This window comes from Pseudomonas sp. NFACC41-3, from assembly GCF_900109505.1.
Classification (GTDB): Bacteria; Pseudomonadota; Gammaproteobacteria; order Pseudomonadales; family Pseudomonadaceae; genus Aquipseudomonas; species Aquipseudomonas chlororaphis.
Genome location: NZ_FOAE01000003.1, coordinates 110296 through 167966, shown reverse-complemented (window position 1 = coordinate 167966; position 57671 = coordinate 110296). Strand labels below are relative to the sequence as shown.

52 protein-coding genes and 1 pseudogene (2 of these 53 only partly in view) are annotated in these 57671 nt (G+C 60.4%); 12 read left to right on the top strand and 41 right to left on the bottom strand.

Going from position 1 to position 57671, the window contains the following annotated elements:
* The 15 genes from BMY68_RS15000 to BMY68_RS14930 form a co-directional block, all read right to left on the bottom strand.
* Window positions 1–195, bottom strand: the 5' end (the start) of a protein-coding gene (locus tag BMY68_RS15000) for a glutathione S-transferase family protein (RefSeq protein WP_085532674.1). 429 nt of this gene lie to the left of the window's left edge; only the first 195 of its 624 coding nucleotides appear in the window; it begins with the start codon at window positions 193–195; the stop codon falls past the left edge of the window.
* A gap of 130 nt (window positions 196–325) precedes the next feature.
* Window positions 326–1228 (bottom strand): LysR family transcriptional regulator, encoded by a 903-nt coding sequence (locus BMY68_RS14995; RefSeq protein WP_085532672.1) that lies wholly within the window; start codon window positions 1226–1228, stop codon window positions 326–328.
* Window positions 1229–1286: 58 nt separating this feature from the next.
* Window positions 1287–1943, bottom strand: coding sequence for an HAD family hydrolase (locus tag BMY68_RS14990; protein WP_085532670.1), 657 nt, complete (start codon window positions 1941–1943; stop codon window positions 1287–1289).
* Entirely contained in the window at window positions 1940–3142 is a 1203-nt protein-coding gene (locus BMY68_RS14985) for an MFS transporter (protein ID WP_085532668.1), read from the bottom strand. The genes BMY68_RS14990 and BMY68_RS14985 overlap by 4 nt, the downstream gene beginning before the upstream one ends.
* The gene (locus tag BMY68_RS14980) at window positions 3135–4040 is read right to left on the bottom strand and encodes an ABC transporter substrate-binding protein (RefSeq protein WP_085532666.1); all 906 of its coding nucleotides are present in this window, start codon (window positions 4038–4040) and stop codon (window positions 3135–3137) included. The genes BMY68_RS14985 and BMY68_RS14980 overlap by 8 nt, the downstream gene beginning before the upstream one ends.
* The gene (gene nudK / locus BMY68_RS14975) at window positions 4033–4641 is read right to left on the bottom strand and encodes a GDP-mannose pyrophosphatase NudK (RefSeq protein WP_009041448.1); all 609 of its coding nucleotides are present in this window, start codon (window positions 4639–4641) and stop codon (window positions 4033–4035) included. The genes BMY68_RS14980 and nudK overlap by 8 nt, the downstream gene beginning before the upstream one ends.
* 4 nt (window positions 4642–4645) lie before the next feature.
* Window positions 4646–5557 (bottom strand): S-methyl-5'-thioadenosine phosphorylase, encoded by a 912-nt coding sequence (gene mtnP / locus BMY68_RS14970; protein ID WP_085532664.1) that lies wholly within the window; start codon window positions 5555–5557, stop codon window positions 4646–4648.
* The gene (locus BMY68_RS14965) at window positions 5554–6666 is read right to left on the bottom strand and encodes a fatty acid desaturase family protein (protein ID WP_085532662.1); all 1113 of its coding nucleotides are present in this window, start codon (window positions 6664–6666) and stop codon (window positions 5554–5556) included. Before BMY68_RS14965 ends, mtnP begins: the two co-directional genes overlap by 4 nt.
* Window positions 6667–6668: 2 nt before the next feature.
* Window positions 6669–7367 (bottom strand): HAD family hydrolase, encoded by a 699-nt coding sequence (locus BMY68_RS14960; protein WP_085532660.1) that lies wholly within the window; start codon window positions 7365–7367, stop codon window positions 6669–6671.
* On the bottom strand, window positions 7364–8734 hold the full coding sequence (locus BMY68_RS14955) for an NAD(P)/FAD-dependent oxidoreductase (protein ID WP_085532658.1): 1371 nt from the start codon (window positions 8732–8734) through the stop codon (window positions 7364–7366). Before BMY68_RS14955 ends, BMY68_RS14960 begins: the two co-directional genes overlap by 4 nt.
* Window positions 8715–9821, bottom strand: coding sequence for a DegT/DnrJ/EryC1/StrS family aminotransferase (locus BMY68_RS14950; protein ID WP_085532656.1), 1107 nt, complete (start codon window positions 9819–9821; stop codon window positions 8715–8717). The genes BMY68_RS14955 and BMY68_RS14950 overlap by 20 nt, the downstream gene beginning before the upstream one ends.
* The gene (locus tag BMY68_RS14945; RefSeq protein WP_225970752.1) at window positions 9818–10330 is read right to left on the bottom strand and encodes an NUDIX hydrolase; all 513 of its coding nucleotides are present in this window, start codon (window positions 10328–10330) and stop codon (window positions 9818–9820) included. The genes BMY68_RS14950 and BMY68_RS14945 overlap by 4 nt, the downstream gene beginning before the upstream one ends.
* Entirely contained in the window at window positions 10330–11439 is a 1110-nt protein-coding gene (locus tag BMY68_RS14940) for a DegT/DnrJ/EryC1/StrS family aminotransferase (RefSeq protein ID WP_009041455.1), read from the bottom strand. Before BMY68_RS14940 ends, BMY68_RS14945 begins: the two co-directional genes overlap by 1 nt.
* Window positions 11429–12508, bottom strand: coding sequence for a Gfo/Idh/MocA family protein (locus tag BMY68_RS14935; RefSeq protein WP_085532654.1), 1080 nt, complete (start codon window positions 12506–12508; stop codon window positions 11429–11431). The genes BMY68_RS14940 and BMY68_RS14935 overlap by 11 nt, the downstream gene beginning before the upstream one ends.
* 1041 nt (window positions 12509–13549) lie before the next feature.
* Window positions 13550–13984, bottom strand: coding sequence for a DUF1090 domain-containing protein (locus BMY68_RS14930; RefSeq protein ID WP_085532652.1), 435 nt, complete (start codon window positions 13982–13984; stop codon window positions 13550–13552).
* A 673-nt stretch (window positions 13985–14657) separates the two neighbouring features.
* On the opposite strand from BMY68_RS14930, the gene BMY68_RS14925 reads away from it, so the two are divergent.
* The 4 genes from BMY68_RS14925 to BMY68_RS14910 all read left to right on the top strand — a co-directional run bounded on the left by BMY68_RS14925 (window position 14658) and on the right by BMY68_RS14910 (window position 19645).
* Window positions 14658–15248 (top strand): fimbrial protein, encoded by a 591-nt coding sequence (locus tag BMY68_RS14925; protein WP_085532650.1) that lies wholly within the window; start codon window positions 14658–14660, stop codon window positions 15246–15248.
* Window positions 15249–15319: 71 nt separating this feature from the next.
* A complete protein-coding gene (locus BMY68_RS14920) occupies window positions 15320–16039 on the top strand; it encodes a fimbrial biogenesis chaperone (protein WP_085532648.1) in 720 nt (239 codons plus the stop codon).
* Between the two features lie 86 nt (window positions 16040–16125).
* Window positions 16126–18651 (top strand): fimbria/pilus outer membrane usher protein, encoded by a 2526-nt coding sequence (locus tag BMY68_RS14915; RefSeq protein ID WP_311196181.1) that lies wholly within the window; start codon window positions 16126–16128, stop codon window positions 18649–18651.
* Window position 18652: 1 nt separating this feature from the next.
* Window positions 18653–19645 (top strand): fimbrial protein, encoded by a 993-nt coding sequence (locus tag BMY68_RS14910; RefSeq protein WP_085532646.1) that lies wholly within the window; start codon window positions 18653–18655, stop codon window positions 19643–19645.
* 49 nt (window positions 19646–19694) lie between these two features.
* Here BMY68_RS14910 and BMY68_RS14905 read toward each other — a convergent pair whose 3' ends face one another.
* The 25 genes and pseudogenes from BMY68_RS14905 to rpmH form a co-directional block, all read right to left on the bottom strand.
* Window positions 19695–20540, bottom strand: a complete 846-nt coding sequence (locus BMY68_RS14905) for an EAL domain-containing protein (RefSeq protein WP_085532644.1) — start codon at window positions 20538–20540, stop codon at window positions 19695–19697.
* Window positions 20541–20659: 119 nt separating this feature from the next.
* Window positions 20660–23860, bottom strand: coding sequence for an ATP-binding protein (locus tag BMY68_RS14900; RefSeq protein ID WP_175534845.1), 3201 nt, complete (start codon window positions 23858–23860; stop codon window positions 20660–20662).
* A gap of 8 nt (window positions 23861–23868) precedes the next feature.
* Window positions 23869–24486, bottom strand: a complete 618-nt coding sequence (locus tag BMY68_RS14895; RefSeq protein ID WP_085532642.1) for a response regulator — start codon at window positions 24484–24486, stop codon at window positions 23869–23871.
* Window positions 24487–24706: 220 nt separating this feature from the next.
* A pseudogene (locus BMY68_RS30120) lies at window positions 24707–24933 on the bottom strand (arginine deiminase family protein); the annotation flags it as partial.
* A gap of 474 nt (window positions 24934–25407) precedes the next feature.
* Window positions 25408–27240, bottom strand: a complete 1833-nt coding sequence (gene glmS, locus BMY68_RS14885; protein WP_062824147.1) for a glutamine--fructose-6-phosphate transaminase (isomerizing) — start codon at window positions 27238–27240, stop codon at window positions 25408–25410.
* A 10-nt stretch (window positions 27241–27250) separates the two neighbouring features.
* Window positions 27251–28018 (bottom strand): DeoR/GlpR family DNA-binding transcription regulator, encoded by a 768-nt coding sequence (locus BMY68_RS14880; protein ID WP_009041458.1) that lies wholly within the window; start codon window positions 28016–28018, stop codon window positions 27251–27253.
* A gap of 226 nt (window positions 28019–28244) precedes the next feature.
* Window positions 28245–29612: a bifunctional UDP-N-acetylglucosamine diphosphorylase/glucosamine-1-phosphate N-acetyltransferase GlmU gene (gene glmU, locus BMY68_RS14875; protein ID WP_037034405.1), complete on the bottom strand. Its 1368-nt coding sequence runs from the start codon at window positions 29610–29612 to the stop codon at window positions 28245–28247.
* Window positions 29613–29726: 114 nt separating this feature from the next.
* Complete coding sequence (locus tag BMY68_RS14870; RefSeq protein WP_009041460.1) at window positions 29727–30152, bottom strand: F0F1 ATP synthase subunit epsilon; 426 nt, start codon at window positions 30150–30152, stop codon at window positions 29727–29729.
* A gap of 45 nt (window positions 30153–30197) precedes the next feature.
* Entirely contained in the window at window positions 30198–31574 is a 1377-nt protein-coding gene (gene atpD / locus BMY68_RS14865; protein WP_009041461.1) for a F0F1 ATP synthase subunit beta, read from the bottom strand.
* 27 nt (window positions 31575–31601) lie between these two features.
* Window positions 31602–32462 carry a F0F1 ATP synthase subunit gamma gene (gene atpG, locus BMY68_RS14860; protein WP_007924507.1) on the bottom strand — a complete coding sequence of 287 codons (861 nt, stop codon included), beginning with the start codon at window positions 32460–32462 and terminating at the stop codon, window positions 31602–31604.
* Between the two features lie 50 nt (window positions 32463–32512).
* Complete coding sequence (gene atpA / locus BMY68_RS14855; protein ID WP_007924506.1) at window positions 32513–34057, bottom strand: F0F1 ATP synthase subunit alpha; 1545 nt, start codon at window positions 34055–34057, stop codon at window positions 32513–32515.
* 21 nt (window positions 34058–34078) lie between these two features.
* A complete protein-coding gene (locus BMY68_RS14850) occupies window positions 34079–34615 on the bottom strand; it encodes a F0F1 ATP synthase subunit delta (RefSeq protein ID WP_085532640.1) in 537 nt (178 codons plus the stop codon).
* A gap of 12 nt (window positions 34616–34627) precedes the next feature.
* Complete coding sequence (locus tag BMY68_RS14845) at window positions 34628–35098, bottom strand: F0F1 ATP synthase subunit B (RefSeq protein WP_007924504.1); 471 nt, start codon at window positions 35096–35098, stop codon at window positions 34628–34630.
* Between the two features lie 57 nt (window positions 35099–35155).
* Window positions 35156–35413, bottom strand: coding sequence for a F0F1 ATP synthase subunit C (atpE, locus tag BMY68_RS14840; protein ID WP_002555987.1), 258 nt, complete (start codon window positions 35411–35413; stop codon window positions 35156–35158).
* Window positions 35414–35546: 133 nt separating this feature from the next.
* Complete coding sequence (atpB, locus tag BMY68_RS14835) at window positions 35547–36416, bottom strand: F0F1 ATP synthase subunit A (protein ID WP_007924498.1); 870 nt, start codon at window positions 36414–36416, stop codon at window positions 35547–35549.
* 16 nt (window positions 36417–36432) lie between these two features.
* Window positions 36433–36840, bottom strand: a complete 408-nt coding sequence (locus BMY68_RS14830; RefSeq protein WP_085532638.1) for a F0F1 ATP synthase subunit I — start codon at window positions 36838–36840, stop codon at window positions 36433–36435.
* Window positions 36841–36988: 148 nt separating this feature from the next.
* Window positions 36989–37861, bottom strand: coding sequence for a ParB/RepB/Spo0J family partition protein (locus BMY68_RS14825; RefSeq protein WP_007924496.1), 873 nt, complete (start codon window positions 37859–37861; stop codon window positions 36989–36991).
* A gap of 9 nt (window positions 37862–37870) precedes the next feature.
* Window positions 37871–38668 (bottom strand): ParA family protein, encoded by a 798-nt coding sequence (locus BMY68_RS14820; RefSeq protein ID WP_007924494.1) that lies wholly within the window; start codon window positions 38666–38668, stop codon window positions 37871–37873.
* 18 nt (window positions 38669–38686) lie between these two features.
* Window positions 38687–39331 (bottom strand): 16S rRNA (guanine(527)-N(7))-methyltransferase RsmG, encoded by a 645-nt coding sequence (rsmG, locus tag BMY68_RS14815; protein ID WP_007924492.1) that lies wholly within the window; start codon window positions 39329–39331, stop codon window positions 38687–38689.
* Window positions 39328–41226 carry a tRNA uridine-5-carboxymethylaminomethyl(34) synthesis enzyme MnmG gene (mnmG, locus tag BMY68_RS14810; RefSeq protein ID WP_007924490.1) on the bottom strand — a complete coding sequence of 633 codons (1899 nt, stop codon included), beginning with the start codon at window positions 41224–41226 and terminating at the stop codon, window positions 39328–39330. The genes rsmG and mnmG overlap by 4 nt, the downstream gene beginning before the upstream one ends.
* 595 nt (window positions 41227–41821) lie before the next feature.
* Window positions 41822–43192 carry a tRNA uridine-5-carboxymethylaminomethyl(34) synthesis GTPase MnmE gene (mnmE, locus tag BMY68_RS14800; RefSeq protein WP_085532636.1) on the bottom strand — a complete coding sequence of 457 codons (1371 nt, stop codon included), beginning with the start codon at window positions 43190–43192 and terminating at the stop codon, window positions 41822–41824.
* A 91-nt stretch (window positions 43193–43283) separates the two neighbouring features.
* On the bottom strand, window positions 43284–44966 hold the full coding sequence (gene yidC, locus BMY68_RS14795) for a membrane protein insertase YidC (RefSeq protein ID WP_085532634.1): 1683 nt from the start codon (window positions 44964–44966) through the stop codon (window positions 43284–43286).
* Between the two features lie 2 nt (window positions 44967–44968).
* Window positions 44969–45214 (bottom strand): membrane protein insertion efficiency factor YidD, encoded by a 246-nt coding sequence (yidD, locus tag BMY68_RS14790; RefSeq protein ID WP_010465488.1) that lies wholly within the window; start codon window positions 45212–45214, stop codon window positions 44969–44971.
* Window positions 45207–45608: a ribonuclease P protein component gene (rnpA, locus tag BMY68_RS14785; protein ID WP_204840077.1), complete on the bottom strand. Its 402-nt coding sequence runs from the start codon at window positions 45606–45608 to the stop codon at window positions 45207–45209. The genes yidD and rnpA overlap by 8 nt, the downstream gene beginning before the upstream one ends.
* A 16-nt stretch (window positions 45609–45624) precedes the next feature.
* A complete protein-coding gene (gene rpmH, locus BMY68_RS14780) occupies window positions 45625–45759 on the bottom strand; it encodes a 50S ribosomal protein L34 (RefSeq protein ID WP_003213577.1) in 135 nt (44 codons plus the stop codon).
* Window positions 45760–46326: 567 nt separating this feature from the next.
* On the opposite strand from rpmH, the gene dnaA reads away from it, so the two are divergent.
* The 4 genes from dnaA to gyrB are packed head-to-tail and all read left to right on the top strand — an operon-like array spanning window position 46327 to window position 52535.
* Window positions 46327–47847: a chromosomal replication initiator protein DnaA gene (dnaA, locus tag BMY68_RS14775; protein WP_007924474.1), complete on the top strand. Its 1521-nt coding sequence runs from the start codon at window positions 46327–46329 to the stop codon at window positions 47845–47847.
* Between the two features lie 38 nt (window positions 47848–47885).
* Window positions 47886–48989, top strand: a complete 1104-nt coding sequence (dnaN, locus tag BMY68_RS14770) for a DNA polymerase III subunit beta (RefSeq protein ID WP_007924473.1) — start codon at window positions 47886–47888, stop codon at window positions 48987–48989.
* 20 nt (window positions 48990–49009) lie between these two features.
* A complete protein-coding gene (gene recF, locus BMY68_RS14765; protein ID WP_085532630.1) occupies window positions 49010–50113 on the top strand; it encodes a DNA replication/repair protein RecF in 1104 nt (367 codons plus the stop codon).
* A 4-nt stretch (window positions 50114–50117) separates the two neighbouring features.
* Complete coding sequence (gene gyrB / locus BMY68_RS14760; RefSeq protein WP_007924471.1) at window positions 50118–52535, top strand: DNA topoisomerase (ATP-hydrolyzing) subunit B; 2418 nt, start codon at window positions 50118–50120, stop codon at window positions 52533–52535.
* A gap of 77 nt (window positions 52536–52612) precedes the next feature.
* Here the strand turns inward: gyrB and BMY68_RS14755 are convergent, their stop codons facing one another.
* Window positions 52613–53329, bottom strand: a complete 717-nt coding sequence (locus tag BMY68_RS14755; protein WP_009041468.1) for a response regulator transcription factor — start codon at window positions 53327–53329, stop codon at window positions 52613–52615.
* Between the two features lie 231 nt (window positions 53330–53560).
* On the opposite strand from BMY68_RS14755, the gene BMY68_RS14750 reads away from it, so the two are divergent.
* The 4 genes from BMY68_RS14750 to BMY68_RS14735 all read left to right on the top strand — a co-directional run.
* Window positions 53561–53845, top strand: a complete 285-nt coding sequence (locus BMY68_RS14750) for a hypothetical protein (RefSeq protein ID WP_009041469.1) — start codon at window positions 53561–53563, stop codon at window positions 53843–53845.
* 304 nt (window positions 53846–54149) lie between these two features.
* Window positions 54150–54839, top strand: a complete 690-nt coding sequence (gene aqpZ, locus BMY68_RS14745; protein ID WP_007921032.1) for an aquaporin Z — start codon at window positions 54150–54152, stop codon at window positions 54837–54839.
* 198 nt (window positions 54840–55037) lie between these two features.
* Entirely contained in the window at window positions 55038–56024 is a 987-nt protein-coding gene (locus BMY68_RS14740; RefSeq protein ID WP_085532628.1) for a FecR family protein, read from the top strand.
* Between the two features lie 12 nt (window positions 56025–56036).
* Window positions 56037–57671: the 5' portion of a CHASE2 domain-containing protein gene (locus tag BMY68_RS14735; RefSeq protein ID WP_009041471.1), read on the top strand. It continues 681 nt past the right edge of the window; 1635 of the gene's 2316 nt are visible here — the first part of the coding sequence; its start codon is at window positions 56037–56039; the stop codon falls past the right edge of the window.

The following is a 57671-nucleotide window of genomic DNA, read 5'->3' as shown; positions in this document are numbered from 1 at the left end:
CAGCACCACACCCTGGTCGTCGATCACCGGCACCTGGCCAAAGGGGTTCAGCGCCAGGAAGTCCGCCTGCTTGTGCTCGCCTTTCGCCAGGTCGACGAAGACCAGCTCGAAAGGCAGCCCCAGCAGCGACAACATCAGTTCGACGCGATGGGCATGACCGGAACGGGGGAAGTTGTAGAGCTTGATGGCGTGCATGGCAGACTCCGCTGGGCAGGGGTGCGGCTCACAAGAGCGGCACTAACGGACGCCATCTTCTCTCTCGGGTCAAAACAACAGAATCACCAGAAAACACAATCCATCATTTCAGCCAGCGCAATGATCCGCGCTACGACTGCAACGCCGGATGTTCGCGCAGCGCCTGCACTGCGAAGTCGACGAAGCTGCGCACCCGCGCCGGGGCCTTGCGCCCGCCCTGATACACCACATGGATCGGCAGCGGCGCCAGTTCGAACTCCGCCAGGATAATCTCCAGCTCGCCCGCCGCCACCTTGCCCGCGACCTGGTACGACAGCACCCGGGTCAGGCCCAACCCCAGGCACGCGGCACTGATCGCCGCCTGGTTGGCGGTAACCACCAGCCGCGGTTCCGGACGAATATTCAAGGGTGTTCCGTTATCGTCGAACAGCCAGCTTCTGGACTGGCCGATGGACGACGGCGCAATCACCGGCGCCTGGCGCAATTCCTGGGGATGCCGCGGCCGCCCATGCCGCGCCAGAAAAGCCGGGGAAGCACAGATGACCCGCCGCACCTCGCCGACGCGCATCGCGTGCTGGCCGCTGTCGGGCAACTCACCGATGCGCACCGCGACGTCCATGCCTTCCTCGACCATGCTCACCACCCGGTCGACCAGCAAGGCATTGATGCTCACCTCGGGAAAGCGTTCCAGGTAATCCACCATCAGCGGGGTCACGAACAGCTCGCCGAACAGCACCGGAGCGGTGATCGTCAGTTGTCCGCGCGGGAGGGCATGGATGCCGGCGGCCGAGGCCTCGGCGTCCTGCAACTCGGCGAGGATGCGCCGGCTGTCTTCCAGGTAACGCTGGCCGGCTTCCGTCAGCAGCACATTGCGCGTGGTGCGGGTCAGCAGTTGGGTGCCGATACGCTGCTCCAGCGCCGCCACCGCCCGGGTCACGCTGGGCGCGGACAGCCCCAGGCGCCGGGCCGCGGCAGCGAAGCCCTGCTCCTGGGCGACGCTGATGAATACCTGCATTTCCTGGAATCGGTCCATGACGGTCCTCGCAGTACGGCGCCCTGCCCCGGCACCGTCCCGCATGGACCGCCCGGGCTCAGGCAGGGACCTGGAGTCGCTGCCACAAGGCCTCATCGTTGAAGTCCCGGATGATACTCCGCGCACCCGCCTCGCGAAGCTGAGTTTCCTCCAGGCCCGAGAGCATGCCAAAGGTGTGGATGCCCGCCGCTGCCGCGGAACGCACGCCGGCCAGCGAGTCCTCGAAGGCCAGCGCCTGATCGGCGCTCGCGTCCAGCAAGCGCAAGGCCGTCAGGTAAGGCAGCGGGTCAGGCTTGCCGCGCGCCAGCTCACCGCCGATCACCAGCGCATCGAAGCGCTCGGCAATCCCCAGGCCCTGGAGCATGGCTTCGGCGTTTTCCCTGGGCGCATTGGTCACCACCGCCATGGGGATGCCGGCCGCCTGGGCATAATCCAGGGTACGCAGCACGCCAGGCACCGGAATGGTCTCGCGCAGCTGGGCGCGGAACATGGCCTCCTTCTGCGCCGCCAGCTCCGGGTATTGCGTCGCCGGCGCCTGGGGAAACAGGCCGGAGAAAATCATGTCGTCGGGAAAGCCCATCACGTGGGCCTTGTAGTAATCCAGGCTCATGGATTTTCCCCAGCGCGCCAGCAACTGGTTGTAGGCGTTGAGGTGCAGGTCATCGGTGTCGATGAGGGTGCCGTCGAGATCGAACAACAGGGCAGAAAGCTTCAAGGGCGTGCTCCGGAAAAATGCAGACCGCGGGCGATCGGCAGCATGAGAAAGGGGTAGACGATCAACAGGCTGAAAGCCGCTTCGACACCGATCCGCGAGGACAGCAGGCCCAGCAGGAAAGGCGCCAGCAGCAGCGCCACGCCCACCGCCTGCGAAGCCTGGGCGCTGATGGCCGAGCTGGCCTGGGGCGCGATGCGCATCGCCGAACCGAGGATCAGCGGGAAGAAATTGCCCAGGCAGGCGCCCAGGACAAAGATGAACAAGGCCGTCAGCAGCCGGGTCTGGCTGAAGTACAGCAGCACCAGGGTGGCGATGGCCCCGAGCATCACGCCGACCAGCAGCGGCAACGGGCTGATGCGGATCAACGCATAACGGCTGGCCAGGCGCCCGCACACCGTGCCGGCAAAATACAGGCTCATCAGCGTGGCCGCGGCCGAGGCGCTGACCTGGACATGCACGGCCAGGTATTCCGCGCCCCAGAAACCGACGCCCCATTCCGCGGAAATACCCAGCAGCACCAAGGCCCACAGGCTCAGTTGCACCCGCCGGGTCATGAGGGTCTGCCCGCTCTCGCGGGCTTGATCGGTGGCGGCGAGTGTCGCCGGGGCGTTCCAGGCACTCAGCGAGAGCAAGGTCACCAGCAGCGCGACGGCGGCGATGCTGCTTGGCACCAGGCGCCAGGACAGGCCCAGGCCGGTCATGCCACCCACCAGCAGGGCGCCGCCGAGCACGCACAATCCGGCGACGATGTGCGCCTCCACCAGCCTCGGCGCGGCCTGTTCGCGATAACGCTCGCCCAGGGCCGCCTGCCCTACCGCCAGTACAAATCCGCCCGACAGGCCCATCGCCCCAGCGGCGAGCAAGCTCAGCGACCAGTGTCCGGCAAGGGCGAACAGGCTGCTGGCAATAACCACCGAGAGGCAGGCGATGGTGCTCATGCTCGTCGAGCGCAACCGTCGTTCCAGCCAGCGATAGGGCCAGCCGACCAGCGCCAGGCCGGCGGCATAGGCGGCGAAATGCAGGCCGGCCCAACCGAGGTCGAGGGCCAGGGTGTCGCGCAGGAACGGCATGATCGGCCCGAGCAACCCTTGCTGGGCGCCGAACAGCCCGAACAGCAGGTACAGGAACCACGGGCGCGCCTCGCGGACCTGCTCCTGGCGGCTAAGCGCTTGACTGGAATCCCGCGCGGCTTCAGCCATGGGCCGTCTCCCGGCTGAACAGCGCCTGCCAATGCCGACAGCGCGCGGCCTTGTCGCGACTGGCCTGCAAGGCCGGCAGCGGTTGCAGCGCGCCGACCGGGTGAGCCTGGCCCGGCACGACTTTGCCATAGCGCTGGCTGATCTGCGCCGCGGCCGGGGTGAGCATCCATTGCAACGCCTGCTGCGCATAGGCGGCGTTGGGCGAGCCGGCCCGGCAGGCGAACACCTCGTCCTCATAACAGCGTGCATCTTCGGGCACGCACCAGCGCAGCTGCGGGTGCTGTTCGGCGGCGCGGGTGGCCGCGGTCGACACCGTCACCCCCAGCCAGGCCTGCCCCTGTACGACGGCCTCGATCGGCGCCGTGGAGGAACCGCTGATCGCAGGGCCGTGCCCGGCCACCTGGGCCAGCAGTGCCCAGGCGGGTTCGCCGTAATGCTCGAGCAGCGCGCTGAGGTGCAGGTAACCGGCACCGGAGCGCGCGGGGTCGGGCAAGGCGATGCGCCCGGCCCATTCGGGGCCTGTCAGGTCCTGCCAGCGGGTCGGCACCGCGAGGCCTTCGCGGGCCAGGACCTTGGGGTCGTAACAGAAGGCCGGGACGAAACCCGATGCCGCGAACCACCGGCGATCAGTGGCCACCGCGGCGTCCGGCAGGCCGGAGAATTCGATGTCCGTCAGCGGCATCAGTTGCCAGGCCAGGGCCGGGTCGAGCAAGGCGGTGGCCGCCGTGCCCAGCAACAGGTCCCAGGCCCCGGCGCTGCCACCGTGCAGGCGCTCGATCAGCTCCGAGGTGGAACAACGGGTCAGGCGCACCGGCATGCCGATGTGCTGGCTGATGCCGGCGATGAATTCGGCCAGCTCGGCGTTTTCCATCGAGCTGATGGCGTTGAGCTCAGTCATCGGTGGCCTCCAGCAGCCGGTGCAGCTTGGCGTACTGCAGCAGCATGATGGTCTTGCCGTCGCAGATCTCGCCGCTGTCGATCATTGCCAGGGCCCGGTCGATCGGCAGCTCCAGCACTTCGATCTCTTCGCCCTCGTGTTCCAGGCCGCCACCCTCGCTTTGCTTGTCTTCATCGAAATATTCGCCGACGAAAAAGTGCAGGCGCTCGGTGACCGAACCGGGGCTCATGAAGGCTTCGAACACCTTGCGCACCTCACGGATGCGATAGCCGGTTTCCTCCTCCGTCTCCTTGTGGATGCAGGTCCGCGCATCGTCCTTGTCCAGCAGTCCGGCGCAGGTTTCGATCAGCATGCCGTCGTGTTCGTTGACGAAGGCCGGGAAACGGAACTGCCGGGTCAGCACCACCGTCTGCTTGGCCCTGCTGTACAGCAGGATGGTGGCGCCATTGCCGCGGTCGTAGGTTTCCCGGTCCAGGGTGCGCCAGACCCCGTCGCGGCCCTGGAAATCGTAGGTGGTTTTGCGCAGCACGTACCAATTGTCCGAAAGCACTTCGACCTGATGGATCCGCACCCGGTCCTTGGTGGAGATGGCCTGGTTCATCGCTTTATTCCTTGCTCGCAGAGAGATGAGTGGCATGGGGCGCAACGCTCAACAGACGCTCGACCATGCGCGGGTCGCGGTGCTCGGGCGCGGTCATCACCGCGGTGTCCAGGGCGTGGTCGCAACCGCAGGGGCAGGCACCGGCATGCCGGCCCAGGCGGGTCACGGCTTCGGTCACCAGCCGCCGGGTCAGGTTGAAGGTGTCCGCCATGCGTTGCGCCACCAGCGTGGCGTTCACCGGCTCATGGGATTCGTGCCAGCAGTCGAAATCGGTCGGAATGGCGATCATCGCGTAGCAAAGCTCGGCCTCGCGGGCCAGCTTGGCTTCGGGCATCGCGGTCATGCCGATCACCGTGCCGCCCCACTGGCGGTACAGGTGGGACTCGGCGCGGGTGGAGAACTGCGGGCCTTCCATGACCACGTAGGTGCCGCCATTGCGCGCCTGGATATCGGCGGCCTCGGCACTCTCGGCGAGCACGCCACGCATGCGCGCGCAGACCGGCTCGCCAAAGGGCACATGGCCGACCAGCCCGGGGCCGAAAAAGGTTTTTTCCCGCTGGATGGTGCGGTCGATGTACTGGTCGATCAGCACAAAGCTGCCGGGAGGCGCGTCGTGGGTCAGGCTGCCCACCGCGCTGACCGACAGCAATTGCGTGCAACCGACGCTGCGCAGCGCGGCGATGTTGGCCCGGGCATTGATCGAGGCCGGTGGTATCACGTGCCCCACGCCATGCCGTTGCACAAAGGCCACGGGCACGCCATTGAGCGTGCCCTGGGTGAGCGGCGACGACGGCGTGCCGAAGGCGGTCGTGCATTCCACTTGCTGAATGTCCTGCAGGCCTGGCAGCTGTTGCAGGCCGCTGCCGCCGATGATGCCGATACGTTGAACGTGCTGGGTTGGAGTGGAATGGGTCACAGGCTACCTCTCGACTTCAGGGGGGACGGTTCGTGTTCGCTGCACACCAGGCGCTCATAGAGTTCGGACAGGGCCGTGGGCGCATTGCCGCGAGGCAACAGCAAGCCTTCGCTGGCGTTGCTGCTGTAGCGCGGTTCGTGGATTTTCAGGTGCCGGTCGATCGCCGGCAGGTAGTTCCAGCGCACGCCGGGGTACAGGGAGTGCGCCAGGTGATAGGCGTCGGACGTCGGGGCGATGAATACCCGCACCAGCCAGCCGGAAACCCCGAAGTAATCGGTGGGCCGGCCCGCCAGGTATTCCAGCTCGCGGCGATTGCGCGCGGTGCCCTCGATGAACCAGCGGTGCTCGGTCAGCAGCGAGATCCAGGCAAACACCGGATAGGACGTCAGCAACGGCAGCAACCAGCCGAACAACACGCCTTTCCAGCCGCCGAAGGCGTACAGCAACGCCGCCACCGCCGCCACGCTCAGGCACCGCACCAGGGTGGTCAGGCGGGAATGGTTGAGCAGGCTGCTGCGCACCAGGGTGGTGAGATTGACCCAGGCCCCGCGAGGGGTCAGCGGGTACAGCAACAGCGCATAGAAACCGCTGGGCGACAGGCCCGCCACGTAGCCGCCGGCATGCACCCGGGCGCGGTTGGGGTCGAGTTGCGGATGGTTGGGGTGGCGATGGTGTTCCAGGGTGTGGGTCTGGTGCCGGCTGCGCATGTCGCGCTTGAACATCGGGAACTGGTAGAACACGTTGCTCAGCCACCACTGCCAGGCATGGTGGCGACACAGGGCGAAGTGCACCGCGTTGTGCCCGAACTCCTGCAACGCGCGCATGCGCCCGCCGCTCCACAGCAGCACCGCCAGCCAGGCCAGCGGCGACGAGTAGATCGACGCCGCCTGCACCGCGGCGACTATATCCAGCCATGTCCAGACAAAGGGCAGCGGCGCGAACCAGGTATCCAGCGGGCGGTAGTACTGCTCCCGCCGCCCCTCCAGGCGCGGTATCAGCTTGAGCAGGCGCAGCACCCGCTGCGCATCCCGGTAATAAAAAGCGACCAGCGCGCGCAACAACAGCGAAACAGCGATCAGGCCCAGCAGGACCATGTGCTCGGTGTCCATGATCAGGCCCCCTCGTGAACGACGGCGCGCCGCTCGCCACTGGCGTAATGGCCCAGCAGTTCACCCAACCCGCCGAAGACCGGGGCGTCGGCCTGCCGCAGGCGGTCGATGTCCTGATGGCCGGTGCTGACCAGCAGCGGCTGCCAGCCGACGGCCCGCGCCACGTCGTAGTCGTGCAGGGTATCGCCGATGAACAGGGTACGCCCGGCCGGTGTGCCGAGCTTTTCCTGCAGCATCAGGGCCTCAGCGGTCTTGCTGGTGGCCTGGTTGTGGCTCAGCCCCACGACATATTCGAAATGTCCGAGCAGGCCCTTGGCTTCCAGGGTCTTGCGCAGCACGTCGCAATGCGAGGCGGACACGATGGAGACGCCGATCCCGGCATTGCGCGCTGCCTCCAGCACCTCGAATACCCCATCGTGCAGCGGGCACTGCGCGACATGCGTATCGAAATGCTCCAGGTAGTGCTCGACGATTCGCGCGAAGGGCGTGCGCAGCAGGTCGAACCCCAGGGAGGCGTAGAAATCGGCAATCGGAAAGTCGAACAGCGCACGGTAGCGCACGGCATCGATGGGCGGCACCGCATAGCGCTCGCCACAGCGATTGACCGCGCTGACCGCCAGGGCGATGTCGTCGATCAGGGTGCCGTTCCAGTCGAAGACCAGGTGTTCGATCCCCGAGAAGTGCAGTCGATCATCGATCATGGTCGGGTTTTCTCCGCAAGAAGGGCGTTGAGGGCGATACGCGAGGCGATCGCCGGTGTGTAGAGCTTGCTGGGCTCCATCACCAGGTTGGTCACGCCAATCTGGGTTTCCAGGGCCCGCCGATTGTTCGCCGAGACCTGGCCCAGGCCGGCGCCGTACCAATGATGGAAACGCGTGCGCCAACTGCGCTGGCCAACGGTTTCGGGAAAACGGAAGTCTTCGGTGGTGGCCATGCTCCAGGCGCCATCGACCACTTCGCACAGGCGTCCCTGCAATTGGCGAAAGCCCTGGCCGCCCTGCAATACCTGGTCGATGTGGCGGTCGATGCAATCGGCCTCCAGCGCGCCGATGGTCATGCCCTGGCTGTACAGCGGGTTCATGCTGCTCAAGGCATCGCCGACCACCAGCAGCCCGGCCGGCCAGTGCTCGACCCGATCGAAGTGCGTGCGGCGACTGCCGGGCATCTTGAAGGTGTAGACCGGCGACAGCGGCTCGGCGTCGCGGATCACCTCATGGATATCCGGCACCGGAAGCGCCGCCAGCGCCTGCAGGAACTCCTGCGGGTCGTTGCCGGGAAAGTGACCGAACCAGCCACCGGTGGTGACCATCCAGCGGTCGCCTTCGATCGGACTGATCACTCCCATGGAACGCTGCAGCGGCGCCTTGGGCAGCACCAGCAGGACCTGCCACTGCTCGGCATAGGCCGGAAGGCGCCGGTAGATGCGCGACGCATAACCCAGCTCGGTCTTGACCACGCTGGTCTCGACCTCGCCGAAGCCGGCCTCTTTCAGCCACGTCGGCAAGCGCGTGCCACGCCCGCTGGCGTCGACCAGCAGATCGCAGCGCAGCGTCCGCTCGCCGTGGCCATCGTCGACGGTCACCGCCTCGACCCGCCGGGAAGGATCGACCCCGGTGAACTCGATCTGCGTGACCCGGGTGCTCGACAGCACCTCGATGTTCAGCACGCCGAGCAGGGCCCGGCGCAGCTGGTTGTCGATCAGGCGCCGGCTGCAGTAATGGGCATAAATGCCACTGCGGTAGCGGTTTTTCCAACGCCCGCCCTGGTACCACTTCACGTCGTGACCCAGGTCGGCCACTTGCGCGCCGCCCTGCTCCAGGGCGCTCAGGGTGCCGGGGAAGATGCCTTCGATGATCTGCTTGCCGCGCAGCAGCAACAGGTGAACGTGGTGCTCCTGGGGCAGGCTCTGGCGCGGGCCGGTCTCGTCGAAGAAATCGCTCTTCTCGATCACCGTGACCCGCTGGAAACGCCGGGCCAGGACCGCGGCCGTCAGGCAACCCGTCACGCTGCCGCCGATGACCACGGCATGTCGACCGCCCGTGGCGGTATCAGGCTGGGGAGTAGTCATTGAGCACCTTTGCAATGTAAGCCAGGTCGTCGCCCGCCAGGCCCGGGTGCAGCGGCACCGTGGTCAGCGAACGCAGCAACCGGGCGGCGTTGGGGCAATCGCGGCGGTACTGCGCCAGCAGCGGCAGCTGGTACAGCGGCTGGTTGTCGTACTTGCCGATGTCCGAAGGGATGCCGTGACGCTGCTGGTAGTGCACCAGTTCACGCCCGTCGTGCCCCACCGCCTGCAACAACAAGGCATAGGCATTGGCCTCTCCACCGGGGGTCAGCGGCAGTTCGCGGAGCGCCGGGTTGTCCAGTTGCTCCAGCAGCTGCCGGCGGTTGGCCTGGCGCTGGTGCAAGCGGCTTTCCAGCTGCCGCGAACGCGCCAGCCCGAGGGCGGCCTGCAGACCGCCGAGCTTGAGGTTGATGCCCAGGGTTTCGCCGGTGAGGTTGCCGAAGCGGGTGTAGGCGCGGATACGGCTGGCGCGCTCGTCGTCATCGGTCATGACAAAACCGCCCTCGCCGGTGGACATGAACTTGCAGTCGTGGGTGCTGAAGCAGCTGATATCGCCATGCTGCGCCAGCCAGCTGCCGTTCAGGCGCGTCAGGTGCGCATGGGCCAGGTCCTGGATCAGCGGGATGCCAGCCTGGCGCGTGGTGGCCCAGGTGGTATGCGAGGCAACCGGATACCCCCACATCGGCACCTCGATCACCGCGCAGGTGCGCGGGCCGATGCAGCGTTGCAGGTCATCCGGGTCGAGCCCGAAGTTGTCCGGCGCCACATCGCAGAACACCGGGACCAGGCCCAGGGACAGGATCGGCAGGACGGTGCAGATCGGGCACGTGGGCGCGACTATCACTTCATCCCCCGGCTGGAACCGCACGCCGGCCAGCGCCGCGGTGACCGAAGCGGCCCCCGAAGACACGGCGATCACGTGGCGCACGCCGTACAACACGGCGAGCGCGGTCTCGTAGTCCTCGACGATCTGCGAGGTGCCGGTCAGCCCTGTCGCCAGGGCTCGTTGCAGTTCGGGGATATCGTCGGGGGTATCGTGGCCGCACTTGTCCGCGATGACCCGGGCCTGTTGAGCAAGGGCCTGGTTCATGGCGCCACCTTCCGGCCGACCATGTCCCATACCTCGGCATCGGCGAACACCCGGTCCACCATGCGCCGGAAGTTGGGGAACATCTTCAGCTCGGCGGTTTCCTGCCGGCTGAAGAAGCGCGCGTTTTCCACCTCGCGCTCCGGCGGGCAAGCCCGCAGGTCGGTGGCGGTGAGGTAGATCAGGTCCAGGTGGTAATGCGGCCCGCGCTTGTCATCGATGTATTCGCAGAGGATCCGGTAAGGCTGGTGCAACACAGTGACATCGGTCTCGGCATCCGCCAGTTCCAGGTCACGCTCGCCCAGCAGGGCGGCGTGAATCCCGGTTTCTTCGTAGATCTCGCGCAGCACCGCCACATCAGGGGTTTCCCCCTGTTCGATATGGCCGCCCGGATACAGCCAGACCCCCAGTTTGCGGTGGTGCAGCAGGAGCATCTTGCGGTCGGGGTTCAACACGAACGCCGAGGCCGTGAAATGCCGGTCCAGGGTCGAACGATCAGGAACGTCCGTCATCATGCGGCCCCGTACTGGTTGATCCGTTCGGCCATGTAATCCAGTTCGGCGCGGGTGATGTCCGGATGGACCGGGATGGTGGTCATGCTGGCCAGCAGCGCCTCGGCGTTGGGACAGTCGTTGCGGTACTGGGCCAACGCCGGGAACTCATAGAGCGCCTTGCAGCCGTAGCGCTTGATGTCCGACGGGATGCCCGCCTCGTCCAGGTAATCGATGAAGGCCCGGTTGTCGGCGAAATGCAGCTCCAGGTTGAGGAAGTAGTAGTTGGTCCGCCCGCCCTCGATGATGACCTTTTCCCGCACCTTGCTGTGGTCGAGCTGCTGCAGGAAGTAGGTGGCATTGGCGCGGCGCTGCTCGATCTGCGCGGCCAGCGAGTCCAGGCGGTTGGCGCCCAGGGCGGCAGGCAGCGCGGCCAGCTTGTAGTTGAGGCCGAAATCCTTGCCGTTGAGGTTGCCGAAGCGGCTGTAGTCGCGGCAACGCTGGGCCAGTTGGTCGTCGTCGGTGAGGATGAATCCGCCCTCGCCGGTGGCCAGCGGCTTGCGTTCGTGGGTGCTGAAGCACGACAGGTCGCCGTAGGCCGACAGCGGCCGGCCATTGAGGGTGCTGCCATGGGAATGCGCCAGGTCGAGGATCAGCTTGATCCCCAGCTCGCGGGTCAGGCCTTGCAGCTCATCGACTTCGGTGGGGTAGCCCCACATCGGAATATCGATGATTGCCCGGGTCCGCGGGGTAATGCGGGCCTTGATCGATTCCGGGTCGGCGCCGAAACCGTGACGGCGGGTGTCGACGAAGATCGGGTTGGCGCCCGCGGCGATGATCGGATAGATGGTGCACAGCGGGCAGCTCGGCGTCAGCAGCACATCGTCGCCGGGACCGACGCCGGCGGCGTAGATCGCCACGCTCAGGGCCGCGCCACCCGAGGAGACCGCGATCGCATGCCGCGCCTCGAACCAGGCTGCCAGCTTGGCCTCGTATTCGCCCACCACATCGCTGGTGCCGGACAGCGGCCGTTCCAGGGTGTTCTGCAAGGTCAGCAGATCGTCGGCGTACACCGGGCGGTATTTGTCGGAAACGGAGATGCGGGCGGCGCTGGAGAGATTAGAGGACATTGGTCTGGGCTCCGAGAAAGGCTGGGGACTTGGCGGCATGGGTGGAGTGGAGGGCAAGCACGGGGGCGACATCGGCGCGGGCGCTGTCGGCATGACAGATCTGCTCGATCACCCGGAAGGTCGGCAGCAGGCTCTCGAAGCTGGCCTCGTAAGGCGTACGGTTGCGCACCGCGTCGAAGAACTTCTCCAGTTCGCCGAAATAACCGCTGCGCTCATAACCCGAATCCAGCGGCCCTGGCTGCCACGCGCCGCGCCAGCGCTTGGCGGTGCCGGTTGCCCCGGTGCCATGTACCGGCTCGTGCAGGGTGATGTTCCACAGGTTGTTGAGCTCGACCATCATCGAATTGGAGCTGACGATCTTCATGTCGAATTCGAAGTACGGGAACATCGTCCCGCTCAGCAGGCTGACCGTCGCGCCGGAGCTGAAACCGAGCTCCAGGCTCACCAGCAGCGAGTCCTCGTGGCGCTGGACCCGGGATTCGATATCGCGCAATTCGCCGCCGCCGAAGGTCACGCCAAGGTCGATGGTGTGAATCGCCTGGGCCAGCAGGAACGAACGCAGCGTGGAATCCAGCCCCCACAGCGGCGCGGTGGGTTTGCTCGCATAGTGGTTGAGCTGGATGTGCACGACCTTGCCGAACTGCTCGGTGCGCGTCATATCGCGCAGCTGGCGCATGGGCTTGGCATATTTGAAGTTCATGCCCACGCCGGTGACGACCTGGGCCTGGCGCGCCGCGCCGATCAGGTATTCGAGCTCGGCGAGGGTGAAGCACGGCGGCTTCTCGACGAAGACGTGCACGCCCTTGGCCATTGCCTTGATCGCCAGGTCGCGGTGCGCCTGGGGCGGGCACGCCATGACCACCGCATCCAGCGCAGCGGTATCGAGCATCTCGTCGAAGTCGTCGGTGATCGCGACCTCGGAGATGAAGCGGTGAATCTGTCCGGCGCGGTTCAAGTCGCTGTCGCACACCGCGACGATGCGAATATCCGGCATTTGCAGAAGCGTGGGCAGCAGGTTTTCTTGCATCTGCGCGCCGAGGCCGACGATGCCAACTCTGAGTACAGTCATAACCATCTCCATCCTGGAAAAGTGGGTACTGCGTCATAAAAAGGTTGGACGAACGACTACACGGGATCCGCCTCGGGTCACCTGCGGGGTGAGCCGATCCGGTCCGACATTCGCTTCAATCGAGGCAGGATTGCCTCAGAACAACGGATCACCTTTACAGAGTCCGTTCGGGCTATTGCCCAGGGTCACCCGGGTGGAACACTCGGATGTTTCTCGCCACACGCCGACACCCGGCTGATGCCGAGGAGCCATAGAGGCGCGATGGACAGAAGGGATAGCGCCGCGAAGGCGATAGGTAGGAGGGGAATCAGGTCGAATCGAGCGCCGGTGGCAATGAGCTACCTGGCCGAAAACCTGGATCGAAGAATTGTGGCTTCGTTTAAAAACGGAACAACGACCGAAATGCCGATACGCATGCATGGCTGAATCATCCTTGAAGCGCTGTTTCTATCCCTTGTTATGCAGGAGCTCCGGTTCCGTGAGCCCTTGCTTTGCACACACCTCATCAATGTGTGGCTTGGATGTATAGATCAGCCTTTTTAGGAGCGCAAATCAGTTGCTATATCGTTTCATCATATTGTTTTGAATAATCCGGACATAAGGCAACGGGCCATATAGGCCCGTTGTCAAAGCGCCGACCGGGCCGAAAAATCAGCGGCGGCACACGGATCATGCTCGACACCGACGGTGTTGCCGGGGTGCCGCTGCAAAATGGTGAAACCCGCACCAACGCCATGGGGGTGGCGGTACTGCCTACCTTCAACAGCTATTACCGAACCGGATCGACCTCAATCGCCTGCCCGATGACATGGACGCGAGCAAGTCGGTCACCGGAGCCACCTTGACTGAAGGCGCCATTGGTTATCGCAAACCCACCGTGATTCAGGGCAAAAAGGCACTGGCTAGCCAAGAGCGGGACGATTGCCGGCTTCGCTCTCTTCGTTGACAGCCCTCAGGGTCATCCTAGCCCGTCGGTTACGACTCCCTGATGATGTTGGTTTGCAAACTCAGCGTGTTGACTTCAGATACCAAGCAAGCCCCTCAACTATTACCCGGCATCGCTTGTGCCTCTCGCAGTTCGGTCGCTATTTCATTCAAGTCATCCTGCTTTTCCTGAAGTTTCCTTCGAACCTCGGCAATCTTTTTGGGGCTGCCCGTGGCTTGAGCTTCGCGCAGTTTGATCTGGGCTTCTCGCACGTCGTCCTGTTTATCATGCAGTTTGCTTTCGAGTTTCATTACTCTCTTCTCCACACTCGTGATCTGACTGACGTAGCTGTGGTCGACACAATAGGCGTTTGTTCTACTCAGCGCCCTTTTCAGTCCTGCCACGCGGTGGGTATTGCCATACTTCTCCGCTTGCAGAATCTGATATTCAATGGCCGCACGTTTATGTGCGCAATCAGCAGAGGCCGGAGTAGAGAATACTGCCCCCAAGATGAGTACTAACGGAAATACAGAGGTTGTCAGATTTTTCATAATTGAAGTTCTTAACTAAAACTTAAATAAGGGAAGTTGTCCCGCCTTCCGTTTATTTGGTGCGCTCAGGTATACCTACAGATCCGCCTCCACCCAAGCTGTCCAGCCAGGAGCGGCGCGGCTTTGACGCAGATGCTGGAGCATTACCAGCAGCTCAACATCATGGCCTTAAAATCTTCGGTGAGGGAAATCGGCAATGATCGCGATCGAACAGGTTTGAGTTGTTCTGTCGACTGGAACATCACACGGGCCTCTTTCTGCAAAAGCCGTTCAGGCTTGATGAGTCAATGTAGTAATCAACTAAACTCGAATACTACATTAAGCTTTTCTCGGCCACAGCGAGCGCCCGTCAGCTGTTTGTTAATAGGGGTACCGTCCGAAGGATGCCAGTTCCACACACACGCTTAAACAAGTGTCCTTCATGTTTCCCTCGCCCCACAGCCCCTGAAATATATCACTGCTCCTTTTGAACAATTATTGGAACCGCAAGCGCAGAGAGACTTAACGACACTGTTTATCATCAAGAATTCCCACCACCTATCCAATTCGAGACACAACTCGCCGCCTCACAAGACATTTCTTGTTAAGTCTGCTCATCTCGCCTCTTAGAATTTCCCGGCGCTGAAACATTGCGTCATTGCCTGATATAAACCTGCACGGAAGTTCTGTCTCCATGAAAGCAATCAAGTTCCTGATGTTCGCCTCCGCCGCCTGCGTACTGAGCAGCAATGCTATGGCCGCCGACGGCACTATCAACTTCACCGGCGAAATCACCGCCGCATCCTGCGTGGCCTCAGCGGGTGCCGGCTCCTCCGTTGGCGGTACCAAGGGCCAGCAGATCGTCGATGTGAACCTGGGCAAGGTCAGCATGGACACACTGGCTGCTTCGAGCGAATCGGGCCTCGCCGCCGGCACCTCGATCAACCTGAACCTGGATTGCGGCAACACTGCCGCCGGCCTGACCACCGTCAAGTTCGGCTTCGACCCGATGTCCGGCTCGGGCGTCGATCCGAAGAACAACAGCCTGCTGAAAATTACCGGCACCGCCACCGGTGTGGGGATCGGCATGTATGACGAGAACAGCAAGCTGATCAACCTGTCGGCGAACGAAGCCTATAGCGCGCCACTGACCGTCGCCGGCGAAGGCGCAGAAGCCAAATACTCCGCCGCTCTAAACATGCGTGCCTCCTACGTCGCCAACGGCGACGTGCTTATGCCGGGCACCGCCAACGGCACCCTGCCGTTCACTCTTACTTACGAGTAAGCCGCTGCAGTGGGGGCGCATCACGCCCCCGCGTTTTTCTATTCGTTCCTCTGACTTTTTCCGAGCCAGCAATGAAACCTGGATTCCTTTTCCGCCTCTGCACGCTGCTGACGCTGTCCATGATCGCTGGGACCTGCCTGGCCGGCATCCAGGTCGGCGGTACTCGCATCATCTTTCCCGCCAGCGACCATGAGGCATCCATGCAGGTCAGTAACCTGGGTACCGAGGACATCATGATCCAGTCGTGGATAGAAGCCGAACCGGGCCGTGCTGAGATAGATGTGCCCTTCGCCGTTACGCCTTCACTGGCGCGACTGGGCCACCGCAAACAACAGACGCTGCGCATTTTTTACCAAGGCAAGGGCCTCGCGCAGGATCGTGAATCGGTGGTCTGGTTGAGCATTCAGGAGATCCCGCAGATCTCCGAAGCCAGCAACAACCTGCAGGTCGCGTTCCGGCAGCGGCTCAAGTTGTTCTACCGACCCAACGGCCTTCCCGGTAGCGCAGACGAGGCAGCGAACCAACTGAAGTGGAACCTGCTCAAGACTGACGGTGCGCCGATGGTGTTGGCCACCAACGATTCCGCCTTCCACGTCTCGCTGGCCCAGGTCCGCGTCATTGCCGGCCAGAAGGAATACCCAGTTGAGTCCGCCATGGTCGGCCCGCGGGACACTCGCAGAATGATTATCAAGGGACTTCCCGCCGGCTTCAGTGGCGCTGCAAAGATTCGCTGGGAGTCGATCAACGACTACGGCGCCCTGAACAGGCACGACGCTCCACTCCAGTTCTGACGCCCTCTCCACGCTCACCTCCGTACAACTCTTGCGCACGCTGAGTTCTCAGCTCGCGTTTCTACGCGCACAGGAAAGTGCTGTTCATGAACATGAATGAATACAAGAAGAGGCCTGAAAAGAAGCGAACCTGGAAGTGTTCGAGCACCGGAATTCCTCTCCTCACCGCGGCCAGCCTGCTGGGCGCTACTTCGGTCTCCGCTGCGCAGTTCAACCCCATGTTCCTGCAGAACAAGGGCGCCGATATCGATCTGCGCTACTTCGAACAGAACAATGGTGTTGTTCCGGGCAAGTACAGCGTGGACCTGTACCTGAACCAGCGTTTGGAACGTCGTGAGGAAATCAGCTTTCGCGCCGATGACGAGGGTGGCTCCAACGACGCCCAGCCAGTCCTGAGCCTGAGCCTGCTGCGCGAAATCGGCGTGGACATCGAGCGCCTTAAGCGTGAAGGCATTGTTTCGTCCGACAGTGCGGACAACGACCCGGTGATCCTGCTGCGCATCGAGGGTGCGTCCATAGAAATGGACGCCTCCCGACTCGCGCTGTACGTAAGCGTGCCACAAGCGTACATAAAGCGCCGTTCGCGCGGCTACGTCGATCCCTCCCTGTGGGATGACGGCGTGACTGCCGCTTTCACTAACTACCAGTTGAACTTCAACCGCAACCGCGGCGATGGCTTCAAGAGCGATTATGCCTACCTGGGCCTGCGCAACGGCTTCAACATCGGCCAGTGGCGCTTTCGCAACGACTCGTCGATCAGCCAGAGCACCGGTCTGTCGCGTCACTTCTCCAGCAACCGGACCTACCTGGAGCATGACGTCACCGTGCTGAAAGGACGCTTCGCCATCGGTCAGCTCTACACCAACGGAGACATCTTCGACAGCAGTCGCTTCCGGGGTCTGCAGTTGGCTTCGGACATCGGCATGTTGCCGGATAACGAATCTGGCTACGCACCGATGGTGCGCGGTATTGCGGAAACCAATGCCACGGTGGAAGTTCGCCAGAACGGCTACGTCATCTACTCGACGACCGTGTCGCCCGGCGCCTTCGAGATCCGCGATATCTATCCCAGTGGTTCCAACGGCGATCTGGAAATCACGATCATCGAATCGGATGGCCGTGAGCGCAAGTTCACCCAGGCCTATTCCTACCTGCCGGTGATGGTGCGTCGCGGGACCTTCCAGTACAACCTGTCACTGGGTCGCTACGACAACGAAGGGAAGAAAAATCCAAGCCTTTGGCAGGGCACGGCGGTCTACGGAGCCAGCGACAACCTCACCACCTACGGCGGCCTGCTCGGGGCCGACGGATACAACGCCGTCAACCTGGGTCTGGGCCTTAACACGCCAGTAGGCGGTATGTCGCTGGACGTGACCAACAGCAATTCGCGCCCGGACCATGGTAAGGCCAGCACTGGGCAGAGTGCGCGGTTCCTCTACTCCAAGACGCTCAACAGTACTAACACGACTTTCACCATGGTCGGATACCGCTATTCCACTTCCGGCTATCGCACGCTCAGCGAGCACATTCAGGAAATGACCGAGGTCGATCGCCAGAGCTTCATCAGCGCCAGGCCCAAGAACCGCCTCGACCTGAGCATCAACCAGACCGTGTACAACAACGACTCGGTGTTTCTCAGCGTCGGGGAAACCACCTACTGGAACCGCAACGGCAATACTCGCCGTATTCAGTTGGGCTACAGCGGCAATATTGGCGAGGTCAGCTACAACATTTCCACGTCACGCACCCAGAGCGCCGGGCGCTCGAAAGGCTCGGACAACCAAGTGGCGCTTTCGGCGAGCATTCCGTTCGGCTCCCGCTCGCGCTCGCAGCGCGTGTACAGCAGCTACACGACCGCAGGCAAAGGTGACGACAACCTGCAGACGGGGGTCTCCGGCTACCTGAACGATGCCAGCACCCTGTCCTACTCGGCGCAGGCCGGCCGGGCCGGCAGCGATCACTCGGCAAGCGTAGGCCTGGGCTGGGATGCGCCCTCGGCCAAGCTCGCCGGCAACTATGCGAAATCCGGTTCATCCCGCCACCTGGACCTGACAGCTACCGGCTCGGTGGTCGCCCATAGCGGAGGGATCACCTTCGGTCAGCCCGTGGGCGAAACCTTCGCCCTGGTCGAGGTACCAGGCGTCAAAGGTGCCAGTCTGGAAGGCGCAACGGCGCGCACCAATGGCGCCGGCTACACCATCGAAGGCTACGTGCAGCCTTACCGCTACAACGACCTCAGCCTCAACACCCAGACCCTGGGAACGGACGTGGATGTCAGCGAGACCTCGACGCGGGTCGTGCCCCGCCGGGGCGCCGTAGTCAAGGCGCGCTTCGACGCCTCCTCCGGACGACGCGTGCAATTCGATCTACTGCAGGCCGATGGCACGCGGATTCCCTTTGGCGCGCAGTTGTTCGACGGGCAGAAACTGCTGGCCGTGGTGGATAACCAGTCCCGAGCGCTGGTGTTCGGCGTTACCGAGAAAGGCCAGTTGCAGGTGCGCTGGGCGGGGGGCAGTTGCAGCCTTCCCTATACATTACCTGAGCGCGATGCGTCCCTGGTGTACGACCAGGTGACCGCGGTATGCGTCGCTCAGCCAGCAACGGAGTCCTGAGATGAAATTGAAGCTTCTGACCCTGGCGGCGACTTGCGCCGCACTGGGTTTGAACTTGGCAGAGGCGGCCAACCCGGACGGGTGCTACTGGCATACCGGCGGTATTGGCGACCAGAAAAGGTACTTTACGATGACTGCACCGAGTCAGTTGAACCTGCAGAGCGTGCCCATCGGCGGTGTCATGGCTAACTCACCGATAGCGACCATTCATTCCGAAATCTGGCAGATAAAGTGTCCGTTTCCGGCCGTTCAGAACTACCGGGGCGAATACTACGTGTCCGACGCTGAACTAGCAGACGGTTTCACCGACGTATACAAGACCGGTATTCCCGGCGTCGGCGTGCGGTTCAAGAGCAACGCCAGCGGCACCATTGGCAACCTGCCGATGATTGACCCGTTCCCGAACGGCAACAACACCTACACCAACGTGATCAAGGCCGTGCAGCTCGAATTCATCCGTACCGCGCGGGACGTCGGCCAGGGTATGGCGTCGATGAACTTCACCATCGAACAGGACATCAACGGCTGGAACGCGGCGCAGATCAAGGTCGGAGGCAGCACCAATCTGGAAACCCGCAGCTACTTCTCCGGCTGCGCAGGCGTCGAACAGCTCACTATTCCCCTGGGGAAGGTTTCCATCGCGGAAATCGGCAAACAGCAAAAGCAGTTCAATCTCGACGTGCTCTGTTCCGGGCTGCCAGCGGGCACAAAGATTCCTGTACGGGTCTATTTCGAAGGCAGCTCCGACGGACCGGGGCGCCTGAACCTCGATGCAGGGGGAGCGAAAGGCGTGGAGATCGCACTTAAAGATGGCAAAGGCGCCCTGCTGCCTTTCTCGAAGGGCAGCGCCCTTGCCATGGACTGGATCAACAGCCAACCCGGCGGCGAGCTTTATCGCCTGTCCGTCAGTGCTGGCTATGCCCATAAGAACGTACAGACCGTTGAAGTCGGTAAGGCGAACGGGACGCTGAACTACATCATCGATTACGACTGACCCAAGTATGAGTCGGTGGGGCCGGGGCTGAAACCCCGGCCTTTTCATTTCAGAAAGGTTGTTGCGAGCCCTTCAACCATGCGTCCAGCGAATCTACCGGCATGGGCTCAGCGTAGAGATAACCTTGGCCAAAACAGGCACCCAATTGCATCAGTAGCGAACGCTGCGACTGGGTCTCGATTCCTTCCACAATCAATTGCATCCCCAAGTCCTCAGCCAGGAACAGCGCATGCCGGACGATAGCTCGCGCGCGCGGCGAACTTTCTAGCTGGGCCGTGAATTCCCTCGCCAGCTTGATCTCATCGAATGGCAGTTGGTTGAGACGCCACAGCGAGGAGTAACCCGTGCCGAAATCATCCATCGACAGGCGTACGCCAAGTTCCTTCAGGCACACAAGGCGCTGCTGAACAGCGGGCGAGACGCTGGTGAATGCATCCTCGGTAATTTCCAGTGTCACCGACGACAAAGGCAGCGGATGCTGCTGCAGTCGTGCAGCCAACTGATCGACCAGCGAATCGCTGGCAAGCTGATGCAGACTGAGGTTGAAAGCGAAACTCAGTTCGCGACCTTGCCGATGCAGTTCGACCTGACAGGCCAGGCCCTGTGCTAGAAGTCTACAGAGCAGTTCATCGAGCAACTGTTTACGGGTCATCAGGGAGATGAACGCTGCCGGAGTCATGAGGCCGCGCTGGGAATGTTGCCAGCGCGCGAGGACTTCCACACCCTGCACCTCCTGGCTCTGCAGGTCGAACTTGGGCTGCACGTAAGCCTGGAACTCGCCGCGTCGCAGTCCCCTGCGGATATCGATGGCATCAGGCTGCTGTGCCGCAGCAACGAGCCGGGGAGAACATCGGCTTTCGCCGTCGGAAAACTGGGTGGAGAGTGCGATGGACATGTTGGGAACCCTGGTTCAAATCACCCGCAAAGCCTATGCGAATGACCTTTCCCACCCTCAAAGACGCATCTGCAAAGTGACTGAGACGGTTCTCGATTCGAGCCAAGAATCTTCTGGGGTCACGCCATCTGTAGGGACAGGTTGATCTGCTCCAGGGCATTGAGCAGCGCTTGGGCCGCCTCGTTCAGCTCCTGGGTGAGCCCGTCGACGCACAGTTCCTCGACCTCGACACACCGCTCCAGCAGCGCCTGGTGATTGAGCAAGTAGGCGGTGCCCTTGAGCTTGTGGGCAATGCACCGCAGCGCGGGCACATCTCCGTCGTCCAGTGCTTGGCGCAGCGCAGCGCTTTCACCCTGGTTGCTCGCCACTACCTGGCCAGCCATCGAGGCGCGGATGTCATGGGTCCAAGACGGCCCGCCAGGTGCGTGGATCTGCTCGGCGCCAAATTTGGGAATCAGGCGGTTGAGTATCACCAGGTTGGTCGGTTTCACCAGCGCATGCTCCATCCCCGCATCGTGGCATTGCTGCAAAGTCTCACGTTGCGCGTCCGCCGTGAGACCGATGATCAGGCAGGGCCTGGTGCCTTGCAAACCCTCCAAGCGACGGATCGCCCGGGTCATTTCCAGTCCGTCCATTTCCGGCATGTTGCAGTCAGTGATGACGATGTCGACTGCATGCTCGCTCCACAGGGAGAGTCCCTCCAAGCCGTTGCAGGCGGTCAACGTGCGATGCCCCAGGTAACCGATCTGCTGGACAAGCAGGTACTGGCTCGGCAGGTGGTCCTCGACGACCAGGACCGTCAGCGGTTCATCGATATTCATCGTATTGCCCGAACTTTCGGGCAATACGATGGAGTCGACCTTCACCCGCTCCAGGGAGACTGCGAAGCTCATTCGCGTGCCGCTGCCCTCCTCGCTCTCCACTTCCAGACCGCTGCCCATCAGCACGCACAGAGACTGGCTGATCGCAAGGCCCAGACCCGCGCCGGCATTAGGATTACCCACTGCGCCATCGACGACGTAGAAGGGCTTGAACAGCTGATCCAGCTGCGCGGCGGGAATGCCTGCACCACTGTCGGTCACACTGATTCGCAAGCTCAATGTCGCATCCCCGTCCTCAATTACCGAACAGTTCAGGTCGACGCCGCCGTGCTCGGTGAATTTGATCGCGTTACTTAACAGATTGGAAACAATCTGCTTGACCTTCACCGCGTCCACCCAGACCAGCTCGGTAGCCCGCGCGTCTATATCCAGGGTCAGCCGTAACTGCTTCTGCCTTGCCAGCCCCGAGAACACATTGCCCACACACTCCAGCAACTCGCTGATGCGCGCCGGCTCAGGTACCAGCGTCAGATTTCCCGACTCGATGCGGGAAATGTCCAGGATATCGCCGATCAACGCGAGCAGGCCGATGGCCGACTCGTAGGCGATATGCACCGATTGCCGATTCAGTTCGGTTTCGCTGCGGCGTGTCAGCACCAGCTCCAACATACCGATGATGGCGTTGAGCGGGGTGCGGATTTCGTGGCTCATGGTGGCAAGAAACACTGACTTGGCGCGGTTCGCACCGTCCGCCGACTCCTTCGCCTGCTGCAGCTCATCAAGCAGCAACTGGCGTTGATCTAGGTCCGAGCGTTTGCATCGGATACGTCGGCGCTGGACGACTATCAGCACACCGGCGACCAACAGCAACACACCAAGCAGCCCCACGGAACGCCAGATTAAGGACGCGACGCCCTCCCAGTACTTGTCGTCGTTGGCCGAGTTGGCGCGCCACCGGCCGACGATCCGCAGGGACTCGCGCGGGGTGATCTCCAGCAGCGCCTTGTTCAGGATGGCAACCAGCTGCCCCTGGTCCTTCGCCGCGCTGAACACTATCCGCACAACTAGGCCGTTGAAGATTCCGCCGACCTTCAAGCTACTCTCGTACTTGTAGGACAGGTAGTAACGCGCCAGGTTGGCAGGGGCCAGGACTATGTCGGCATCGCCATCGCGCACCAGATTGAAGGCCTCGCCCATGGTCTCGGTTTCCCTGAACACCAGGTACGGATACAGGGCGCTGAACTGACGGGGATCGAGGTAGCCGTTGGCGACCACGACCGTTGCGCGGGTCTGTGCATCGAGCGTTATCGGCTGCGCATCCTGGCGCTGCACAAACAGGTAGGGGGCCGTGGCCAGCGCGCTGGTATGCAGGTAAGGCCGATCGAGAGAGGGTGTTTCAGGAAGGATGCTCAAGCTCGCCGCACCTCGGTCGAGCAAGGCACCGGCCTCGCTCAGCGAGCTGACGCGATCGATCTCGAAGTGCAGTCCGGTCTTGCGCCGCATGATGTCCAGCACGTCCGAAGCTATGCCGCTGAAGCGTCCTCGATTGTTGAAGAATGCGTAGGGGGCAATGTCCTCGCTGACCGCCAGGCGCACGGTACCGGCGTTCTCAAGCCACGCTCTCTGATCTGCACTGAGACGGCTGCGGAAGTCATCGGGCCAGCACTCTTCGGTATCGCCCCAGATGTACTGCGCGTCGATCTTCTGGCATCGGTTCAGTCCCCCCAGCGCACGCCTGAGAATGCCTTCTAGCACCCAATTGCCTGGCATCAGGCCGAAACCGACCTGAACCTCGGGCAGCTTAACGCTCTGGTTGACCACCAGCTGGTTGCCGAACAGCTGGCTTGAAAGGAAGTGGGTGGAAAGCTCGTCGCCGAGAAACACGTCGTTCTCGCCGGTCAACACCGACGCCATCGCCTGCAACACTGACGGGTAGCGCTGAAACCGGCCGTCACCACCGGCACTGCGAAAAAGCTCCAGCATCATGCCGTTTGCGACGGCGATGCGCGTCTGGCCATCGGTGGCACTGTATTCGCGGAGGTCCCCACTTTCGGAGAACAGCGACAGCTCGGTCAGGGCATAGGCCGGGCTCAGGACCAGACCGTATTTAGAAGCCATCAGCGGATTGATGTTGCTGACCATGTCAATGCGCCCATCGCGCAATGCGTCATACATGGCCTCGCGAGTCTGGAACGAGTGCACGTGAATCGGCGTACCCAGTTCCCGCTGTAAGGCCACAATGTAATCAGCCAGGAGGCCTTCCAAGCGCTGGCCCCCGGCAAAGATCCGCAGCGGTGGAAGCGGATCCTTCAGAACACCAACCACCAGGGAGGGTTTCTGCGCCAGCCACTGCTGTTCGGATGCGGACAGGGTAACCTTCAGATCTTCAAGCGATTGCCGGGCGAACGGCAGCAGTTCGTACTCTTGCGCCATGCCGCTGCGCCAGCAAAATAGCAGGACTAACACCGTCAGGCAGCGCAGCAGGCACGAATTGCTCATTCGTCGGCTCAGACCAACTCGTGCCGGCGCGCGATATCGGCCAGCTCGATCACTGAGACCACCCCCAGCTTGGTCTGAATATTCACCTTGTGCCCGCTGACAGTCTTACGGCTAAGGCTCAGCCGGGCAGCGATCTCGCTGTTGGAAAAACCCTCGGCCAGCAGCTTGAGTATCTGCAGTTCGCGATCAGTGAGGTATTCCAGGTCCCCCGTCGACTCCGGCTTGCCGAGCAGCGTCATACAGTCCTTCGGGAAGAACACATAGCCGTCGGCAACCGTTTCGATTGCCTTGATCAGCTTGCTGATCGATTCGCTTTTACTGACGAAGCCACTGGCGCCGGCATGCAGGCAGCGTACTGCGTAGTTCTCCTTTGCCTGGGAGGTGAACACTAGCACGCGGGTATCGAGCTTCTCGCGGGTGATGCGCTTGAGCACGGTGAGACCGTCAAGTTTCTCCAGGCCGATATCGAGGATGACCACGTCTGGCGCCAACGTCTGAATCATGCGCAGCGCATCCACGCCATCGGCTGTCTCGCCAACAGCCTCGAACCCGATAGATGCAAGGGCCTGGCGGATTGCCTGGCAGATTAAGGGGTGATCATCGACGATTAGGACTTTCATACTCATGTAACCACCGGAGTCAAAAGGGCTTGAAGACTTTGAAAAGTGGCAACAGAAATCTGGACGCGTCTCAACGTTGCGCTTACCGGTATGGTCTATCGGATTCGTTTGACTGGGCGGCTTTTCCTGTTGCGCGGCTGGATGATTCTGCCGCCCAAACGCCCCGGTTAGCGTCAAGACAGGTCCGGATATACCTCCAGACACTTCTTGAGTTTTGAGTCAGGCGCAAGAAATTGTGTATCTCCAAGACCTCCACTTCCCGCTTGCGCATCTTGGTGACGAAATCGAAGTGATCGTGCTAGGCCTGACTCACCCAGATCACATCGTCGAACAGCAGTTCGTTGCAGTTGCTGGGCGTAGGCCGCTGGAGGGATAGGGCTGGCGGAAACGCCACCACCATGTGCAATTTGCCGATTTCGGAAGGGCACCTAGCTTAGTTTTTTCCGTACTCATGAATACTTCCAATTTTCCTCGCGATAGTCGAATTCCTCTTAAGAAATCAAGGTTTTCAAGTATTAAACTCGGTATTTTGGAGAAGCGACATGACATGCATCAAAGACGAATTGAGCCTTTTGCCCGCGTAGACAGTCGGCCTATGGCCAGGACGGTGAGAGGATCAAATGGACAGCATCCAGGCCATCCCATATGCGCAGTGATTTTACGTAGGTCCATCGAGCTTCAGCTGGACCTGGAAAGGCTCTCGAACAACTCGACGGTCAGATCTCTCCAATTCAAATGGAGATTTCGCTCGATGTACGAATGCAAGGATTCGTCAGGTTGATTCGTACAATCATGAGGACATGTAGCCACCCTGACGCCTACCGGTGAGCAAGGTAAGGACCTCGCCAATGTCTGCAGAGGAGCAAATCCTCCTCTGCGACAGTTTTTATTGTCTAAAACCAAGCCATGCAGCCGACTGTGGATAACTCACTCCACCGTGACGGACTTGGCCAGGTTGCGCGGCTGGTCGACGTCAGTGCCCTTGAGCACCGCCACGTAATAAGACAGCAGCTGCAGCGGGATGGTGTAGAGGATCGGCGACAGGATGTCGTGGATATGCGGCATGTGGATAACATGCGTGCCCTCGCCGTTGGTCATGCCGGCCTGCTCGTCGGCAAAGACGATCAGCTCGCCGCCACGGGCGCGGACCTCCTGCAGGTTGGACTTGAGCTTCTCCAGCAACTCGTTGTTCGGCGCCACGGTGACGACGGGCATGTCGTTATCCACAAGGGCCAGCGGACCGTGCTTGAGCTCGCCGGCCGGGTAGGCTTCGGCGTGGATGTAGGAGATTTCCTTGAGCTTGAGTGCCCCTTCCATCGCCACCGGGAACTGTGCGCCACGACCGAGGAACAGGGTGTGGTGCTTCTCGGCGAACAGCTCGGCGATTTTTTCCACCGTGCTGTCCATCGCCAGGGCTTCGCCCAGGCGGGTCGGCAAGCGCCGCAGTTCTTCCACCAGGGTGGCTTCGACGCCTTCGCCCAGAGTGCCGCGGACCTGACCCAGGGACAGGGTCAGCAACAGCAGGCCAACCAGCTGGGTGGTAAAGGCTTTGGTCGATGCCACGCCGATTTCGCGACCGGCCTGGGTCAGCAGGGTCAGGTCGGACTCACGCACCAGCGAGCTGATACCGACGTTGCAGATCGCCAGGCTGGCGAGGAAACCCAGCTCCTTGGCATTCCGCAGCGCGGCCAGGGTGTCGGCGGTTTCGCCGGACTGGGAAATGGTCACGAACAGGGTATCCGGCTGCACCACCACCTTGCGGTAGCGGAACTCGCTGGCCACTTCGACCTGGCACGGAATCCCGGCCAGTTCTTCCAGCCAGTAACGGGCAACCATGCCGGCGTGGTAGCTGGTGCCGCAGGCGACGATCTGCACGTTGCGCACCTTGGCGAACAGCTCGGCGGCCTGTGGGCCGAAAGCCTGGACCAGCACCTGGTCCTGGCTCAGGCGGCCTTCGAGGGTGCGTTGCACCACGGCTGGCTGCTCGTGGATTTCCTTGAGCATGAAGTGGCGGAACTCGCCCTTCTCGGCGGCCTCGGCGCCGTCGCGGTATTGCACGGCTTCACGCTCGACCGCTTTGCCGTCGACATCCCAGATCTGCACGCTGTCGCGGCGAATCTCGGCGATATCGCCCTCTTCCAGGTACATGAAGCGATCGGTTACCTGACGCAGGGCCAGTTGGTCGGAAGCCAGGAAGTTTTCCCCCAGGCCCAGGCCGATCACCAATGGGCTGCCACTGCGGGCGGCAACCAGGCGGTCCGGCTGGCTGGCGCTGATCACGGCCAGGCCATAGGCGCCATGCAGTTCCTTGACGGTGGCTTTCAGGGCCACGGTCAGGTCGCCCAGGTCCTTGAGTTTGTGGTCCAGCAGATGAGCGATGACTTCCGTGTCGGTGTCCGAGGTGAACACGTAGCCCAGGCCCTTGAGTTGCTCGCGCAGGACTTCATGGTTCTCGATGATGCCGTTGTGCACCACCGCCAGGCCGCCGGAGAAATGCGGGTGGGCATTGCGTTCACACGGCGCGCCGTGAGTGGCCCAGCGGGTGTGGGCGATGCCCAGGCGACCGACCAGCGGCGCGCCGGCCAAGGCCTGTTCCAGCTCGCTGACCTTGCCCGGACGACGCAGGCGCTCGAGCTTGCCATCGTTGGTCAGGACCGCCACCCCGGCGCTGTCGTAGCCGCGGTATTCGAGACGCTTGAGGCCTTCGAGCAGGATGGGCGTGATATTCCGTTCAGCAACGGCGCCAACAATTCCACACATGGTTTCTCTCCTAGATGACTGCCGCGCAAATCAGCGTAATGCCGCGGGCCTGAATCTGGTCGCGGGCCTCTGCAGGCAGGCGATCATCGGTAATAAGGGTATGGACGCTGCTCCAGGGCAGCTCCAGGTTGGGAATCTTGCGGCCGATCTTGTCGGCCTCGACCATCACCACGACTTCCCGCGCCACCTCGGCCATCACCCGGCTCAGGCCGAGCAGCTCGTTGAAGGTGGTGGTCCCGCGCACCAGATCGATGCCGTCGGCACCGATAAACAGCTGGTCGAAGTCGTAGGAACGCAATACCTGCTCGGCAACCTGCCCCTGGAACGACTCGGAGTGAGGGTCCCAGGTACCGCCGGTCATCAACAGCACCGGCTCATGCTCCAGTTCGCTCAGGGCATTGGCCACATGCAGCGAGTTGGTCATGACCACCAGGCCCGGCTGCTGGCCGAGTTCGGGAATCATGGCCGCGGTGGTACTGCCACTGTCGATGATGATGCGGGCGTGTTCGCGAATCCGCGCAACCGCCGCGCGGGCGATGGCTTGTTTATAGGGGGAGACTGGCTGGCCGAGATCGCCGACCAGTTCCTGCGGCATGGTGATCGCGCCGCCGTAGCGCCGCAGCAACAAGCCGTTGCTCTCCAGGGCCGCCAGGTCCTTGCGGATCGTAACTTCCGAAGTTTCGAAGCGTTTAGCCAGCTCATCCACGCTCACCTCGCCCTGTTCATTGAGCAAGGCCAGAATGTTGTGACGGCGCTGGGGCGTATTGCGTTTCGACATGAGCACTTAAGTTTCGATTCGAAAGATAACGGAAGCAATCAAAACCTATTGCCGGAAATTCGTCAAGCGAGGGAAATGAAAAAATGCTGTGGATAACAGCCGGAAGGAATTATCCACAGGGATGACGTTTCGCGGCCACAGAAGGATGGGTATCAATCCTGTAGCCGCGAGTTTTCTCACTATAGGCAGAGCGAACAGCATCGACCTTGCATCGGCTGTGGATAACTCAGCTTTTCTTGATTTTCACCGGGCGTTTCCAGCCGTCGATATTCTTCTGCCGGGCACGGGCCACGGCCAGCTGGGCTTTTTCCACAGTCTGGTTGATGGTGGAACCAGCCGCCGTGGTCGCGCCATCCTGGATATCCACAGGTGCCACCAACGAGTTGTTGGAACCGATGAAGACGTCTTCGCCCAGCACCGTACGATGCTTGTTGGCGCCATCGTAGTTGCAGGTAATGGTGCCGGCGCCGATGTTGCTGCGCGCACCGATCTCGGCATCGCCCAGGTAGGCCAGGTGACCGGCTTTGGCACCCTCGCCCATGCGTGCGTTCTTCAACTCGACAAAGTTACCCACATGGGCACGGGCTTCGAGAACAGTGCCCTGACGCAGGCGGGCGAACGGACCGGCATCGCTGCCTTCACCCAGTACAGCACCTTCGATATGGCTGTTGGCCTTGATCACCACGCCCTTGCGCAGGGTGCTGTCCTTGATCACGCAGTTCGGGCCGATCACCACGTCGTCCTCGATGACCACGCGACCTTCGAGAATCACGTTGATGTCGATCAGCACGTCGCGGCCCACCGTCACTTCACCGCGCACATCGAAACGTGCCGGGTCGCGCAGGGTCACGCCCTGAGCCATCAGGCGCCGACCTTCGCGCAACTGGTAATGACGCTCCAGCTCGGACAGCTGCTTGCGATCGTTGGCGCCCTGCACTTCCATCGGATCGTGCGGTTGCTCGGTAGCCACCAACAAACCATCGCTGACCGCCATCTCGATCACGTCAGTCAGGTAATACTCGCCCTGGGCGTTGTTATTCGACAGACGACTCATCCAGTCGGCAAGGCGATTCGCCGGCACGGCAAGGATGCCAGTGTTGCCTTCGGTGATAGCGCGTTGCGCTTCGCTGGCGTCCTTGTGCTCGACAATGGCTGCGACCCTACCGTCGGCATCGCGAACGATCCGGCCATACCCGGTCGGGTCGTCCAGCTCCACGGTCAGCAATCCCATTTGCCCGGGAACAACATGCTTGAGCAAGCGCTGCAGGGTTTCGACTTCGATCAGCGGCACGTCACCGTAGAGAATCAGCACGGTGTCGGCGGTAATGAACGGCACCGCCTGGGCGGTGGCGTGACCGGTACCCAGTTGCTTGTCCTGCAGCACAAAATTCAGGTCGTCCGCCGCCAGGCGCTCACGCACCGCATCGGCACCGTGACCGATGACGACATGGATGCGTTGTGGATCGAGTTGCCGGGCGCTGTGGATAACATGACCAAGCATGGAGTTGCCCGCCACCGGGTGCAGCACCTTTGGCAACGAGGAACGCATGCGAGTGCCTTGACCGGCAGCGAGAATAACGATTTCGAGAGACATGACTGGCTACCAATCCTGGGTGGTCAGCGACTGCGACCATGAGGTGAATTGCAAAAAAAGAAAAAGGGTAGCCGAGGCTACCCTTTTTAATCAATCACGCGGAAATCCCGCGGCTTAGCCGCCGAACTTCTTGCGGATCTGCTGGACGGTACGCAGCTGGGCTGCGGCCTCGGCCAGACGTGCAGCAGCAGAACCGTAGTCGAAATCTGCGCCTTTTTCATTCAGGGCCTTCTCAGCAGCCTTGACGGCTTCCTGAGCGGAGGCTTCGTCCAGGTCGGCAGCACGCTGCACGGTGTCGGCAAGAACCTTGACCATGTTCGGCTGAACCTCGAGGAAACCACCAGAGATGTAGAACACCTCGGCTTCCCCGCCCTGCTTGATCAAGCGGATCGGACCTGGTTTCAGATTAGTGATCAGCGGAGCGTGACCCAGGGCGATACCAAGATCCCCGAGCTCGCCGTGTGCGATCACCATCTCGACCAGACCGGAGAAGATTTCCCCTTCCGCGCTGACGATATCGCAATGGACTGTCATAGCCATCTGCTTGCCTCAACCTAAATTAGCGCCCGTTGCCGGGCGCCGGGATTACAGTTTCTTGGCTTTCTCGATCGCTTCTTCGATGCCGCCGACCATGTAGAACGCTTGTTCTGGCAGGTGGTCGTAGTCACCGTTGAGGATGCCTTTGAAGCCAGCGATGGTGTCTTTCAGGGAAACGTATTTGCCTGGAGAACCAGTGAAGACTTCAGCCACGAAGAACGGCTGCGACAGGAAGCGCTGGATTTTACGAGCGCGGGATACCAGTTGCTTGTCGGCTTCGGACAGTTCGTCCATACCCAGGATCGCAATGATGTCCTTCAGCTCTTTGTAGCGCTGCAGCACGTACTGAACGCCGCGAGCGGTTTCATAGTGCTCGTTGCCGATCACGTTCGGGTCCAGCTGACGGGAAGTCGAGTCCAGTGGATCTACCGCTGGGTAGATACCCAGGGAAGCGATGTCACGGGACAGTACGACGGTGGCGTCCAAGTGGGCGAAGGTGGTCGCTGGCGACGGGTCGGTCAAGTCGTCCGCAGGTACGTATACCGCTTGGATCGAGGTGATCGAGCCTTGCTTGGTCGAAGTGATACGTTCTTGCAGAACGCCCATCTCTTCAGCCAGGGTCGGCTGGTAACCTACTGCGGAAGGCATACGGCCCAGCAGTGCGGATACTTCGGTACCGGCCAGGGTGTAACGATAGATGTTGTCGACGAACAGCAGAACGTCGTTACCTTCGTCACGGAACTTCTCGGCCATGGTCAGGCCGGTCAGAGCTACGCGCAGACGGTTTCCCGGCGGCTCGTTCATCTGGCCGTATACCAGTGCCACTTTGTCCAGAACGTTGGAATCCTTCATCTCGTGGTAGAAGTCGTTACCCTCACGAGTACGCTCACCCACACCGGCGAACACGGAATAACCGCTGTGCTCGATGGCGATGTTACGGATCAGTTCCATCATGTTTACGGTTTTGCCCACACCGGCACCACCGAACAGACCGACTTTACCGCCCTTGGCGAACGGGCAAACCAGGTCGATAACCTTGATGCCGGTTTCCAGCAGGTCGTTGCCGCCAGCTTGTTCAGCGAAGGTCGGCGCAGGACGGTGAATGCCCCAACGCTCTTCTTCGCCGATCGGACCAGCTTCGTCGATCGGGTTGCCCAGTACGTCCATGATCCGGCCCAGGGTCGCTTTACCGACCGGTACGGAGATGGCTGCGCCAGTGTTGTTGACGTCCAGACCGCGCTTCAAGCCCTCGGTGGAGCCCATCGCAATGGTACGTACCACGCCGTCGCCCAGCTGCTGCTGAACTTCCAGAGTGGTTTCGGCGCCTTGAACCTTCAAGGCGTCGTAGATGCTCGGTACGCTGTCGCGTGGAAATTCCACGTCGATAACGGCGCCGATGATTTGAACGATACGTCCGCTACTCATAGCTGGATCCTCTGAATATTTGAACCGTTAAACCGCGGCAGCGCCGCCGACGATTTCCGAGATCTCTTGGGTGATCGCAGCCTGACGCGCCTTGTTGTAGATCAGCTGCAAATCGCTGATCAAATCACCGGCGTTGTCGGTAGCGTTCTTCATCGCGATCATCCGCGCAGCTTGTTCAGCCGCGTTGTTCTCGACCACCGCCTGGTAGACCTGCGACTCCACGTAGCGAACCATCAAGCCGTCAAGCAGCTCTTTGGCATCCGGTTCGTAGAGATAGTCCCAGTGGTGCTTGAGTTCTTGATCCGGGGTTGCCACCAGCGGAATCAACTGCTCCACCGTAGGCTGTTGCGTCATGGTGTTGATGAACTTGTTGGACACCACGGACAGGCGGTCAATCCGGCCGTCCAGGTAGGCATCCAGCATCACCTTGACGCTGCCGATCAGATCATTGATCGACGGCTCTTCGCCCAGGTGGCTGATTGCAGCGACGACGTTACCGCCGAAGTTACGGAAGAAAGCCGCACCTTTGCTGCCAACCACGCACAGATCGATCTCGACGCCATTTTCGCGGTTTACCGCCATGTCCTTGACCAAAGCCTTGAACAGGTTGGTATTCAAACCACCGCACAGACCACGGTCACTGCTCACCACGATATAACCGACGCGCTTGATTGCGCGGTCGATCATGAACGGGTGGCGATATTCCGGGTTGGCGTTGGCCAGATGACCAATAACCTGGCGGATGCGCTCCGCGTAAGGACGGCTAGCAGCCATGCGCATTTGTGCCTTGCGCATTTTGCTGACCGCCACTTTTTCCATGGCGCTGGTAATCTTTTGCGTGCTTTTGATGCTCGCAATCTTACTGCGAATCTCTTTTGCGCCTGCCATGTAACACCTATCAGGTTAGCAAGCGGGAGCCTCGCGGCCCCCGCTGCGGCTTACCAGGTTTGGGTGGCCTTGAACTTCTCGATACCGGCTTTCAGGCCAGCGTCGATTTCGTCATTGAAGTCACCCTTCACGTTGATCTTCGCCATCAAATCGGCGTGATCGCGGTTGAAGTAAGCAATCAGCGCTTGTTCGAAGCTACCGATCTTGGCGATTTCGACGTCAGTCAGGAACCCACGTTCAGCGGCATACAGCGACAGCGACATGTCAGCGATGGACATAGGCGCGTATTGCTTCTGCTTCATCAGCTCGGTAACGCGCTGACCGTGTTCAAGTTGCTTACGGGTCGCTTCGTCCAGGTCAGAAGCGAACTGGGCGAATGCCGCCAGTTCACGGTACTGAGCCAGGGCGGTACGGATACCACCGGACAGCTTCTTGATGATCTTGGTCTGAGCGGCACCACCTACACGGGATACCGAAACACCGGCGTTCACTGCCGGGCGGATGCCGGAGTTGAACATGGCCGATTCCAGGAAGATCTGACCGTCGGTGATGGAAATCACGTTGGTCGGAACGAACGCGGAAACGTCGCCAGCCTGGGTTTCGATGATCGGCAGTGCGGTCAGGGAACCGGTCTTGCCAGTTACCGCGCCGTTGGTGAACTTCTCTACGTACTCTTCCGAAACGCGGGATGCGCGCTCCAGCAGACGGGAGTGGAGATAGAACACGTCGCCTGGGTAAGCTTCACGGCCTGGTGGACGGCGCAGCAGCAGGGAAATCTGGCGGTAAGCCACTGCTTGCTTGGACAGATCGTCATAAACGATCAGCGCGTCTTCACCGCGGTCGCGGAAGAATTCGCCCATGGTGCAACCGGAGTACGGTGCCAGGAATTGCAGGGCAGCGGATTCGGAAGCACTGGCAGCCACGATGATGGTGTTGGCCAGAGCGCCGTTTTCTTCCAGCTTGCGAACAACGTTGGCAATGGTCGATTGTTTCTGACCGATAGCCACGTATACGCAGAAGATGCCGCTGTCTTTCTGGTTGATGATCGCGTCGATCGCCAGAGCGGTCTTACCGATCTGACGGTCACCGATGATCAGCTCACGCTGGCCACGGCCGACAGGGATCATGGCATCGACAGCCTTGTAGCCAGTCTGTACAGGCTGGTCTACCGACTTACGCCAGATCACGCCTGGAGCAACTTTCTCGACCGCGTCGGTCTCGGTGTTGTTCAGCGGACCTTTGCCGTCAACTGGGTTACCCAGTGCGTCGACTACGCGACCCAGCAGTTCCTTACCAACCGGAACTTCGAGGATGCGGCCAGTGCACTTGGCGCTCATGCCTTCAGCCAGAGTCGTGTATGCGCCCAGTACAACGGCACCTACGGAGTCTTGCTCGAGGTTGAGTGCCATACCGTAGACACCGCCCGGAAACTCGATCATCTCGCCGTACATGACGTCGGCCAGACCGTGAATCCGCACGATACCGTCAGAAACGCTGACGACAGTGCCTTCGTTACGGGCTTGGGAGGTCACATCGAGCTTTTCGATGCGGCCCTTGATAATTTCACTTATTTCGGAAGGATTGAGTTGCTGCATTGCTCTGCTGCCCCTTCAAACTCAAGATTTCAATGCTTCGGCAAGTTTCGCGATTTTGCCGCGAATCGAGCCATCGATAACCAGGTCGCCGGCGCGGATGACGACACCACCAATCAGGGCAGCGTCCTCCGCAACTTGCAGGCGCACTTCCCGGTCGAGTCGTGCACTGAGAACCTTGGCGAGTTTGTCTTGCTGTTCTTGGTTCAACGCAAAAGCACTGGTGACTTCCACATCTACCGACTTCTCTTGCTCGGCCTTGTACAGGTCGAACAGGGCGGCGATCTCCGGCAGAAGCAGGAGACGGTCGTTTTCGGCAACGACGTGGATGAAATTCTGTGCCTTGGCATCGAACTTGTCGCCGCACACGTCGATAAACGTGGCGGCCTTGTTTGCGCTCGTCAGTCGCGGGGCCTTGAGCACGCGCCGCATGGTGTCGTCTTGCGACACTGCTGCAGCCAGGCCGAGCATGGCTGACCAAGAGGCCAGCTGCTGGTGGGCCTGAGCGTGCTCGAAGGCCGCCTTAGCGTAAGGTCGGGCCAACGTGGTCAGTTCTGCCATGATCGCCCTCGCTTAAATTTCAGCAGCCAGTTTGTTAACCAGCTCCGCGTGCGCGTTTTGATCGATTGTGGCACCCAAGATCTTCTCGGCGCCGCCAACGGCCAGCACACCCAGTTGGGCACGCAGCGCGTCTTTGACACTGTTCAGTTCCTGCTCGATCTCGGCCTGAGCCTGAACCTTCACACGGTCAGCGTCGACACGGGCTTTTTCAACAGCCTCTTCGACGATCTGGTTACCGCGTTTCTTGGCTTGCTCAATGATTTCGGCTGCCTGAGCTTTTGCTTCGCGCAGTTGCTGACCCGCTTTCTCTTGGGCCAGTTCCAGGTCGCGAGCTGCTCGGCTGGCAGCGTCCAGTCCATCCGCGATCTTCTTCTGACGTTCGTGCAAAGCCGCGATGACCGGAGGCCACACGAACTTCATGCAAAACAGTACAAAAATGAAGAACGCAACGGACTGGCCAATCAGGGTTGCATTAATGTTCACGCCAACACCTCGCTCGTTCGTTGTCCATCACACCAATCAACTCGAAAATTCGAGTGATTAGCCAGCGAGTTGACCAACGAAGGGGTTCGCGAAGGTGAAGAACAGAGCGATACCAACGCCGATCATGGTCACGGCGTCGAGCAGGCCGGCAACGATGAACATTTTAACTTGCAGCATTGGAACCATTTCTGGCTGACGCGCAGCGCCTTCCAGGAACTTGCCGCCCAACAGGCCGAAACCAATTGCGGTACCCAGTGCGCCCAGGCCGATCAACAGTGCAACAGCGATAGCGGTTAGACCAACTACAGTTTCCATCTTTCCTCCCGACTTTTACGTCGTATGGTTTAGGTTTTTTAGATTAAAGCGGTAAAACAAATCGTTTCATCGTGCCCTAGACGGGCCCCCTCCCGTTTGACCGGGAGGGACATCAGACTGGTCGAGACCGGTCTTAATGGTTCTCTTCGTGCGCCATCGACAGGTAGACGATGGTCAGCATCATGAAGATAAACGCTTGCAGGGTGATGATCAGGATGTGGAACACAGCCCACGCCCATTGCAGCACCACGCCCAGGCCGCTGAGCCAGAGCAGGCCGCTGCCGAACATCACGGCGATCAGGATGAACACCAGTTCGCCAGCGTACATGTTGCCGAACAGACGAAGTGCCAGAGAGATTGGTTTGGCGATCAGCGTCACGAATTCAAGCAGGAAGTTCACCGGAATCAGCAGCGCTTGAACAAAGATGTTCTTGCTGCCGAACGGGTGCAGGGTCAGTTCGCCGATGAAGCCGCCGATGCCCTTGATCTTGATGCTGTAGAAAATGATCAGTGCAAACACCGAGAAGGCCATGGCCAGCGTGGCGTTCGGGTCGGTAGTCGACACGGCACGGAAAGGAATGTGCGCATCGCCGGAGATCAGGATGGCCAGTTGAGGAATCCAGTCGACCGGGATCAGGTCGATGGCGTTCATCAGGAACACCCAGACGAAGATGGTCAGTGCCAGCGGTGCAATCACTGGGCTACGGCCATGGAAGCTGTCTTTCACGCTGCCATCGACGAACTGGACCAATACTTCAACGAAGTTCTGCAAAGCACCTGGCTGACCGGAAGTTGCCTTCTTGGCCGCCATGCGGAAAAGAAGAACGAAGATCAGACCCAACGCCACAGACCAGCCGAGAGTATCGACGTGGAATGCCCAGAAACCCATTTCTTTGGCTTCTGCTGCGGTGTGGGCAAAGCCCCAGCCGCCATTAGGTAGCTGACCGAAGGTCAGGTTCTGCAAGTGGTGCTGGATATAGCCCGAAGCGGTTGTTTCTGCCATGGTTGCCTCAAACGCCCTAAGGTCTCGAAAGTCTTGTTCTCATAAGCAGGGGAGCGAACCAGCTGACCAGTTGGGTCAGCACGAAGACGCCGAATACAGCTAGCGGCGCCAATGGCTTCACACCTGCGAACGTCAATGCAAAGAGCACTGCCGTCAAAATCAGTTTGCCCGCCTCGCCGGCATAAAAAGACCGGACGATGGCTTGAGCTGCTCGGGCGCCGGAAAACCGAAATGCCCTATGAGCGAAATACACATTGGGGAGCAAGGCTATCAGTCCCCCACAAAGGCCTGAGTATCCGGCTACGACTCCATGCCAATACCAGAGCGCCAAGGCGGCCAGCAATAAAACGACCAACTGAGCCAATAAAACCGGGAAAACCGCCAAGCGATGGAACGGCAGGCGGTTTGGCGTGCGGGTTTCCATCACTCTTGCTCCTCATGGGTCGGCTGCCAGAATTCAATAACTTGGCATAATTTGTGCCGACAAAATGCGCGCAGAGTATAGGGGCGGTTCAGCCCCTATTCAACTGCCGGGTAGTGATTTCCGACTGCACGCTACATGAGGAAATGTTTCAGCGGATGTGTGCAAGGACGCCTTGAAGCTCATCGAGGGAGTTATACCCGATCACCAACTGACCTTTCCCTTTCTTTCCGTGACGAATCTGCACCGCAGAGCCCAGGCGCTCGGCCAGGCGTTGCTCCAGGCGCGCGATATCCGGGTCGGGTTTTACAGGTTCGGCAGGTTGCTGTTTGCCACTCAACCACTGGCGAACCAGGGCTTCGGTCTGGCGTACGGTGAGGCCACGTGCGACAACGTGTCGCGCCCCTTCAACCTGTTGATTTTCCGGCAAACCCAGCAAGGCACGGGCATGACCCATTTCCAGGTCGCCGTGGGACAGCATGGTCTTGATCACTTCAGGCAAAGCGATCAGGCGCAGCAAGTTGGCTACGGTGACGCGGGACTTACCCACAGCCTCGGCAACCTGCTGCTGAGTCAGCTGGAATTCCTGCTGCAGGCGCTGCAGGGCAACCGCTTCCTCGATAGGGTTGAGATCTTCGCGCTGGATATTCTCGATCAGCGCCATGGCGATAGCGGTTTCGTCGGGCACATCGCGGACCATCGCCGGAATGGTTTCCTGACCCGCCTGCTGGCTGGCGCGCCAGCGGCGCTCGCCGGCGATGATTTCAAAACGGCCGGAACCGATCGGACGCACCACGATTGGCTGCATTACGCCCTGAGTCTTGATCGAGCTCGCCAATTCTTCCAGTGCCTGAGGGTCCATGTCCCGGCGCGGCTGATACTTGCCGCGCTGGATCAGGTCCAGCGGCAAATGTTGCAGCTCACGCACATCGGCTTGAACCGCTTGTTCTTCCAGCGAGCTGACAGTCGGACCACTCAACAGTGCATCCAGTCCACGTCCGAGACCTCGTTTCTTGACGGCCATGGGGATTCCTTAAGTTGGCTGGGCAGCGGCTGCGCGTGAATTTTTCCGTTGCCGACGAACCATCTCGCCAGCAAGGGCCAGATAGGCGATGGCACCGCGGGACTGTTTGTCGTAGACCAACGCCGGCATGCCATAACTGGGGGCTTCCGCCAGACGGATGTTGCGTGGGATCACTGTGTCGTACAACTGATCGCCGAAGTGTTCCTTGAGTTGCGCAGAAACATCGTTCATCAGGCTCAGGCGCGGGTCGTACATGGTCCGCAGCAAGCCTTCGACCTTGAGGTTCGGATTGAGCAATTCGGAGATGCGCTTGATGTTATCCACAAGGTCGCTCAGCCCTTCGAGAGCAAAGTATTCGCACTGCATGGGGATAATGACCCCATCGGCGGCAACCAGGGCGTTGAGCGTGAGCATCGACAGCGACGGCGGGCAGTCGATCAGAATGTAATCGTAGTTTTCCCGGATCGGCGCCAGGGCACTGCGCAGACGGCTTTCCTTCATCTGCATTTCCAGCAGAACCACTTCCGCGGCGGTCAGGTCGCGGTTCGCCGGCAGCAGTTGATAGCCGCCGTGTTCGGAGTAATGCATGGCCTGGGCCAGATCGCATTCGCCGATCAGCAGGTCGTAGACCGAATTTTCCAGGCCATGTTTATCCACACCGCTACCCATGGTGGCGTTGCCCTGTGGATCGAGATCGATCAACAGCACCCGGCGCTTGGTAGCAACCAGCGATGCTGCGAGGTTGATGCAGGTGGTGGTCTTGCCCACACCACCTTTCTGGTTCGCTATCGCGAATACCTTAGCCATTCTTGCTTGTGTTCCCAATCATGCCGTGCGGCGCAGTATCAGCAGATGGCGTTGGCCTTGGCAACCGGGTACGGCCAGGGCGTGTTCGCTATCGAGGTGGAAGTCCGCCGGCAATGCTACCAGCTCATCGGCGGGATGAACGCCCTTCATTGCCAGCCAACGTGTATCGCGGTCGCCGAGGTGGCGAGTCCAGTTGGTGAAGTTCTCCATGCTGCTGAATGCCCGGGAAATGATCCCGTTGAATGGCTGCTGCGGCTGGAAAGCTTCGACACGACTGTGGATAACTTGCAGGTTATCCAGCTTCAGTTCCAGTTTGACCTGGGTCAGGAAGCGGGTTTTCTTGCCATTGCTGTCCAGACAGGTCACTTGCGAATCCGGAAACAGGATAGCCAATGGAATGCCCGGCATCCCGCCGCCGCTGCCAACGTCCAGCCAGCGGCCGTTTTCGATGAACGACATCACGCTCAGGCTATCGAGCAGATGACGCGAGACCATTTCATCCGGATCGCGTACTGCGGTCAGGTTGTAAGCCTTGTTCCATTTGATCAGCAGGGCCAGATAACCCAGCAGCAACTCGTGCTGGGCTTCTGTCAGGTTGACACCGAGTTGGCGAGCACCTGTGGATAACTCTTCTGCATGTTGCGAGGTGACCTGCGAACTCAAGCGCTTTGCTCCAACTGACGGCCCGCGCCGCGTTTTTTCAAGTGAATCATCAACAGCGAAATCGCTGCAGGGGTCACGCCCGGAATCCGTGAGGCCTGGCCCAGGGTTTCAGGACGCGTGGCGCCGAGCTTGCTCTGGATCTCTTTCGAGAGACCGGAAATGTTGCTGTAGTCGATATCCACAGGCAGCTTGGTGTCTTCGCTGGCCCGCAGACGAGCGATTTCATCCTGCTGGCGGTCGATGTAACCGGCGTACTTGGTCTTGATCTCGACCTGCTCGGCGACCTGTGGATCTTCTGCGCCCTGCCCGGTCACTTCGACCAAACCAGCGTAGTCGATTTCCGGACGGCTCAGCAGATTCAGCAAGTTGTACTCATGGGTCAGCGGTGTGCCGAACTTTTCGGCGATCGCATCACCCTGCTCGGTACCCGGACGAACCCAAGTGCTTTTCAGGCGTTGCTCTTCCAGAGCGATACCTTCGCGTTTTTTGCAGAACGCGGCCCAACGGACATCGTCCACCAGACCCAGTTCCCGACCTTTTTCGGTCAGGCGCAGGTCGGCATTGTCTTCGCGCAGGATCAGGCGGTATTCGGCACGGGATGTGAACATCCGATACGGTTCCTGGGTTCCCAGGGTAATCAGGTCGTCGACCAACACACCGATATAGGCTTCATCGCGACGCGGGCACCAGCTGTCTTTGCCCTGCGCGCGCAATGCGGCGTTGGCACCGGCGAGCAGACCCTGGGCGCCGGCTTCTTCGTAACCGGTGGTGCCGTTGATCTGGCCGGCAAAGAACAGGCCGCCAATCACTTTGGTTTCCAGGCTGTACTTCAGGTCGCGCGGATCGAAGTAGTCGTACTCGATGGCATAGCCGGGACGCACGATGTGTGCGTTTTCCATGCCGCGGATCGATTGCACGATCTGCAACTGCACATCGAACGGCAGACTTGTGGATATCCCGTTCGGGTACAGCTCGTGAGTGGTCAGGCCTTCCGGCTCGATGAAGACCTGATGGCTTTCCTTGTCGGCAAAGCGATGGATCTTGTCTTCGATCGAGGGGCAGTAGCGCGGGCCAATGCCCTCGATCGAGCCGGCATCGGAATACATCGGCGAACGGTCAAGGTTTGCAGCGATGATTTCGTGAGTCCGCGCATTGGTATGAGTAATCCAGCAACTGACCTGCCGCGGATGCTGTTCCTTGTTGCCCAGGAAGGACATGACCGGGATCGGCGTATCGCCCGGTTGCTCGGTCATCACCGAGAAATCCACAGACCGGCCGTCGATGCGCGGTGGCGTACCGGTTTTCAGGCGGCCGACACGCAGAGGCAATTCGCGCAGACGGCGAGCCAGAGCGATCGACGGCGGATCACCGGCACGGCCGCCGGAATAATTCTGCAACCCGATGTGGATAAGTCCGCCGAGGAAGGTACCGGTGGTCAACACCACGGATTCGGCGAAGAAACGCAGGCCCATTTGGGTCACGACGCCGCGGACCTGGTCCTGTTCGACGATCAGGTCATCCGCTGCCTGTTGAAATATCCACAGGTTCGGCTGGTTTTCCAGGATTTCGCGGACAGCAGCCTTGTACAGAATACGGTCGGCCTGGGCGCGGGTAGCACGCACGGCCGGGCCTTTACGGCTGTTCAACACCCGAAACTGAATACCACCTTTATCGGTAGCCATGGCCATCGCGCCGCCGAGGGCGTCGATTTCTTTGACCAGATGACTTTTACCGATCCCGCCAATCGCGGGATTGCAGCTCATTGCTCCGAGGGTTTCCACGTTGTGCGTCAGCAACAGGGTTTTTGCCCCCATGCGTGCTGATGCAAGTGCTGCCTCGGTACCGGCATGACCGCCGCCGATGACGATCACTTCAAAACGGGAAGGGAAATCCACCACGCACCTCGTGCCTGCTTATATGGGTAAAAAAGGATGGGTTCTTGGGATAACGGACAAGTATAGGGTCTTCGCCCTTCCTAAAGAACCCTTTGCACAAAATTTAACCAGCTGTGGATGACTCACGGACAATAGAAATTAAAAAGAAAGAAATTTATTAAATCTTTGTTTTTATGTTTATTCTTAGGCACCGACCTATCTGTGGATAGATTTATACAGCCCTTTGTTTTCAATGTGTACAGAGATTCAAAAGTCTGTGGTTAGGTAGCAACGAGGCCCTTGGATAACCGGTCTAAGCCTGTGGATTAAAGTGATGCTTATCCACAGAGCGGTTTTTCCTCAGTTTTGACGCCCTGTTATCAACTGAGCCTAAGGGCAGTTATTCACAGGGCTTAATCCACAGAAAAAAGCTCGTCCGACCAAACGGCGGCCACAAGAAATCCGCCGGAGCGCCCAATTGCGCCCGACAAACTTGGAAATGATGGGGAGTACGAGGGATTTCAGGAGCGGGTTTGCCCGTGATGCCGGCGGAACACCGTCATGAGCATCACGAGCAACCAAGCCGTCGAACGGCTGCTCCTATAGGGAGATGGGGTTATTTACCGATGCAGAAGCTGGAGAAGATCCGGCCCAGCAGGTCGTCCGAGCTGAAAGCGCCGGTAATTTCTCCCAGGGATTGCTGGGCCTGGCGCAGGTCTTCAGCCAGCAGCTCGCCGGCACCGGCCAGGGTTAATTGCGCACGGCCATGTTCAAGCGCGTCGCTGGCGTGGTGCAAGGCTTCCAGGTGACGCCTGCGTGCACTGAAGCTGCTTTCGGAAGTCTGTTCGTAACCCATGCAGGCCTTGAGGTGCTCACGCAGCAGTTCCAGGCCCTCGCCGCCTGCCTTGGCACTGAGGCTGATAGTCACGTGGCCATCGTCGCTGACCTCCAGGGCGATCGCTTCGTTGGTCAGGTCGGCCTTGTTACGAATCAAAGTGACTTTCGCCGGATCCGGCCGCTGTTCCAGGAACTCCGGCCACAAGGCAAAGGGGTCCAGCGCTTCCGGGGCCGTGGCGTCGACCACCAGCAATACACGATCGGCCTCGCTAATGGCCTTGAGGGCACGTTCCACGCCGATCTTTTCCACCTGGTCTTCGGTATCGCGCAACCCTGCGGTATCCACAACGTGCAACGGCATGCCGTCGATGTGGATATGTTCACGCAGCACATCCCGGGTGGTGCCGGCGATCTCGGTGACAATTGCCGCTTCGCGTCCGGCGAGAGCATTGAGCAGGCTGGACTTGCCAGCGTTGGGTCGGCCAGCGATAACCACAGTCATGCCATCACGCAGCAAGGCGCCCTGGCCGGCTTCGCGGACCACGGTGGATAACTCGTCGCGCACCGCGTCGAGCATCTGCAGGACGTGGCCATCGGCCAGGAAGTCGATTTCTTCCTCGGGAAAATCAATGGCCGCCTCGACGTAGATGCGCAGCGCGATCAATTGCTCGGTCAGGTTATGCACACGCTTGGAGAATGCCCCCTGCAAAGAGCGCAAGGCATTGCGCGCGGCCTGTGCGGAACTGGCTTCGATCAGGTCGGCGATGGCTTCGGCCTGGGCCAGGTCGAGCTTGTCGTTGAGGAACGCGCGCTCGCTGAATTCCCCCGGCCGGGCTAGGCGGCATCCCAGCTGCAGACAACGCTGCAGCAACATATCAAGGACGATAGGGCCGCCGTGGCCCTGAAGTTCCAGCACGTCTTCACCGGTAAAGGAGTTCGGCCCCGGGAAATACAGGGCGATCCCCTCATCCAGGACTTCGTCCCGATCGCTGAAAAACGGCCCGTAATGGGCGTAACGCGGTTTCAGCTCGCGGCCGCTGATGGCCTTGGCGGCAATGCTGGCCAACGGTCCGGAAATACGCACGATGCCCACACCACCGCGCCCCTGGGCGGTGGCTACGGCTGCGATGGTTTCACGAGGGACATTCATAACCCGCTCCAGACATAAAGAGGCAGACAAAAGTGACAGATAGCAAAACGCCCCACTAGGGGGCGTTTTGAGTGGTTATCCACAGAGTAGGTCAGGCAGCTGCTTTCTTGGTAGCCGCTTCGATCTTACGTGTGATGTACCACTGTTGGGCGATCGACAGGCAGTTGTTCACAACCCAGTACAGCACCAGACCCGCCGGGAACCACAGGAAGAAGAAGGTGAAGATGATTGGCATCATTTTCATCACCTTGGCCTGCATCGGATCCGGAGGAGTAGGGTTCAGTTGCTGCTGGATGAACATGGTGGCGCCCATGATGATCGGCAGGATGAAGAACGGATCCTTGATCGACAGGTCGGTAATCCACAGCATGAACGGTGCCTGGCGCATTTCCACGCTTTCCAGGAGTACCCAGTACAAGGACAGGAACACCGGCATCTGCACGAGGATTGGCAAGCAACCACCCAGCGGATTGATCTTCTCTTTCTTGTACAGCTCCATCATGGCTTGCGACATTTTCTGCCGGTCGTCGCCATGTTGCTCTTTCAGAGCCGCCAGTTTTGGCGCCACTGCACGCATGCGCGCCATGGATTTGTAGCTGGCCGCCGACAGTGGGAAGAAGATCCCCTTGATCAGCATGGTCAGGAAGATGATCGACCAACCCCAGTTACCCACAATGCTGTGGATATGTTGCAGCAGCCAGAAGATCGGCTGGGCAATGAACCACAGAATGCCGTAGTCGACAGTCAGTTCCAGTCCTGGGGACAACTCTTTCAGCACGGCCTGGCTCTTCGGACCAGCGTACAGAGTGGCGGTGGTTTCAGCCTTGGCACCTGGTGCAATGGTCAGCGCCGGGCCGGTGAAACCGATGATGTAGTTGCCTTGGTTGTCCTTGCGGGTCTGCACCACGTTGCTTTCGTTCTTCGCCGGGATCCAGGCGGTCACGAAGTAGTGTTGCAGCCAGGCAACCCAGCCACCTTGCACGGTTTCTTTCAGCGAGCCCTTGTCGATATCTTTCATCGACACTTTTTTGTACGGCTCGGAACTTGTCCACAGGGCGGCGCCCAGGTAAGTCGCGGTACCGGTGGCGGTGCTGGAAGATGGATCGGAGCTGGCGTCGCGTTTGAGCTGGGCAAACAGGTTGCCAGTCCAGGCCTTGTCGCTGGTGTTGTCGATCAGATAGGTGACTTTCAGATCGTACAGACCGCGGGTAAAGGTGAAACGCTTGATGTAGTTGACGCCGGCGTCGCTGAATTTCAGATCGACATTCAGCTGGTTCTGGCCGTCAGCCAGTTGGTAAATCTTTTTCTCGGCCGAGTAAACCGGGCGTCCGGCAGGACGGGCATCCGGACCGTTGGTACCGGTCAGGCCGCTTTGCGCCAGATAAGTACGTTCGCCACCGTTATCGAACAGCTGGAACGGAATTTCCGGATGGTCCTGGCGACGTGGATACAGCGGCAGCTTCAGCTGGGCGATATCACCACCTTGAGGATCGATAGCCAGATCGAGCACATCCGTTTTTACCTGGATGAGGTCTTTGCTTGCCGCTACCGGAGTTTCGGTAGGGGTGCTGGTATCGGTATTCGCGCTGGGTACATCGGCACTGGCGGAAGCATTGTTACCAACAGGCGTATCCGGTAGAGCCGGGGTGGCAGTGTTGGCAGCAACATTCTGAGTCGGCAGGGCAGCCTGGCCATAATCCTGGTTCCACTTAAGAACCAGGACGTAGGACACGATTGCCAGGGCGACGATCAGGATCGTGCGTTTAATATCCATGATTACTCGGCCATCGAAGAAGAACGGGAGGTAGGGATAGGTGGAACCGGGTCATAACCACCGGGATTCCACGGATGACAGCGACCTAAACGACGAAAGGTCAGCCAGCCACCGCGCAGAAGGCCATGATTTTCGATGGCTTCATACGCGTAGCAGGAACAGCTGGGGTAGAAACGACAGTGACTGGCCATCAGAGGACTAATGGCATAGCGATAAAACTGGATCGGAACGAGTGCCAGTTTACGCATTCGGGCTGTCTACCCCTACAGTTTCGGGTTTGGCTGCTGGTGCCGGCTTGTTACGGGCCAGACGCTTCCAGAGCTTGTCGAAATGCTGAATCAATTCGGGGTTTTCTACATCGCCCAAACCTTTGCGCGCGACGATAACGATGTCCCAGCCGACCAGAGAATCCTGGTGCAGGCGAAACGATTCGCGCATCAGACGTTTGAGGCGATTGCGCTCAACGGAGAGCTTGACGCTCTTTTTTCCGATAACCAGCCCCAGACGGGGATGATCCAGATCGTTGTTGCGCGCAAGGAGCAGGAGATTTTTCCCCGGAACCTTGCCGGTAGGGGAGTCAAAGACTGCCTTGAAATGCCGGGGGGTAAGCAGACGCTTTTCCCGACTGAAGTCCTGACTCACCTCCAGTGCCGGAGTATCAAACTGCCAGACGCGCACGACCTTTGGCGCGACGACGCGACAGGACAGCACGACCGTTCTTGGTAGCCATGCGAGCACGGAAACCGTGGGTACGAGCGCGTTTGATAGTGCTTGGTTGGAAAGTACGTTTCATTGTCGTGTTACCTGGTTCGTCCACAACGGGCCGGAATGGCCCCCGTTTTAAGAGATCGGCGATTCTAGAGAAAGCAAGCCTCTAGGTCAATTTCCAACCAGCTTTTCCTTTGTCTGGGTATGTCCACATCGAAGACTGAAGAACCCGGTCAACCAGATATAAAAATAAAGAAGGGAATTATTTAAAGCTTTTCTGTAAAGCTTATAAAGGCTAGGGATGCCTCTATCTGTGGATAACTACATTCAGCCCTTGTAGACCGTGGTGTACAGAGAATGACAACACTGTCGAGAAACAGTGCTCTGCCTGTGCTGCGCTATCGGAAAAGCTGTGTGTGGAAAGGTGAGTTATCCACAAGCGGGTTATCCACCGATTTTCGCCCCCAGTTGTGCAATGCCCTCAGGCATGGTTATCCACAGAGCTTATGCACATACCATTGGTCGTGTTTTTTCGGGATAAAGCGTTGATTCATAGTCCCCTGTGATCAACCTACATGTGGATAAGTGTGCGTCTGGTCGCTACAATGGCGGCTTGTTTTTGCCTCACCGGCTTTCAACTTAGGGGATATCCGTGTCAGTGGAACTTTGGCAGCAGTGCGTGGAGCTTCTGCGTGATGAGCTGCCTGCCCAGCAATTCAACACTTGGATCCGTCCGCTACAGGTCGAAGCCGAAGGCGACGAGTTGCGTGTATACGCACCGAATCGTTTTGTTCTCGATTGGGTCAACGAAAAGTACCTGGGCCGCGTGCTCGAGCTGCTGGATGAGCATGGCAATGGCATGGCGCCGGCGCTTTCCTTATTAATAGGCAGCAAACGCAGTTCCGCTCCTCGTGCGGCACCCAATGCTCCGCTGGCCGCCGCGGTTGCCTCTCAGGTTCAGCAGGCTGCAGCTGCCGCCCCAGTCGCAGCACCTGCTCCGGCCGCACCGACCAAACCGGCGACCCAGAAAGCCGCCGAAGTCAGCGAAGAACCCTCTCGTGACAGCTTCGACCCGATGGCGGGGGCCAGCTCGCAGCAGGCTCCAGTACGCGCCGAACAGCGCACCGTTCAGGTGGAAGGTGCGCTCAAGCACACCAGTTACCTGAACCGCACCTTTACCTTCGAAAACTTTGTGGAAGGCAAGTCCAACCAGCTGGCCCGCGCCGCGGCCTGGCAGGTAGCCGACAACCCCAAGCATGGTTACAACCCGCTCTTCCTTTATGGGGGCGTAGGTTTGGGTAAGACCCACTTGATGCACGCTGTGGGTAACCACCTATTAAAGAAGAACCCGAATGCCAAGGTCGTGTACCTGCATTCCGAGCGCTTCGTGGCGGACATGGTCAAGGCGTTGCAACTCAACGCGATCAACGAATTCAAGCGCTTCTACCGTTCGGTGGATGCGTTGCTGATCGACGATATCCAGTTCTTCGCCCGCAAGGAGCGTTCCCAGGAAGAGTTTTTCCACACCTTCAACGCCCTGCTCGAAGGCGGTCAACAGGTGATTCTCACCAGTGACCGCTATCCGAAGGAAATCGAAGGCCTGGAAGAACGCCTGAAATCGCGCTTCGGCTGGGGACTGACGGTGGCGGTAGAGCCACCGGAACTGGAAACCCGCGTCGCGATCCTGATGAAGAAAGCCGACCAGGCCAAAGTCGAACTGCCTCACGATGCGGCGTTCTTCATTGCCCAGCGGATTCGCTCCAATGTGCGTGAGCTGGAGGGTGCGCTCAAGCGTGTCATCGCCCACTCGCACTTCATGGGGCGCGATATCACCATCGAGCTGATTCGCGAATCGCTGAAAGACTTGCTGGCCCTGCAGGACAAGCTGGTCTCTGTGGATAACATTCAGCGCACTGTCGCCGAGTACTACAAGATCAAAATCTCCGATCTGCTGTCCAAGCGTCGCTCGCGTTCTGTCGCGCGTCCGCGCCAGGTAGCCATGGCCTTGTCCAAGGAACTGACCAACCACAGCTTGCCGGAAATCGGCGATGTGTTCGGCGGCCGCGATCACACTACGGTCTTGCACGCATGCCGCAAGATCAATGAACTTAAGGAATCCGACGCGGACATCCGCGAGGACTACAAGAACCTGCTGCGTACTCTGACCACTTGATGACTCCAGCGCAGCTTATTAAGGCAAGGGACTAGACCATGCATTTCACCATTCAACGCGAAGCCCTGTTGAAACCCCTGCAACTGGTCGCCGGCGTCGTCGAACGTCGTCAGACCTTGCCGGTACTTTCCAACGTGCTGTTGGTTGTCGAAGGCCAGCAACTGTCGCTGACCGGTACCGACCTGGAAGTCGAGCTGGTCGGTCGCGTGCAGTTGGAAGAGCCGGCGGAGCCAGGCGAAATCACTGTCCCGGCGCGTAAGCTGATGGACATCTGCAAGAGCCTGCCGAACGATGCGCTGATCGACATCAAGGTCGACGAGCAGAAGCTGGTGGTCAAGGCTGGCCGTAGCCGCTTTACCCTGTCCACGTTGCCGGCCAACGACTTCCCGACCGTGGAAGAAGGCCCGGGCTCGCTGACCTGCCAGCTGGAACAGAGCAAGCTGCGCCGCCTGATCGAGCGCACCAGCTTCGCCATGGCCCAACAGGACGTGCGTTATTACCTCAACGGCATGTTGCTGGAGGTCTCCGCCGGCATCATCCGCGCCGTGGCCACCGACGGTCACCGCCTGGCCATGTGCTCGATGCAGGCCGATATCGGTCAGCCGGATCGCCACCAGGTGATCGTGCCGCGCAAAGGTATCCTGGAACTGGCCCGCCTGCTCACCGAGCCGGATGGCATCGTCAGCATCGTGCTGGGTCAGCACCATATCCGTGCTACTACCGGTGAGTTCACCTTCACCTCCAAGCTGGTCGACGGCAAGTTCCCGGACTACGAGCGTGTGCTGCCTAAGGGCGGTGACAAGCTGGTACTGGGCGACCGTCAGGCGCTGCGGGAGGCCTTCAGCCGTACCGCGATTCTGTCCAACGAGAAGTACCGCGGTATCCGTCTGCAACTGGCCAACGGTCAGCTGAAAATCCAGGCGAACAACCCGGAGCAGGAAGAGGCGGAAGAAGAAGTCGGCGTGGAATACAACGGCGGTTCGCTGGAGATCGGCTTCAACGTGAGCTACCTGCTCGACGTCTTGGGCGTGATGACCACCGAACAGGTACGCCTGATCCTGTCCGATTCCAACAGCAGTGCGCTGGTGCAGGAATCCGACAACGACGACTCGGCCTACGTTGTCATGCCGATGCGCCTGTAATCATGCTTAGCAGAAGCTAGATGTCCCTCAGTCGCGTCTCGGTCACCGCGGTGCGCAATCTGCACCCGGTGACCTTCTCCCCCTCTCCCCGCATCAATCTCCTCTACGGCGCCAACGGCAGTGGCAAAACCAGCGTGCTGGAAGCCATCCACTTGCTGGGGCTTGCTCGCTCGTTTCGCAGTGCCCGTTTATTGCCGGTGATCCAGTACGAGCAACTCGCCTGTACGGTGTTCGGTCAGGTCGAGCTGGCAGAAGGCGGATATAGCAGTCTGGGGATATCTCGCGACCGGCAGGGTGAATTCCAGATCCGTATCGACGGGCAGAACGCCCGCAGCGCGGCGCAGCTGGCGGAGATCCTACCCCTGCAGTTGATCAACCCGGACAGTTTCCGCCTGCTGGAAGGTGCTCCGAAAATCAGGCGCCAGTTCCTTGATTGGGGCGTGTTCCACGTGGAACCCCGCTTCATGTCAACCTGGCAGCGCTTGCAGAAGGCCCTGCGGCAGCGGAACTCATGGCTGCGGCATGGTACACTTGACGCCGCTTCGCAAGCAGCCTGGGACAGGGAACTGTGTCAGGCCAGCGCTGAAATTGATGAATACCGCCGCGCTTATATCAAAGCCTTGAAACCAGTCTTTGAGCGGACCTTGAGCGAGCTGGTAGAGCTCGAGGGCTTAACGCTTAGCTATTACCGTGGTTGGGATAAAGAGCGAGAGCTCAGTGCAGTGCTCGCGACCTCCCTCCATCGTGATCAGCAAATGGGTCATACCCAGGCCGGCCCCCAACGTGCTGATTTGCGTCTCAGATTGGGCGCACACAACGCTGCGGACATCTTGTCCCGCGGTCAGCAGAAGTTGGTGGTCTGTGCCTTGCGGATCGCCCAGGGGCATCTGGTCAGCCAGGCCCGGCGCGGTCAGTGTATTTATCTGGTGGATGACTTGCCGTCCGAACTGGACGAGCAGCATCGCCGCGCACTTTGTCGCTTGTTGGAAGACTTACGCTGCCAGGTGTTCATCACCTGTGTAGACCACGAATTATTGAGGGAAGGCTGGCAGACGGAAACGCCAGTTGCCCTGTTCCACGTGGAACAGGGCCGTATCACCCAGACCCACGACCATCGGGAGTGAAGGCATGAGCGAAGAAAACACGTACGACTCGAGCAGCATTAAAGTGCTGAAAGGTTTGGATGCCGTACGCAAACGTCCCGGTATGTACATTGGTGACACCGACGATGGCAGCGGTCTGCACCATATGGTGTTCGAGGTGGTCGATAACTCGATCGACGAAGCTCTGGCCGGCCATTGCGACGACATCAGCATCATCATCCACCCGGACGAATCCATTACCGTGCGTGACAACGGTCGCGGCATCCCGGTAGACGTGCATAAAGAAGAAGGCGTTTCCGCAGCCGAGGTCATCATGACTGTGCTGCACGCCGGCGGTAAGTTCGACGATAACTCCTACAAAGTATCCGGCGGTCTGCACGGTGTGGGTGTGTCGGTAGTGAACGCCCTGTCCGAAGAGCTGGTCCTGACCGTTCGCCGCAGTGGCAAGATCTGGGAACAGACCTACGTTCACGGTGTGCCTCAGGCGCCTATGGCGATCGTCGGTGACAGCGAAACCACCGGTACCCAGATTCACTTCAAGGCTTCCAGCGAGACCTTCAAGAACATCCACTTCAGCTGGGACATCCTGGCCAAGCGGATTCGTGAACTGTCCTTCCTCAACTCCGGTGTCGGTATCGTTCTGAAGGACGAGCGCAGCGGCAAGGAAGAGCTATTCAAGTACGAAGGCGGCTTGCGTGCGTTCGTTGAATACCTGAACACCAACAAGACTGCGGTCAACCAGGTGTTCCACTTCAACGTGCAGCGTGAAGATGGCATCGGCGTGGAAATCGCCCTGCAGTGGAACGACAGCTTCAACGAGAACCTGCAGTGCTTCACCAACAACATTCCGCAGCGCGACGGCGGCACCCACCTGGTGGGCTTCCGTTCGGCGCTGACGCGTAACCTGAACAACTACATCGAGCAGGAAGGCCTGGCGAAGAAGCACAAGGTCGCCACCACCGGTGACGATGCCCGCGAAGGCCTGACCGCGATCATTTCGGTCAAGGTGCCGGATCCGAAGTTCAGCTCCCAGACCAAAGACAAGCTGGTGTCTTCCGAAGTGAAGACCGCGGTCGAACAGGAAATGGGTAAGTACTTCTCCGACTTCCTGCTGGAAAACCCGAACGAAGCCAAACTGGTGGTCGGCAAGATGCTCGACGCCGCCCGTGCCCGTGAAGCGGCGCGTAAAGCCCGTGAGATGACCCGTCGTAAAGGCGCGCTGGATATCGCCGGCCTGCCGGGCAAACTGGCGGACTGCCAGGAAAAAGACCCTGCCCTTTCCGAACTCTACCTGGTGGAAGGTGACTCTGCTGGCGGCTCCGCCAAGCAGGGACGCAACCGTAAGACCCAGGCGATCCTGCCGCTCAAGGGCAAGATCCTCAACGTCGAGAAAGCGCGCTTCGACAAGATGATTTCCTCGCAAGAGGTCGGCACCTTGATCACTGCACTCGGTTGCGGCATCGGCCGCGAAGAGTACAACATCGACAAGCTGCGTTATCACAACATCATCATCATGACCGACGCCGACGTCGACGGTTCGCACATCCGTACCCTGCTGCTGACCTTCTTCTTCCGTCAGTTGCCGGAGCTGATCGAGCGTGGCTACATCTACATCGCTCAACCGCCGCTGTACAAGGTCAAGAAAGGCAAGCAAGAGCAATACATCAAAGACGACGACGCCATGGAAGAGTACATGACGCAGTCGGCCCTGGAGGATGCGAGCCTGCACCTGAACGAAGAAGCACCGGGTATTTCCGGCGAGGCGCTGGAGCGTCTGGTGAACGACTTCCGCATGGTCATGAAGACCCTCAAGCGTCTGTCGCGCCTGTACCCTCAAGAGCTGACCGAGCACTTCATCTACCTGCCGGCCGTGAGCCTGGAGCAACTCTCCGATCACGCGGCCATGCAGGATTGGCTGGCCCAATATGAAGTCCGCCTGCGCACCGTCGAGAAGTCCGGCCTGGTCTACAAGGCCAGCCTGCGTGAAGACCGTGAACGTAATGTGTGGCTGCCAGAGGTCGAACTGATCTCCCACGGCCTGTCGAACTACGTCACCTTCAACCGCGACTTCTTCGGCAGCAATGACTACAAGACCGTCGTCACCCTCGGTGCTCAACTGAGCTCCCTGCTGGACGAAGGCGCTTATATTCAGCGCGGCGAGCGCAAGAAGGCGGTGACCGAGTTCAAGGAAGCCCTGGACTGGCTGATGACCGAAAGCACCAAGCGCCACACCATCCAGCGATACAAAGGTCTGGGCGAGATGAACCCGGATCAGTTGTGGGAAACCACCATGGACCCAAGCGTGCGCCGCATGCTCAAGGTCACCATCGAAGACGCCATCGGCGCCGACCAGATCTTCAACACCCTGATGGGTGATGCGGTCGAGCCTCGTCGTGACTTCATCGAAAGCAACGCCCTGGCGGTATCCAACCTGGACTTCTGATCCGGGTTGCATCGCCGAAATGAAAAAGGCCAACGCTCAGCGTTGGCCTTTTTTATTGCCCGGCTAAAAGGGCCGCCCTACTCCGCCGCTGAAACACTTTCCAGGCGATAGCCATAACCATAGATGGTCAGCAACTGCCAGCCACGATCCGCGGTCAACCCCAGCTTGTTGCGCAAGCGGTAGATGTGAGTGTCCAGGGGACGGGAGGAGACGATTTCCTCGTGGGTCCAGAAACGTTCGTAGAGGTATTCCCGGGATAACGGCCGACCCAGGTTGGCGAACAGGCAGCGGGCCAGGCGGTACTCGCGTTCGGTGAGGCTGATCGGGTTGCCGGCTCGGGTCACGGTCAGCTCGGCGTCATCGAAAGCCAGGTCGTTGAAGGTTTGCACCTCGACGGCTGCCGATCGCTGCAAGCCGTGACGCCGCAGGACGGCGGTTACCCGTGCCTTGAGTTCGTTGGGGCGGAAAGGTTTGCTCACATAGTCGTCGGCACCGGTGTTCAGGGCCTGGACGATATCGCTCTCGGCATCGCGGCTGGTGAGCATGATGGCCGCCGGTGGCGCCTCCATGTGTTCACGGGTCCAGCGCAGCAACGACAGTCCGCTGAGGTCCGGCAGCTGCCAGTCAAGAATCAGCAGGTCGAAGGTTTCGCGCCGCAGCTGCCGCAGCAGGTCCTCGCCACGCTCGAAGCTGTGCAGCGTCCATGGCTGTTCCCCGGGGCCGGGGATCTGTCGCAGTGTCTGTTCCACCCGCGCCAGTTCGGCGGGCTCGTCATCCAGTATTGCGACACGCATGCGGGGCAGTTCCTTTTATCGCGAGAGAATGCTGATGGCTTTATTTGAGGCCTTACCTGGCGCTGAGTTTAGGCTGATCAGACGAATCTGAACAATTGTGGCGAATTGCTCTGGTTCATACCTTTGCTCGATACGCTGATGTCATATAGCCGGTAGCCGACAGGAGTACTGTCCATCCGGCCTGCATTCATTGCAGAACGATACCGGCTCGAATGTGCGAGGAAAAGGACTATGGGGAACATTCTGGGGAAGGGGCGGTTGCTCTACGCAGGCATTGCGCGGGCAGCGGGCCTGGCTCGATTTACCACACTGATGCTCGCGGCTTGCCTGGGCTTGGGGTCGACCGCGGAGCAGCCTGCGCTGCCGTCTTCGGACTACGCCTTGCCGGTGCAGCGCTATTTCAGTCCGTCCGTAACCACTATCGGGTTCAGCGATTCCCAGGGATTCGCCCCGATCAGCGCGCCACAGATGACTCAGCCTATGGTCTATCAGGAGCAGCAGCGTTGGGTGTTCTAGATCAGACAATTCTGAACAAATATTGCAAACCGGCCCGGCCTCCACACCATGCCGGTAAATTCGTAGTCGCTGAGTGGCACACAGGGGCATTCGGAAGTGCTCCGACACAGGGAGTGTCAACCGCCGGATTGGCGGGCGTCAGACCGAGGCTTGGCCTCGATTTGCAGTACAGGGGAATACAGGGAGTGCCTCCTCAGGACGTAATGCTTCGACACAGGGATGTGTCATCCCTCCTCTCCCGCGCGGCCCCACGACGCCGCCAGCCAACAAACAACTCCTCATTTTTTATCTGTGAAGGCCTCTGATGAAGACATTCGGCGCTGAGTTTTTCGGTACGTTCTGGTTGGTCCTGGGTGGGTGCGGGAGCGCCGTGCTGGCGGCCGGCGTTCCGCAGTTCGGGATCGGTTATCTGGGGGTAGCCCTGGCCTTTGGCCTGAGCGTCCTGACCATGGCTTACGCATTGGGTCCGATTTCCGGGGCTCACCTCAACCCCGCGGTCTCGGTTGGCCTGTGGTTGAGTGGGCGTTTCCCGGGTAGCCGGCTGCTGCCATATATCGTCGCCCAGGTTCTCGGTGGACTCGCCGCGGGTGGCGTGCTGTTCCTGATCGCTTCCGGCAAGGTCGGTTTCGACGCGTCGGCGGGCTTCGCGGCCAATGGCTATGGTGAGCACTCGCCTGGTGGCTACTCGATGTTTGCTGCGCTGTTGACCGAAGTTGTGCTCACGGCGATGTTCCTCCTGATCATCCTGGGTGCCACCGCCAAGCGTGCTCCAGCTGGTTTTGCCCCGATTGCCATTGGCCTGACGCTGACCCTGATCCACCTGATCAGCATTCCGGTCACCAATACCTCGGTCAACCCGGCCCGCAGCACCGCGGTAGCTTTCTTCGCCGGTGAGTGGGCAGTGTCCCAGCTGTGGCTGTTCTGGGTAGCACCTCTGTTGGGCGCAGGGCTGGGAGCCCTGGCCTATCGGTTGATCTCCATCGAGCGAGACTGACCTGTGCGGCCGGATGCGCCGATTCGCATCCGGCCGGCATGGAGCCAAACAGCGCAGCCGCTCTCCAGCGGTTGTGCTGTTTGTCCCGTAAGGGAATGACCCTGGCCGGCCTTGGTTCGAGAGGTATGGTCAGAACGCTAACAATGCAGTTCTAATGGCACGGACTTCAGAAGAGCGCGACTACGGACCTATGAACCCATGACCTCCTTGTACATCCGCCACCGGGCCATGCTCGTGTCGTTTCTTCTCGGTAGCGCACTGGCCTTTTCCACGGTGCAGGCTGCCGTTGCAGCACCCAAGCGCCCTCTCTATATCGATGAAAACCAGCAATGCCGTGGCCAGCCGTTGCCGGCGACGGTCGAGCACCTCACGGGCGAAGCCTGGAAGCTGGATGCCAAGGGTAACCAGGTGCCCCTGGAAGAAGGCATGAGCGTCGATGAACTCGAAGGGGTGAAGACCTCGCCTTCGGCATTCGTCAGCCTGTCCCTGGGCGATGGTTCGCTGGTGGTACTGCCCTCCAGTTCCCAGATCACCCTGCACCTGAACGAAGAACATGCGATCCCCCAGGTCGCGCTCGAGCAGGGGCAGATCGAATCCTATGTCATCAAGCGCCCGAGCGATTACGACCGTTTCCAGATTGTCACGCCGATCGGCGTGCTGGGCGTACGCGGCACGCACTTCCGGGTTCGTAACGACGATCAGCAGTCGCTGGTGGAAGTGCTCAACGGCCAGGTAGCGGTCAACCGCGAAGACGACGAAGCGCCGAAAAAGACCCAGGGCAAGAAACGCCCTGTGGATAAACCGGTCGGGCCGGTTCCCGGTGAAGTCCAGGTCATGGCTCGCCAGGGTTTGCGCATCCAGAAAGAAGGCCCGCTGAAGCCAGTCGATCTGTTACCCGCGCCGCAACTGATGGGCCAGGCGGGCCAGACGGGCGATCTGCCGGTCTGGCAACTGATCATGAAGCCCTTGCCGGGCGCCAAGCGTTACCGGGCCCAGGTGGCGACTGACAAAAGCTTCCTCAATATCAAGCAGGAACAGTTCTCCAGCACGCCGGAAGTCAACTTCAGCGGCCTGGAAGCGTTTTTTTATCATGTCCGCCTTTCTGCTTTCGATGAGCACGGACTCGAAGGAGAGACGGGCGTCTATGACATCTTCTATTACCCCAGGACCACGCGTGTTCAGTAAGTGCGCGGCGGTTTGTCGGTGAGGCGCTGGCGCCGACCCGAGGGCCGGGAGCCGACGCAAGCCCAGCGACTGTTTGGCGGTCTGGTGCGGGAATGGGCATGGGTCAGCCTGATCCTGCTGCCCTTGACCGCCCTGCTGTCGTTGAGCCACGGGCTGGCGCTGAATAACCTGCTGTATGACAACCTGCGGCGGCTCAGCCCGCTGCCGGTCGATTCGCGGCTGCTGATGATCACCATCGACGACTACAGCCTGCAGCAGCTGGGCCAGTGGCCCTGGCCGCGTACCCTGCACGCCGACCTGCTGGATCGGCTGACGGCGGCCAAGGTCCAGGGTGTGTTGTTCGACGTGATCTTCAGCGAACCCGACAGCATTCCCGAAAACGATCAACGACTGGCCCAGGCGGTCTGCCGCGAGGGCAAGGTATTCCTGCCCCTGCTGCGCGAGAGCGTGGCCCGCTACGGCCAGCCGCTGGGCGAGATCGAACCGGTGCCGGCGTTGAGTCAGTGCGCCAAGGCGGTCGGCCATATCAATGCCGAGGCCGACGCCGACGGCACGGTTCGCAGCGTCTATCTGCGCGAAGGCCCACCGCAGGCACCGAAGGCGCAACTGGCCTGGCTGCTTTATCAACAGGCATACCCGGGCACGGCCCTGTCGATGCCCGGTTCGGACACCGCGCAGATCGCCCAGGGCTGGCTGCGCAGCAACCCAGTACGCATCCCCTTCATCAGTCCCCATGGCGGTTTCCCCAGTGTTCCCTATGTCAGCGTATTGCGCGGCGAAGTCCCGCCGGAGCTGTTGCGCGACAAGCTGATCCTGATCGGCACTACCGCGCCCGGCCTGGGTGACCGCTATGTCACCCCGCAGTCGGCCAGTGTCGGCACCACCCCAGGTATCGAGATCCAGGCCAACCTGCTCAATGGCTTGTTGCAGCAGCGCACCATCGTCGCCCTCGGGCAATGGCCGGTCGCGGCGCTGTCGGTGCTGCTGGTTGCGGCCTTGCTGGGATTGCTGCTGGTGCGGCCGCGGCATGCGTTGTGGCTGACCCTGGCCTGCATGGCGGCTGCCCTGCTCGGCTCGGCCGGGCTGCTGCGCCTGGGATTGTGGTGGCCGCCGGTGGCCAGCCTGTTGGGGATGCTGCTGGCCTACCTGATCTGGAACTGGCGCCGACTGAGCGTGATCCTGGCCTACTTCGGCTGGGAGCTGGCACGCCTGGACAGCGAGCCTAAGGTACTGCCCGAGCGCCGACGCACCCAGGCTCCCGCAGGGGATGTACTGCAGGGGCAGATCGTGGCCCTGGAGCAGGCCTTGAGCCGCACCCGCGACACCCGCCGGTTCATTGCCGACGGCCTGGAATACCTGCCGGTGGCCACCCTGATCAGCGATCCGGACGGCCGAGTGTTGTTGGCCAACCGCAATGCTCGCGAAGTGTTTGGCAACGCGCTGATCGGCGAGGACTTGGTCCACCAGTTGGCCGGCCTGGGTTATCCCGGTTTGCAGGACGGGCAACGCCCTGCCCTGTCGCAGCTGCAGCCTTTGGAGTTTCGCGATATTGAGCAGCGCAGCCTGCGCGTGGACCTGGCGCCCTTGCTGCCGATCGACAGCGATACGCCGATCGGCTGGCTGCTGAGCCTCACTGACCTGAGCCTG

Coding starts and splice junctions, on each gene's coding strand:
- BMY68_RS14995 (WP_085532672.1), bottom strand. CDS start 1,228: ATGGACCGATTCCAGGAAATGCAGGTATTCATCAGCGTCGCCCAGGAG.
- BMY68_RS14985 (WP_085532668.1), bottom strand. CDS start 3,142: ATGGCTGAAGCCGCGCGGGATTCCAGTCAAGCGCTTAGCCGCCAGGAG.
- BMY68_RS14980 (WP_085532666.1), bottom strand. CDS start 4,040: ATGACTGAGCTCAACGCCATCAGCTCGATGGAAAACGCCGAGCTGGCC.
- nudK (WP_009041448.1), bottom strand. CDS start 4,641: ATGAACCAGGCCATCTCCACCAAGGACCGGGTGCGGATCCATCAGGTC.
- BMY68_RS14965 (WP_085532662.1), bottom strand. CDS start 6,666: ATGGACACCGAGCACATGGTCCTGCTGGGCCTGATCGCTGTTTCGCTG.
- BMY68_RS14960 (WP_085532660.1), bottom strand. CDS start 7,367: ATGATCGATGATCGACTGCACTTCTCGGGGATCGAACACCTGGTCTTC.
- BMY68_RS14955 (WP_085532658.1), bottom strand. CDS start 8,734: ATGACTACTCCCCAGCCTGATACCGCCACGGGCGGTCGACATGCCGTG.
- BMY68_RS14950 (WP_085532656.1), bottom strand. CDS start 9,821: ATGAACCAGGCCCTTGCTCAACAGGCCCGGGTCATCGCGGACAAGTGC.
- BMY68_RS14945 (WP_225970752.1), bottom strand. CDS start 10,330: ATGACGGACGTTCCTGATCGTTCGACCCTGGACCGGCATTTCACGGCC.
- BMY68_RS14940 (WP_009041455.1), bottom strand. CDS start 11,439: ATGTCCTCTAATCTCTCCAGCGCCGCCCGCATCTCCGTTTCCGACAAA.
- BMY68_RS14935 (WP_085532654.1), bottom strand. CDS start 12,508: ATGACTGTACTCAGAGTTGGCATCGTCGGCCTCGGCGCGCAGATGCAA.
- BMY68_RS14930 (WP_085532652.1), bottom strand. CDS start 13,984: ATGAAAAATCTGACAACCTCTGTATTTCCGTTAGTACTCATCTTGGGG.
- BMY68_RS14925 (WP_085532650.1), top strand. CDS start 14,658: ATGAAAGCAATCAAGTTCCTGATGTTCGCCTCCGCCGCCTGCGTACTG.
- BMY68_RS14920 (WP_085532648.1), top strand. CDS start 15,320: ATGAAACCTGGATTCCTTTTCCGCCTCTGCACGCTGCTGACGCTGTCC.
- BMY68_RS14915 (WP_311196181.1), top strand. CDS start 16,126: ATGAACATGAATGAATACAAGAAGAGGCCTGAAAAGAAGCGAACCTGG.
- BMY68_RS14910 (WP_085532646.1), top strand. CDS start 18,653: ATGAAATTGAAGCTTCTGACCCTGGCGGCGACTTGCGCCGCACTGGGT.
- BMY68_RS14905 (WP_085532644.1), bottom strand. CDS start 20,540: ATGTCCATCGCACTCTCCACCCAGTTTTCCGACGGCGAAAGCCGATGT.
- BMY68_RS14900 (WP_175534845.1), bottom strand. CDS start 23,860: ATGAGCAATTCGTGCCTGCTGCGCTGCCTGACGGTGTTAGTCCTGCTA.
- BMY68_RS14895 (WP_085532642.1), bottom strand. CDS start 24,486: ATGAGTATGAAAGTCCTAATCGTCGATGATCACCCCTTAATCTGCCAG.
- glmS (WP_062824147.1), bottom strand. CDS start 27,240: ATGTGTGGAATTGTTGGCGCCGTTGCTGAACGGAATATCACGCCCATC.
- BMY68_RS14880 (WP_009041458.1), bottom strand. CDS start 28,018: ATGTCGAAACGCAATACGCCCCAGCGCCGTCACAACATTCTGGCCTTG.
- glmU (WP_037034405.1), bottom strand. CDS start 29,612: ATGTCTCTCGAAATCGTTATTCTCGCTGCCGGTCAAGGCACTCGCATG.
- BMY68_RS14870 (WP_009041460.1), bottom strand. CDS start 30,152: ATGGCTATGACAGTCCATTGCGATATCGTCAGCGCGGAAGGGGAAATC.
- atpD (WP_009041461.1), bottom strand. CDS start 31,574: ATGAGTAGCGGACGTATCGTTCAAATCATCGGCGCCGTTATCGACGTG.
- atpG (WP_007924507.1), bottom strand. CDS start 32,462: ATGGCAGGCGCAAAAGAGATTCGCAGTAAGATTGCGAGCATCAAAAGC.
- atpA (WP_007924506.1), bottom strand. CDS start 34,057: ATGCAGCAACTCAATCCTTCCGAAATAAGTGAAATTATCAAGGGCCGC.
- BMY68_RS14850 (WP_085532640.1), bottom strand. CDS start 34,615: ATGGCAGAACTGACCACGTTGGCCCGACCTTACGCTAAGGCGGCCTTC.
- atpE (WP_002555987.1), bottom strand. CDS start 35,413: ATGGAAACTGTAGTTGGTCTAACCGCTATCGCTGTTGCACTGTTGATC.
- atpB (WP_007924498.1), bottom strand. CDS start 36,416: ATGGCAGAAACAACCGCTTCGGGCTATATCCAGCACCACTTGCAGAAC.
- BMY68_RS14830 (WP_085532638.1), bottom strand. CDS start 36,840: ATGGAAACCCGCACGCCAAACCGCCTGCCGTTCCATCGCTTGGCGGTT.
- BMY68_RS14825 (WP_007924496.1), bottom strand. CDS start 37,861: ATGGCCGTCAAGAAACGAGGTCTCGGACGTGGACTGGATGCACTGTTG.
- BMY68_RS14820 (WP_007924494.1), bottom strand. CDS start 38,668: ATGGCTAAGGTATTCGCGATAGCGAACCAGAAAGGTGGTGTGGGCAAG.
- mnmE (WP_085532636.1), bottom strand. CDS start 43,192: ATGAATGTCCCTCGTGAAACCATCGCAGCCGTAGCCACCGCCCAGGGG.
- yidC (WP_085532634.1), bottom strand. CDS start 44,966: ATGGATATTAAACGCACGATCCTGATCGTCGCCCTGGCAATCGTGTCC.
- yidD (WP_010465488.1), bottom strand. CDS start 45,214: ATGCGTAAACTGGCACTCGTTCCGATCCAGTTTTATCGCTATGCCATT.
- rpmH (WP_003213577.1), bottom strand. CDS start 45,759: ATGAAACGTACTTTCCAACCAAGCACTATCAAACGCGCTCGTACCCAC.
- dnaN (WP_007924473.1), top strand. CDS start 47,886: ATGCATTTCACCATTCAACGCGAAGCCCTGTTGAAACCCCTGCAACTG.
- recF (WP_085532630.1), top strand. CDS start 49,010: ATGTCCCTCAGTCGCGTCTCGGTCACCGCGGTGCGCAATCTGCACCCG.
- gyrB (WP_007924471.1), top strand. CDS start 50,118: ATGAGCGAAGAAAACACGTACGACTCGAGCAGCATTAAAGTGCTGAAA.
- BMY68_RS14755 (WP_009041468.1), bottom strand. CDS start 53,329: ATGCGTGTCGCAATACTGGATGACGAGCCCGCCGAACTGGCGCGGGTG.
- BMY68_RS14750 (WP_009041469.1), top strand. CDS start 53,561: ATGGGGAACATTCTGGGGAAGGGGCGGTTGCTCTACGCAGGCATTGCG.
- aqpZ (WP_007921032.1), top strand. CDS start 54,150: ATGAAGACATTCGGCGCTGAGTTTTTCGGTACGTTCTGGTTGGTCCTG.
- BMY68_RS14740 (WP_085532628.1), top strand. CDS start 55,038: ATGACCTCCTTGTACATCCGCCACCGGGCCATGCTCGTGTCGTTTCTT.